Here is a 56,093-nt window from a genome sequence, read left to right as displayed (position 1 = left end):
GTGTACCTCGCGCCCTCGGCGTTCGAGGCCGGCTTCGTCTCCAGCGCACACAGCGAGCAGGACATTGCCGACACGCTGGAAGCGGCGCGCGGCGCGATGAAGGCGGCGCGCGCGGGATAAGCACATGCTTCGCTGCGTGCTGTTCGACCTGGACGAGGTGCTGGCCGACTACGATCGTTCGATCCGCGTCGGCCATCTGGCCCAGGCCATCGACAGCACGCCGGAAGCGGTATATGCAGCCATCTATCAGTCAGGCATCGAGGATGCGGCGGACCGTGGCGAACTGACGTCACAGGCCTACCTCGATGCGCTGGGGGCATATCTCAGGCGCCCGGTAAGCGTCGAGGCGTGGACAGCGGCGCGGCGCGAAGCCACCCGCCTCCGGCCCGAGCTGCTCGCGCTGGCGAAGTCGCTGGCGGAGCGCGTGACGGTCGCCGTGCTGACCAACAATAGCCTGCTGCTTGTACAGCAGCTGCCACGAATCGTTCCGGCACTGTTTCCTCTGTTCGAAGGCCGCTCCTTCGCGTCCGCCGAATTCGGCGCCAGCAAACCGGATCCCCGGGTCTACCTGAGCTGCCTTGCCCGCTTGTCGATGCCGGCGGACGCCACCTTGTTCGTCGACGACAACCTGTCCAACGTGGAGGGCGCGTTGCAGGCAGGTCTTTACGCCCACCACTATCAGGATCTGGCCGGCCTGCGGAGTACGCTCGCTCGATTCGACCTGCCCTGACTCTGTGCTGCTGAGGGCGCTGACAGTGACTGCAGCGCTATGCTGACACCATCGCGTGTCAGGGCTACAGCATGAGCGAACAGCCGCGGTCTTCCTCTGGCAGCACCCTCGCACCTGCGTCGAACCATGGTTGGCGGGCGCGCTGGTTCCACATCATCTTCGGTCACGGTGACGCCCCCGGACGACTGTTCGACCTGGTGCTGATGGTGGCGATCCTCTCCAGCATCCTGGTCGCCGTGCTGGACACGGTCGAAGACCTGCACGCCAGGATGGGCCACCTGTTCCTGATGCTGGAATGGGTCTTCACCATCGCCTTCACGGTGGAGTACGTGGCGCGCCTGCTGGTCGTCTCGCAGCCACGCCGCTACGCCTTCAGCTTCTACGGCATCGTCGACCTGGTCGCGGTGCTGCCGACTTACCTGACCCTGCTGGCCGCCGGCGGCCCGCACCTGATGGTGGTGCGCGCGCTGCGCATCCTGCGCGTCTTCCGCGTGCTGAAGCTGACCCGCTACGTAGGCGAAGCGGACATGTTGTGGGCGACTTTCCTGCGTGCCCGGCCCAAGATCTTCGTGTTCTTCAGCACCATCCTCACCCTGGTGCTGATCTTCGGCGCGCTGATGTACCTGATCGAAGGGCCGGAAAACGGCTATACCAGCATTCCACGCTCGATGTACTGGGCGGTGGTGACCATGACGACGGTGGGCTTCGGCGACATCACCCCGCACACGGCGCTGGGGCAGATGGTCACGTCGGTGATCATGCTGCTGGGCTACAGCATCATCGCCGTGCCCACGGGCATCTTTGCGGCGGAGCTGGCGACCGGCATCCGCCAGGCACGGCAACAGCAGGCCTGCGCGCAATGCCAGCTGCAGGGGCACCAGGCCGACGCGCGCTATTGCCGGGGCTGCGGGGCCTCGTTGCACGCGGACGAGTACGAAGGATGAGCCGGCCTTTGTAGGACCGGTACATGCGAGCCCGTTGAGATCTCGGCCGTTGTGGGAGCGCACCCTGTGCGCGACAAAACTACAGCGCGACACCGACGAGGCTCCGCAGTCGCCCACCGGGTGGGCTCCCGCAAAAGCAGCACCGTATGGCCGAGCAGGACTTTCTCTCCCTGTAGGAGCGCACCCAGTGCGCGAAAAGCCTGCAACGCGGTGACGACGAGGCTCTGCGATCGCGCACAGGGTGCGCTCCTACAAGGGAAGGTTTGCCTCAGCTGGCGAGGTAGTCGCGCAGGGCCGCCTCGAGCCGCGAGAGGCCTTCGGCGAGATCTTCATCGGTCAGGTTGAGCGGCGGCACGAAGCGCAGCACGTCCGGACCCGCCTGCAGCACCAGCAGGCCGTGCGCGGCGGCGAAATCGAGGATGCTGCCGGCCTTGCCCTTGTGGGTGTCCTTCAGCACCGCACCCAGCATCAGGCCACGGCCACGCACTTCGTCGAACAAGTCGAGCGAGGCGTTGATGCGCAGCAAACCTTCACGCAATGCCTGCGATTGGCGCGCCACGTTCGCCAACAGCTCGGGCGAGGACAGCTTGCGCAGTGCCACGCGCGCCACCGAGGCGGCCAGCGGGTTGCCGCCGAAGGTCGTGCCGTGGGCGCCGAACTGCATGGTTTCGGCCACCTTGGGGCCGGCCAGCATGGCGCCGATGGGGAAGCCGCAACCCAGCGCCTTGGCCAGCGTAACGATGTCCGGCGTGACCTCGTCCTGCACGTGGGCGAACAACGTGCCGGTGCGACCCATGCCGCACTGGATTTCATCCAGCACCAACAGCGCGTTGTGCTGATCGCACAGCTCACGCACGCGCTTGAGGAAACCGGGCGCGGCGGGCAGCACGCCGCCCTCGCCCTGCACCGGCTCCAGCATCACGGCGGCGACGTCACCGTGCGCGAAGGCGGCTTCCAGCTGCGCGACGTCGTTGAAGTCGAGGTAGCGGAAACCACCCGGCAGCGGCTCGTAGCCTTCCTGGTACTTCGGCTGGGCGGTGGCGGTCACCGCCGCCAGCGTGCGGCCATGGAAGGAACCGCGGAACGTGACGATGACGCGCTTGCCGGCTTCGCGACCCTGCGCGGTGGCCCACTTGCGCACGAGCTTGATCGCGGCCTCGTTGGCCTCGGTGCCCGAGTTGCAGAAGAAGACGCGCTGGGCGAAACCGGAGGCTTCCACCAGGGCTTCGGCCAGACGCAGCGGCGGCTCGCTGTAGAACACGTTGCTGGTGTGCCACAGCTTGTGCGCCTGCGTGGTGAGTGCCTCCAGCAGGTCGGGATCCTGATGGCCCAGCGCGTTCACCGCGATGCCGGCGCCCAGGTCGATGTATTCGCGCCCCTCCGTGTCCCACACGCGCGAGCCCTTGCCGTGATCCAGCACCACATCGCGCGGTCGATACACCGGCAGCCAGTAGCGCTTGCCGAGTTCGATCAGGGATTGGGCGGACGGGTCTTGCGCGTGCATGTCGTACTCCGGGCATCGTCCGGTGGGACGGCGCCATAGGGGGTTGAGGAAGTCGGATTCGGGGAACACCGCAGCGTGGTGCGGCGCGTCACGCATCGTAAGCCCTGTTTCCCCGCTTTGCACGGAGCGCATGGGACGCGGTGGCGCGGGAGGAGTGTCAACTTTCCCCTGTTCGCTGTGACTCAAATGTTACAACTCGCCAGAAACAGCACAACGGCGCGGCTTGCCAGCCACCATGGACGTTCCACCAGGGGCTTCGATGTAACACCTGCAAGACGCACCCGAACACCGGTTCGGGTCATCAACGGCCACACAGGCCGCTTTACTGCGCGATTTTCCCGGTTGGCACAGCGCTTGCTGCATATGCCTTGCACAGGCGGGAAGGGGGAAGGCCAGCTGCGACGACGCACCGATCACCGTGGCAGGGAAAACCACGGCGGCGGACAGGCAACGCCCCGGGATGGCCCCGGAGCAACGTCGGCGCGCCTATCGCAGCTGGCAACGGTACTTTCGATTCCTGCCGAGGATTTGAACGCACGAATGGTTCGACAGTCTTCCGCCGCAAGGCGGTCATGAGGGCGGTAACCCGGCAACCCCTGTGGCCGGGGCACCAACGGAAGCCCCCGGCCCGACCCCTGCGGGCCGGGGGCCTTCCTTTTCAGGTCATGGAATGTCCGATACGGGGTGAGCGGCGGATGCTTGCGGCCGCGCCGGCCGGTCAGGCGCCCTGCCAGTCACGCTGGAGCGAGCATCCGCCGCTCACCCCGCCACATCCGGCACCATCGCGGCTTGCGCCGCACTCCTTCGGATGATCGTTCAGCGCAGTTCGTCGAGCGCGAGCTGGTGCTTCTTGCACAGCCGGTAGATGGTCACGCGCGACACCTTGAGCCGTCGCGCGCACTCACTCACGTTGAAGCGGCTTTCGCGCAGGCACGCGATCACCGCGTCCCGCTCGGCCGCCACGCGCGTACTGCCCAGGCTGGAGCGCGCGGCCTGCTTGGTGAGCACATCGGCCAGGTCCAGATCGTTCACGCTGATGAGCGGATCCTCCGCCACTACCGCTGCGCGCTGCACGCGGTTGAGCAATTCGCGGACATTGCCGGGCCAGGCGAAATCGAGCATGGCGCGCCGGGCACTCGCGCTGAAGGCACGGGCACGGCTGGGATGCAGCTCGCGGAAGACATCGAGGAACCGCTGCGCCAGCAGCACCACGTCGTCCTCGCGTTCGCGCAGGGGCGGCATGCGCAGGCGTAGCACGTTGAGGCGGTAGTACAGGTCTTCGCGGAAGCGCCCCAGCTCCACCGCCTTTTCCAGATCGACGTGCGTAGCGGCAAGCACGCGCACGTCGAGCTTGATCAGCTGACTGCTGCCCACGCGCTCCAGCGTGCCTTCCTGCAGGAAACGCAGCAGGCTGGTCTGCGCGTCCAACGGCAGGTCACCCACTTCGTCCAGGAACACGGTACCGCCCGCGGCGGTTTCGAAGTGGCCGATGCGGCGCGCGTTGGCGCCGGTGAAGGCGCCGCGTTCGTGGCCGAACAGCTCCGACTGCACCAGGTTGGGCGGCAGTGCGCCGCAATTGATGGCCGCGAACGGACGATCCGCACGGGCCGACAAGCCATGCAGTGCCCGCGCCGCGACTTCCTTGCCGGTACCGGTCTCGCCGGTGATCAACACAGGCAGCTCGACCGGGGCGTACTTGCGGATGCTGGCCATGACGGCGCCAATGGCTGCGCTGCGTCCGGTCACGCCAATGTCGCTGGGCTCGGCCGTCAGTGGCTGGTCGCCGCCGATCCGCGCCAGGGCCTCGACCAGCCGGTCGACATCCACGGGCGTGGAGAAATATTCGATGCTGGCCTCGAGAATGCGGTCGATCAGCGGCTCATGCGCCGGCATTTCGGGCGGGATAAGCGCCACCCAGGGCAGCCAGGGGAGATCGGCCATCAGCTGCGCCATGGCCTGGATCGACGCCGGGTCGCCGTGCCTGAGGTCGGCCAGCGCCACCACCGTGTCGTTGTTGCGCATGCCCACACCGCCCTGGGTGTTGGCATCGGCCACGCGAATGATCCAGCCCGCTTCGGCCAGACCAGCGCGTTCCTCGCTGGCAGGCTGCCCGAACCAGACGACGCATCGCCTGGCTTCCTCCCTTAACACAGCCATGGCTTCCTCCCCTTCCCCTGGTAAGGGTTGCGGTTTCGGCCGGTAGCGACCCAGCAAGCTGGTCACCCCCCGGTTACCACGCCGTCGCGCCAAGCTAATCCGCGACTGCTACAAGAATGTGATATGGATCACACAATATACAACTGCAGGGCCAAGGGTCACCCTACAAAGGATGCAGTTGAGTTCGGACAGAAGCCGGAGCCCCAGCTACCGGCTAGCACCAATGGCGTAGGGGCCGCCGCCAATGGAGGTCGTGGCTGGCGCGGGCCTTACGGGATCACCAGACACCGGTATTGGGCATCGACGCCCAGGGCTCCTGCGGCGGCAGGTGACCATCCTGCAGCAGCTCCACCGAAACCAGGTCGGGCGAGCGCACGAAGGCCATGTGGCCGTCACGCGGCGGGCGATTGATGGTGTAACCCATCGACTGCAGGTGCGCGCAGGTGGCGTAGATGTCGTCGACCTGGAACGCCAGATGGCCGAAGTTGCGAGCCGTGCCGTAGTCCTCGGTGGAGCCCCAGTTGTAGGTCAGTTCCACCTCGGCATCCGGCGAACCCGGTGCCGCCAGGAAGATCAGCGTGAACTTGCCCGCTTCGTTCTCCATGCGGCGCATCTCCTTGAGGCCCAGCCCATCGCAGAAGAAGCGCAGGCTAGCGTCGACGTCGCGGACGCGGATCATGGTGTGGAGGTACTTCATGGTGTGCTCCTGGCGCCGGGGATGCGCCATCAAGGGGAAAGAAAAGTGCGGATGCGCGCGGCCAGGCCGTCGAGCACATCCGGTGATGCAGGAGCCGGCGGGTGGCCGGCATAGACGCGCAGCAAGCCGTCACCTACGCGACGCGGCTGCACGTGCAGATGGAAGTGCGGCACTTCCTGCCCACCCGCGGCGCCATTGGATTGCCACAGGTTGAGCCCCGCCGGATGGAAGGCTTCGCGCAGCGCCTGCGCCACGCGCACGCCCAACTGCATGACCTCGCCGGCCAGCTCCGGATCGATCTCGAAGATGGTGTCCACGTGCTGCCGCGGTATCACCAGCACGTGCCCTACGACCGCCTGGCGCAAGTCGAGGAAGGCCATGACACGATCCGTCTGCGCCACCACGCTGGCTCCGAGTCGGCCCGCGGCGATGTCGCAGAAGGGGCAGGCTGCCACCATCAATCCAGGAACAGATCCGGCAGCTGCGACTTCGTCGGATCCATCGCATAAGGCGACAGATCGGTGACGCCGGCGTCGCGCAGCACGTCCTCGTCGATGAGGAACTGACCCGAGAAGCCCTTGGCGGGGCGCGTCAACACCGCGTGCGCGGCGTCGGCAACGATCGTGGGTTTGCGGCAGCGATCCAGCGGCACACCGGGAATCAGGTTGAGCGCATCGGTGGCGATGATGGTGCGCGGCCACAGTGCATTCACTGCCACGCCCTGAGGACCGAATTCGCCCGCCAATCCCAGGGTGACGAAGCTCATGCCCATCTTCGCCAGCGTGTAACCGGTGTGCGCCGCCCACCACTTGGGATCGAGCGACGGCGGCGGCGCCAGCGTGAGGATGTGCGGGTTGGCGGACTTCAGCAGGTGTGGCATGCACGCCTGCGCGCACAGGAAGCTGCCGCGCGAGTTCACCTGCTGCATCAGGTCAAAACGCTTCATCGGCGTGTCGAGCGTGCCGGCCAGCCAGATCGCGCTGGCGTTGTTCACCAGGATGTCGATGCCGCCGAAGGCCTCCACGGTGGCGGCCACGGCAGCGTGCACCTCGTCCTCTTCACGAATGTCGCACTTGATCGGCAGCGCCTTGCCACCAGCTGCCTCGATCTCCGCCGCCGCACTGTGGATGGTGCCCGGCAGCTTGGGATTGGGCACGTTGCTCTTGGCGGCGATGGCGATGTTCGCCCCATCCCTTGCCGCGCGCAGTGCAATGGCCAGGCCAATGCCGCGCGAGGCGCCGGTGATGAAGAGGGTCTTGCCGGCCAGGCTGGTCATGAGGTGTGCGCCTTGTTCGAGGAAGGCCCAGTGTAGGAGCGCACCCAGTGCGCGAAAAGCCTATGGAGGGGAGCCACCCTGGCGCTGCCGTCGCGCACCGGGTGCGCTCCTGGAGGAAAATGCAGCGGGATCAGGCGCGCTGGAAACGCGGGAGGATATCGCGCAGCTCGGCCAGGCGACGCAGCGGGTCGGTGATCTCGAGCATGCGTTGCCGCTCCTGGTCGTGCAGCGGCAGCAGTTCGGCCAGGCGGAATCCAACCCATCCCGCATCGTCGTAAAGCTGGCGCGGTGCGTTGCGCCAGTGCGGGGCCATGGAGTCGATCAGCCGCTCGAGGATGGACGGCAACAAAGCCAGTTCCACCGGCACTTCATGTGAGGGCTCCGCCGGCCACAGCTCCACGTCGCCTCGCACCAGGCCATCGGATCGCACTCGCGCACGGGCCACGCGAAAGCGCTGGGTTCCCTCGGTGAGAATGCCCAGCAGGCCATCCTCGCGATTATGGAAATCGATGATGCGCGCGAGCGTACCCACGGCAGCAGGGGTCGCCGGGGCGCCGGCCTCCTCGCCTTCGAGAATCAGGCATACGCCAAACGACGATCCGGTGCGCGCGCATTCGCGCACCATGTCCAGATAGCGCGGCTCGAAGATACGCAGCGGCAACTGGCCACCGGGATACAGCACGGTGCCAAGAGGAAACAGCGGCAGGTCGAGGTAAGGCGTCTGGGCTGCCATGTCGCCAAGTCTAGCGGGTTCCGCGGCTTCAGCCGGGCGCGATGCCCTGTAGGAGCGCACCCAGTGTGCGAAAAGCCTACGGAGTGGTGACGCCATGGCTCTGCGGTCGCGCACTGGGTGCGCTCCTACAGAAAGGTGAGGGGCACCCTCAGGATTTGAGGGCTTCGGCAAAACGACGAGGTGCGCCTTCGAAGCCGCCGTTCGACATGAAGACCACGTGATCGCCAGGACGAACGTGGTCGCGCAAGGCGGCAATCAACGCGTCGACGGTCGGCACCGTGCTGCCACGCCCGTCCAGCGCACCCGTCACGCGGCTCGCGTCCCACGGCAATTCGGGGCGATGCAGGAACACCACCGCATCGGCATCCGCCAGCGACGGCGCAAGCGCTTCGGCATGCGCCCCCAGGCGCATGGAATTGGAACGCGGCTCCAACGCGACCACGATGCGCGACGCACCAACCTTGGCGCGAAGACCCGCGAGCGTCGTGGCGATTGCGGTGGGGTGGTGCGCGAAGTCGTCGTACACGCGCACGCCGCCCACGTCGCCTACCACTTCCATGCGGCGCTTCACGCTCTGGAACTCAGCAAAGGCCGGCAGCAGCGCGCGCGGATCGGCGCCTACGGCCGCTGCAGCAGCAAGTGCGGCCAGCGCGTTCATCACGCTGTGGTTGCCCAGCAGCGACCAATGGATCTCGCCCAGCAGTTCGCCCTTGCATCGCACCTTGAATGCGGAACCATCGGCCGCCAGCAGTTCCGCCTGCCAGTCGCCCTGCCCGATGCCGAAGGTTTCCACCGGCGTCCAGCAGCCCATGGCCAGTACTTCGGCCAGGTGATGATCGTGCGCGTTGACGATCAGCCGTCCGTTGCCCGGCACCGTGCGCACCAGGTGATGGAACTGGCGCTGGATCGCCGCCACGTCGGGGAAGATGTCCGCGTGGTCGTATTCGAGGTTGTTGACGATGGCGACGCGCGGGCGGTAGTGCACGAACTTCGAGCGCTTGTCGAAGAACGCACTGTCGTATTCGTCCGCCTCGATCACGAACGGCTTGCCCTCGCCCTTGCGTGCGGACACGTCGAAATTGCCGGGCACGCCGCCGATCAGGAAGCCGGGCGACAGCCCCGCGCTTTCCAGCAGGTGCGCCAGCAGGCTGGTCGTGGTGGTCTTCCCGTGCGTGCCGGCCACCGCCAGCACCTCGCGGCCCGGCAACAGCGTCTCGCCCAGCCACTGCGGGCCGGAGATGTACCGCAGCTGCTCGTCGAGCATGTATTCCACGGCGGGGTTGCCGCGCGTCATCGCGTTGCCAACCACCACCAGGTCCGGCGCGGGCTTGAGGTATTCGGCTTTATAGCCGTCCATCAAGCGGATGCCGAGCGACTCCAGCTGAGTGCTCATGGGTGGATAGACGTTGGCGTCGGAGCCTTCGACGGTGAGCCCAAGCTCACGCGCCAGTGCGGCGACGCCGCCCATGAAGGTGCCGCAGATGCCGAGGATATGCAGACGCATGCTTGACCTGTTCGCTGAAGCGGGGCGCGTGACCGCGGCCCTGAAACCATCGGGCCGCCTTGCGGCGGCCCGGAACATCAACCGTTGGCGGCAGCCGACTCGTCGGCGAGTGCGCGCTTGACGCGGGCAGTGACCTCGTCGAGCTCACCCACGCCGTTGACGACCTGCAGCTTGCCGCGGCGCTCGAAGAAATCGGCGACCGGCGCAGTCTGCTCGGCGTAGACCTTCAGGCGATCGCGCACGACCACCGGATCGTCGTCCTTGCGATGCTCCGCGGCAAAGCGGATCTCGCAGCGGGCGATGATGGCTTCGTTCGGCACGTCGAGCTTCACCACGGCGTCCAGCGGCTGACCGATCTTGGCCAGCAGGTGGTCCAGCGCATCGGCCTGGGCCAGGTTGCGCGGATAGCCGTCGAGGATGAAGCCGTTCTTCACATCGTCCTGCGAGAGGCGCTCTTCGAGCATCGCCAGCAGGATGTCGTCGGAAACCAGCTTGCCGGCATCCATCACCGCTTTCGCCATCAGGCCCGTGGGCGTGCCTGCCGCCACGGCCGCGCGCAGCATGTCGCCGGTCGAGATGTGCGGAACGCCGAGTTCCACCTTCAGACGCGCAGCCTGGGTGCCTTTGCCCGAACCGGGCGGACCAAGTAGGACGAGTCGCATAGTGCTCCAGAGGTATCCGCGGGCCACCGGCAACCGGAAGCCCCGCGGAAAGCGGAAAAGTAGGGTGCAAATTAGCTTCTGCGGGCGGTTCCGTCAAACGAGACCAGCGCCCCAATCGCGCCAAGTCACTGTTGCGAAAGGATTTGGCATCGACACACGAATGTCACGAAAAGACTTGCGCCGCCAGGATTAAGCTTTCGGGATTCACCCACGGAGAAAGACCCGCATGACGCAGCCCCGGATCCATATCGTCACGCTCGGCGTGAGCGACCTGCCCACCTCCCGTCGCTTCTACGAGGCGCTGGGCTGGAAGGCCTCCTCCGCCAGCAACGAGAACATTGCTTTCCTGAAGGGTGCCGCGGGCGTGCTTGCCCTGTACGGCCGCGCGGCACTGGCAGAAGACGCCCACGTCGAGGACCAGCCGGCGGGCTTTGCCGGCGTCACGCTGGCACGCAACGCCGGCTCCAAGGCCGAGGTCGATGCGTGGTTCGCCGCGGCCGTGGCAGCGGGCGCCCGTGCCGTGAAGCCGCCACAGGAGGCGTTCTGGGGTGGCTACTCCGGTTACATCGCGGATCCCGACGGACACCTGTGGGAGTTCGCATTCAATCCGTACTTCGTGTTTGATGAGCACGGCAACCTCGCCCTGCCGGATGAAACCCCATGACATCAGCATCCAAACCCCAAGGCCGTTTGCTTTATGCGCAATCCGGCGGCGTCACCGCCGTGATCAATGCCACCGCGGCCGGCGTGATCGAAGCGGCACGGGCGAAGGGCGTGCAGGTCTACGCCGCGCGCAACGGCATCCTCGGTGCGCTGCGCGAAGAGCTGATCGACACCGGCAAGGAAACCAAGGCCGCCATCGCCGCACTCCGTCACACCCCGGGCGGTGCGTTCGGCTCGTGCCGCTACAAGCTCAAGTCGCTGGAGGCGAATCGCGCCGAGTACGAACGCCTGATCGAGGTGTTCCGCGCGCACGACATCCGCTGGTTCCTCTACAACGGCGGCAACGATTCGGCCGACACCGCGCTGAAGATCTCGCAGCTCGGCAAGGCGATGAACTACGACATCCGCTGCATCGGCGTGCCGAAGACGGTGGACAACGACCTCGCCGTCACCGATTGCTGCCCGGGCTTCGGCTCGGTGGCGAAGTACACCGCGGTGTCCACGCTGGAGGCCAGCCTGGACGTAGCCTCAATGGCCGACACCTCGACCAAGGTGTTCATCCTCGAGGTGATGGGTCGCCACGCGGGCTGGATCGCCGCTGCCGCGGGCCTAGCCGGCGAAGGCGCGGATGCACCGCCGCACATCATCCTGTTCCCCGAACGCAGCTTCGACGAAGCGGCCTTCCTCGCCAAGGTGAAGGCCACGGTGGAGCGCGTGGGCTGGTGCACGGTGGTAGCCTCCGAAGGCCTGCTCAACGCCGAAGGCCAGTTCCTCGCCGAGGCGGGCACGCGCGATGCGTTCGGCCATTCGCAGCTGGGCGGCGTGGCGCCGGTGCTGGCCGCGTTGGTGAAGGAGAAGCTGGGCTACAAGTATCACTGGGCCTTGCCCGACTACCTGCAGCGCTCGGCACGCCACCTTGCCTCGAAGACCGACGCCGACCAGGCCTACGCGGTGGGCAAGGCCGCGGTGGACTACGCGCTGGCCGGCATGAATGCGGTGATGCCGGTGATCGTACGCACCAACGATGCGCCCTATCGCTGGAAGATCGAGGCGGCACCGCTGTCGAAGATCGCCAACCGCGAAAAGAAGATGCCGGCGAGTTTCCTCACCCGCGATGGTTTCGGCATCACCGCCGCAGCACGCCGCTACCTGGCCCCGCTAATCCAGGGCGAGGCGCCGTTGCCCTACGGCAAGAACGGCCTGCCGCAGTACGTGGCGCTGAAGAACGCCGCGGTGGCGCGCAAGCTCGAGCCGTTCGCGCGCTGAGCCTCAGCGCAGGAAGCGATCCAGGCTCACCCGGTAGTCGGCGTAGTCCTGGATCGTGTTGTGCCCCGCATCGGCCACCACCTGCAGCACGGGTGGCTGGCCGAAGGCGCTGACCAGCGCCCGGGTTCGCGCGGCGGGGATCACCTCGTCCTGTTCCGCCTGGATCACCAGCACCGGGCAATGGACGGCACTGGCGTAGCGCCACGATTCGAAGCGCTCACGCATCAGCGCATTCACCGGCACCCACGGGAAATATCCCGCGGCCACCCGCACCAGGCTGTCGAACGGCGTCACCAGCACCAGCCGCTCCACCGGCCTTTGCGCGGCCAGTTGCACCGCCACGCCACTGCCGAGGCTTCGTCCGAGCACCGCGACGGCCTGATGGTGCGGCGATACCTGGTCAAACAGCGCCATCGCATCGCCCACCAACGCGGCTTCGCCGGGCTGCCCCTCGCTGGCTCCATAGCCCCGGTAAGCCACCAGGTAGATCGTGCGATCGGGCAGCCCATGTGCGAGCTCGGCCCGTGAATCCTCGATGCGCTCGCCGTTACCGCCGAAATACAGCAGGGCCTTGCTGCGGCCCGGATTCACCACCCAGCCGCGCAGGGTCACGCCGTCGTGGCGCAGCTCGAAATCGGGCGCCTGCCGCACCGGCCACGTCGCTTCCGGGCGATAGACCTGCTGTCGCTGGCCCAAATACAGCGACAGGCACAGGCCGCCGTAGATCACCAGGCATAGCACCGCCAGCACCAGCACGCCCCGTACGAACATCGTCCTCTCCTTCCCGCTAGCTGACTGGCCGGTTCACCTGGATGAGCGATGGCTGAAAGCCCTCAGGGCGTGGATCGGAATCCACGCCCGGCGTTCAGACGCATCTTCCTACGATGCGCTCGCCTGACCAACGCCCCTGGGCGCGGACGGCACCACCGAGGAGGTTGCAATGAAGACCCTTACCAGCGCGCTCGTAGCCTTTGCCCTGCTTTCCGGCAGCGGAGCCGCCCTGGCCGATCCTGGGCACGACCATGATCGGAAGGGACATGGTCGCGACGATCATCATGATCGCGACCGCTGGCATGGTCATGACGAGCGCCGGGCTGACCGCGACCGCCACGACCATTGGGAGCGTCGCTACTACAGCGACCGTCACTACTACGGCCATCCGCGCTGGGCGCGTGGCTATCGCTACGACGGCCCGATGTACATCGTGAACGACTACAGCTACTACCGCCTGGCGCCGCCGCCGTACGGCTATCGCTGGGTGCGCGATGACGGCAACTACCTGCTGGTCTCCATCGGCGACAACATGATCCTGGATATGGTGATCCGCTGATCCACATCCTGTGAGCCAAACCGGGGCGGCACCGCGAGGTGCCGCCTTTTTTTGTGCGCCAATGCCGCAGTGCGTTGCGTCGCACAACACGACTGTCGTGAACCTCTGCCTATACTCGCCCATGACCGCCCGCAAGGGCGGCCGCCGTGTCGGGATGCCGGTGGCGGGTCCCGACGATGTGGTTTCCACCCATGGGGAGGCTCCGATGCTGCAGCAGTATGGCTTGTGGATCGTGCTGGCATGTGCGGTCCTGGCGGTTCTTTACGGCGCATTGTCCGTGCGCTGGATCTTGGCAAAATCGCCGGGCAACGCACGTATGCAGGAGATCGCTTCCGCGATCCAGGAAGGCGCGAAGGCTTATCTCAATCGCCAGTACGCCACCATCGGCGGCGTCGGTGTGGTGTTGTTCCTGATCATTGGCTTTGCACTGGACTGGGGCACTGCGATCGGCTTCGCGATCGGTGCGATCCTGTCTGGCGCTACCGGTTACATCGGCATGAATGTCTCGGTACGCGCCAACGTGCGCACCGCCGAGGCGGCACGTAGCGGTCTAGCAGCCGCGCTCAACGTCGCGTTCCGCGGCGGCGCCATCACCGGCATGCTGGTGGTCGGTCTCGCCCTGCTCGGCGTCACCGGGTATTACGCCGTGCTCATGCACTTCGGCTACGAGACCATGCATGCGCTGCATGCACTGGTGGGCCTGGCGTTCGGGTCATCGCTGATCTCGATCTTCGCGCGCCTGGGTGGCGGCATCTTTACCAAGGGTGCGGACGTGGGTGCCGACCTCGTGGGCAAGGTGGAAGCGGGCATCCCCGAGGACGACCCGCGCAACCCGGCCGTGATCGCCGACAACGTGGGCGACAACGTCGGCGACTGCGCCGGCATGGCCGCCGACCTGTTCGAAACCTACGCGGTGACGCTGATCGCCACCATGCTGTTGGGCGGCGTGATGGCCGAGCAGACCGGCAGCAACGGCGTGCTGTTCCCGCTGGTGCTGGGCGGCGTATCGATCGTGGCCTCGGTGATCGGCACCTTCTTCGTGAAGGCGCGCGGCCCCAAGATCATGAATGCGTTGTACGCCGGCGTGGCGGTATCGGCGGTGCTCGCCGCGATCGCATTCTGGCCGATCACCAGCCAGCTGATGGCCGATTCGTCCTATGGCGTGGGCCATCTGTATGGCTGCGCGCTGATTGGCCTGGTGCTCACCGGAGCCATGGTGGTGATCACCGAGTACTACACCGCGACCGAGTACGCGCCGGTGCAGCACGTGGCGCGTGCTTCCACCACGGGACATGCGACCAACATCATCGCGGGCATCGGCGTGTCGATGAAATCCACCGCATTGCCGGTGCTCGCTGTGTGCGCCGCAATCTGGGGTGCCTATCAGCTGGCGGGCCTCTACGGCATCGCCATCGCTGCGACGGCCATGCTCAGCATGACCGGCATGATCGTGGCGCTGGATGCCTACGGCCCGATCACCGACAACGCCGGCGGCATCGCCGAGATGGCCGAGCTGCCGCCCGAAGTACGCGGCGTGACCGATCCGCTCGACGCCGTGGGCAACACCACCAAGGCGGTGACCAAGGGTTATGCCATCGGCTCGGCCGGCCTCGCCGCGCTGGTGCTGTTCGCGGACTACACGCACAACCTCAACCAGCACCTCAACCTCACCGACTTCCGCTTCGACCTGTCCAACCCGTACGTGATCATCGGCCTGCTGATCGGCGGCCTGATCCCGTACCTGTTCGGCGCGATGGCGATGGAAGCGGTGGGCCGTTCCGCCGGCGCGGTGGTCGAGGAAGTGCGCCGCCAGTTCCGCGAGATCAGCGGCATCATGGAAGGCACCACCAAGCCCGACTATTCGCGCGCGGTGGACATGCTTACCAAGTCGGCGATCCGCGAGATGCTGATCCCGTCGCTGCTGCCGGTGCTGGTGCCGGTGGTGGTGGTGTTCGGCTTCAAGTGGCTGGGCGGTGCGGAAGCTGGTGCGCAGGCACTGGGCGGCGTGCTGATCGGCACCATCGTCACCGGCCTGTTCGTTGCCATTTCGATGACCACCGGCGGCGGTGCGTGGGACAACGCCAAGAAGTACATCGAGGATGATCACTTCGGCGGCAAGGGTTCCGATGCGCACAAGGCGGCGGTGACTGGCGACACCGTGGGTGATCCATACAAGGACACGGCAGGCCCGGCGGTGAATCCGCTGATCAAGATCATCAACATCGTGGCCCTTTTACTTATTCCTCTGCTGTAACCACGGCGCGCCCGGTCACCGAACAGGTGATCGGGCGAACCCGCCAGGCACGTTTGCTCCCTCTCCCCTTTGGGGAGAGGGTTGGGGTAAGGGGTCACGCTGGCCTCGGTCCCGCTGTAGAAAGCTCTTAGATCTCGCCCGAAGTACTCATCTCGCGAGCACCCGCCCCTCACCCCGACCCTCTCTCCCACGGGGACTACCTTCGGGTCGCCCGGAGGGGAAAGGGAGATGGAGATGGTCGTGGTGACTTCACACCAAGAAGGAACTTCCATGGCATCCAAGCCCTCCCTGTGGCTGACTCTCGCCCTTGGCGTCACACTCGTCGGCATGACGCACGCAAACGACACCATCGCACCGACCGCCAAGGATCCGAATCTCTGGCTTGAAACCATCGACGGACCCAAGCAACTGGATTGGGTCAAGCAGCAGAACGCGCAGACGGTGAAGAAGTACGCCGACAGCGCGGAGTTCAAGCAGCTCGACGCGCGTATCCTGGAAGTGCTCGACTCGCACGACCGCATCCCGATGGTCAACAAGATCGGCGATCACCTGTACAACTTCTGGCGCGACCAGGATCACCCGCGCGGCGTGTGGCGCCGCACGACGCTGGAGGAGTACCGCAAGGGCCAGCCGGCCTGGGAACCCGTGATCGACCTTGACGCGATCGGCAAGGCCGAGAACGAAAACTGGGTGTGGCACGGCGCCTTCTGCCTGAAGCCGGAAAACCAGCGTTGCCTGGTCGCGCTCTCGCGCGGCGGCGCTGACGCAAGCGTGATCCGCGAGTTCGACCTGCCCACCAGACAGTTCGTGAAGGACGGTTTCTTCCTGCCCGAGGCGAAGACCGACGTGGCCTGGATCGACAAGGACCATATCTACGTCGCCACCGACTTCGGCTCCGGCTCGATGACGACCTCGAGCTATCCGCGCGTCGTGAAGGAATGGAAGCGCGGCACGCCGCTGGCCAGCGCCTCCACGGTGTACGAGGTGAAGGCTGATGACATGACCGTCTCCGCCTTCCGCGACCTGACGCCCGCTTTCCAGCGCGACTTCGTCACCCGCCAGATCGCCTTCTACGACAGCGAAACGTTCGTGCGTGGCAAGGACGGCAAACTCACGCGCATCGACGTGCCGACGGATGCCAATACCGGCGTGCATCGTGAGTGGCTGCTGATCGAGCCACGCAGCGACTGGACGGTGGCTGGCAAGACCTACAAGTCCGGGTCGCTGCTGGCGACAAAGTTCGATGACTACATGGCAGGCAAGCGCGACCTCACCGTGCTGTTTGAGCCCACCGACACCACGGCACTGGACGGCTATTCGTGGACGCGGCACCAGCTGATCCTCAACGTGATGGACAACGTGGTGAACAAGCTGGAGGCGCTGACGCCACAGCCGGGTGCATGGAAGCGCGAAAGCCTGGGCGGCGCGCCCAAGCTCTCGACCATCGCGGCCGCTGCAGTGGACGAAGACGACAGCGACGACTACTTCCTCACCGTCAGCGGCTTCCTGCAGCCCACCACGTTGTACTTCGGCACGCTGGGCCAGGGCGAGGCAAAGGCGATCAAGCACAGCCCCAGCTTCTTCGATGCCTCGAAGTACGACGTGAGCCAGCACTTCGCCACCTCGAAGGACGGCACGCGCGTGCCCTATTTCGAAATCGCGCCGAAGACCCTGCAGGCCAACGGCAAGAATCCCACCCTGCAGTACGGCTACGGTGGCTTCGAAGTCTCCCTGCAGCCGGCTTACAGCGGCAGTGTCGGGCGCGCCTGGCTGGAGAAGGGCGGCGTCTATGTGGTGGCGAACATCCGTGGCGGTGGCGAATACGGCCCGCGCTGGCACCAGGCAGCGCTGAAGGCCAATCGCCTGCGCGCCTATGAGGACTTCGCCGCGGTCTCCGAAGACCTGTTCGCCCGCAAGATCACCTCGCCCGCCCATCTGGGTGCGATGGGCGGCAGCAACGGCGGCCTGCTGATGGGCAACATGCTCACGCTGTATCCGCAGCTGTACGGCGCCATCGTGAGCCAGGTGGCCCTGCTCGACATGCAACGCTATACGCACCTGTCGGCGGGCGCTTCGTGGATGGCCGAATACGGCGATCCGGACAAGCCGGCGGAATGGGCCTGGATCAAGACTTTTTCGCCCTATGCCAACGCCACGGTCGGCGAGAAGTACCCGCCGGTGCTGTTCACCACCTCCACCCGCGACGACCGGGTGGGCCCGGTGCATGCGCGCAAGATGGCCGCCAAGCTCGAAGCGCTGGGCTACGACACCAGTTTCTACGAGAACATCGAAGGTGGACACGGCGCGGCGGCCGACAACAAGCAGGCGGCCTTCATGAACGCGCTGGGCTACACCTACTTGTGGGAACACGTGAAGTAACCGCGCTCCCTGCGTAACATGGTGCGCCAGCCTGAGCTGGCGCACTCTTTGTCCCGATGAGCAATCACACGATTCGACCCGAGCTTCGCGAGTGGATCCTCGCTACTGCACGCTCCGGCCACAGCCTCAGCGACCTGCTGAAGCTGATGAAGGATGCCGGCTACGGCGGCGAGCAAAGTCGCCAGATGGTGGCGCGCGTGCTCAACCTGCCACTCGCGACCGTGATGGCCGCGAGCAAGCCCGGTTCCAGCGGACGGCGCACGCGCCATCCCGAACCGCCGCAACAGACCGTTGACGGTCACACGCTGCGCGTCACGGTGAGCACCGACAAACCCGTCGTGCGCGTGCTGGAGCACATGCTCTCGACCGATGAATGCGAAAGCCTGATCGCCGAAGCGAAGCCGCGCCTGCAGCGCTCGCAGACCGTGGATGTGGAAGGCCGCCATCAGACAGACGAAAGGCGCACCAGTCTGGGCATGTTCTTCCGCATTGGCGAAACGCCGCTGGTGCAACGCATCGAGCAGCGCATCGCCGATCTGCTGGCCATACCGGTCAGTCACGGCGAAGGCCTGCAGATCCTGCATTACCTGCCCGGCCAGGAATACGAGCCCCACTTCGACTGGTTCGATCCGACCCAGCCCGGCTTCAGTGCCGTCACGGCGCGCGGCGGCCAACGCATCGCCAGCGTGGTGATGTACCTCAATACCCCCGAGGAAGGCGGCGGCACAGGCTTCCCCAACATCGGGCTCACCGTGACCGCCATGCGTGGTTCGGCCGTCTATTTCGCCTATGAGACCGGCGACCAGGCCTCGCTGCACGCCGGCCTGCCCGTGCTCAAGGGCGAAAAATGGATTGCCACCAAATGGTTGCGCGAACGCCCCTACCAGGCCTGACCACCGCACCAGCCCCGGCCAGACGCTGAATCGCCGCCCGTCGCTGCTGCGATGCACCAGCGTTTTGCCGTATCCTTGCAAGTCTTTGCTTTTGACTACGCCAAGGATCAAGCCCATGGGTCTGCACCTCGTCTCCGCCGGCCGCAAGGTTCCGGACGAAATCAACGTCATCATCGAAATCCCCAAGGATGCCGAGCCCGTCAAGTACGAGGTGGAGAAGGAAAGCGGCGCGATCTTCGTCGACCGCATCCTGTCCACGCCGATGCGCTATCCGTGCAACTACGGCTACGTGCCGGGCACGCTGGGCGGCGACGGCGATCCGCTGGACGCGCTGGTGATCCTGCCGCTGCCGCTGGTGCCGGGCTCGGTGATCCGTTGCCATCCGGTCGGCATGCTGAAGATGACCGACGAAGCCGGCAGCGACGAGAAGCTGGTGGTGGTGCCGGTGGAGAAGATCTTCGCGGGCTACGCGCACATCAAGGACATCAAGCAGGTGTCCGGTCACTGGCTGGAGCGCATCGGCCACTTCTTCGAGCACTACAAGGATCTCGAGAAGGGCAAGTGGGTGAAGCTGGAAGGCTGGGTCGGCGCCGACGAGGCGAAAGCCGAGATCATCAGCGGCATCGAACGCTACGAAGCCGACAAGAAGGCCTGATCGCATCAATGAAAAAGCGCCACCCCAGGGTGGCGCTTTTTTTGTGCCTTATTCCGATCCGCGCGCCTGCGAGACCGAGCTCTGTTGCGCCTCAGAGGACGACGCGACGGTCTGCGGCGTATCGAACATCGTCATCCACCACATCAGCACGCACGCCAGCAACACCGCGATGGACAGCGCCGTCAGCACGGCACGCAGGATCACATGGCCCTGGCGGGCCGCAGGGTTCGACATCGGCATGATGCCTCTCCGGTTGGACAGCTCCACTGGATAACGCGGCAGTGGGCGAACGGCTGACTAGTGCTTGGTACTCTTTTCCGGCCGTGCCTTGGCCGGCTCGCCCTTCTTGCCCAGTTCGTCGAGCAGCGTCGCAAGATCCTCCGCGTGCTCCTCCTCCATCGCGAGGATGCCTTCCATCAGGCGCCGCGTGGTGGGGTCGGCGGTGCCGATGTAGTTGATGATCTCGCGATAGCTGTCGATGGCGATGCGTTCGGCCACCAGGTCTTCCTTGATCATGTCGACCAGGTCATCGCCTTCGACGTAGTCGGCATGGCTGCGCGAGAGCAGACCTTCGGGCGAAAAATTCGGCGCGCCATCGAGCTGGGTGATGCGCTGCGCGATCAGGTCCGCGTGCCCCTGCTCCTCGTTGGCGTGTTCCAGGAATTCGGCAGCCACGCTTTTGGCGTGAATGCCCTTGGCCATGTAGTAGTGATACTTGTAGCGCAGCACGCACACGATTTCCGTGGCCAACGCTTCGTTGAGCAGCTTGATGACGACCTTGCGATCGGCGGTGTAACCGGCCGTGATCGCGCCTTGGTCGATGTGTTCGCGTGCGCGCTTGCGGATGGTTTCGATGTCGCTGAGAAATGGCTTGGATGCCATGGCGTGCCTCACTTGGACTGGCTGGGCAATAGCCGGACCGTAGGCGTCGAGGCGCGAAACGCAGGTGAAAGTACGCAACAACGGTTCAGGCCGCTCCTGCCGATGACACACAACTGGAGCGGTATTTCTGTGGGAGCGCACCCTGTGCGCGACAACCCGGCGGAGCGTCGAACCGCAGCGCCGCGGTCGCGCACAGGGTGCGCTCCCACAGTTTTCAGACCAGCGTTATGCCTTGTGGTAGACCTCGGCGCCTTGCGCGCGGAATTCCGCCGCCTTCTCCGCCATGCCCTCTTCCAGTGCATCGGCTTCACCGGTGCCGTGCTCGGCCGCGTAGTCGCGCACGTCCTGGGTGATCTTCATCGAGCAGAACTTCGGACCGCACATCGAGCAGAAGTGCGCGGACTTGTGCGCGTCCTTCGGCAGCGTCTCGTCGTGGAATTCCTTGGCCTTCTCCGGATCGAGACCCAGGTTGAACTGGTCGTCCCAACGGAACTCGAAGCGCGCCTTGCTCAACGCGTTGTCACGTACCTGAGCACCGGGGTGACCCTTGGCGAGATCCGCCGCGTGAGCGGCAATCTTGTAGGCGATGATGCCGTCGCGCACGTCCTGCTTGTTGGGCAGGCCGAGGTGTTCCTTCGGCGTCACGTAGCAGAGCATGGCCGTGCCGAACCAGCCGATCATCGCCGCGCCGATGGCGGAGGTGATGTGGTCGTAGCCCGGCGCGATGTCGGTGGTCAGTGGCCCCAGCGTGTAGAACGGCGCCTCGTGGCACTTCTCCAGCTGGCGATCCATGTTCTCCTTGATGAGATGCATGGGTACGTGGCCCGGGCCTTCGATCATCACCTGCACGTCGTGCTTCCACGCGATCTGCGTGAGTTCGCCCAGCGTATCCAGCTCACCGAATTGCGCGGCGTCGTTCGCATCGGCGATGCAGCCCGGACGCAGGCCATCGCCGAGGCTGAAGGACACGTCGTACGCCTTCATGATCTCGCAGATGTCTTCGAAGTGCGTGTAGAGGAAGTTTTCCTTGTGATGCGCCAGGCACCACTTGGCCATGATCGAGCCGCCGCGCGAGACGATGCCCGTGACGCGCTTGGCGGTCAGCGGCACGAAGCGCAGCAGCACGCCGGCGTGGATGGTGAAGTAGTCCACGCCCTGCTCGGCCTGTTCGATCAGCGTGTCGCGGAAGATTTCCCAGGTGAGGTCTTCGGCGACGCCGCCGACCTTCTCCAGCGCCTGGTAGATCGGCACCGTGCCGATCGGCACCGGCGAGTTGCGGATGATCCACTCGCGCGTCTCGTGGATGTGCTTGCCGGTGGAAAGATCCATCACCGTGTCGCCACCCCAGCGGATCGACCACACCAGCTTCTCCACTTCCTCGGCGATGCCCGAGGACACGGCGGAGTTGCCGATGTTCGCGTTGATCTTGGTAAGGAAGTTGCGGCCGATGATCATCGGCTCCGCTTCCGGATGGTTGATGTTGGCCGGGATGATGGCGCGGCCGCGCGCCACTTCGTCACGCACGAATTCCGGGGTGATCAGCTTAGGCAGCGCCGCGCCGAAGGACTGGCCCGGGTGCTGGGTCAGGAGCGCGCTGCTGTGCAGCGCCTCGATGCGCTGGTTTTCGCGGATGGCGATGTATTCCATCTCGGGCGTGATGATGCCCTGGCGCGCGTAGTGCATCTGGGTGACGTTGGCGCCAGCCTTGGCACGGCGCGGTGCGCGCGTCGCGGTAAAACGGAAGGCGTCGAGCTTGGGATCGGCGGCGCGCTCGCGGCCGAAGGAAGAGGTCAGGCCACCCAGCTGCTCGGTATCGCCGCGCTCGGCGACCCAGGCGGCACGGAGCGGCGGCAGGCCATTGACCAGGTCCACCTTGTAGTCGGGGTCGGTGTACGGGCCGGAGGTGTCGTAGACCGTGATCGGCGGGTTCTGCTCGCCACCGAACAGGGTCGGCGTCTGCGCCTGGCAGATCTCGCGCAGCGGCACCTTCAGGTCAGGACGGCTGCCCTGCACGTAGATCTTGTGGGAACCCGGGATCGGGCGCGTCACGGCTTCGGAGAGTTCCTGCGCGGCGCGCGCGAGGTCGGTGGGCAGGGCATTCATCGGCAAGGTCCGGTATCGAAGCGATGTCCCCGTGGGGACGGCTTGTGTTGGGGAGTCCGCACAGGGGAGCACGGGGTGTTGCGAACGGATTCGCATACCAGCAACAGAAGCGACGGCGCCGGACGCACGGGTTCGGGACCGTGCGGCGAAGCTCCCTACAGCGGTACTAGCCGCATCAGGTTCGAAGGGACTCTCTCAGCCGACTGTTGCCGGCACCCCCGCTTCAAGGGGCCTATTTGAGCACGAAGCGGGGTCGGTCGCGAGTGCGACGGGGCAAGCGTCCCAGGGCGGACGCCGCCGTAGGGTACGGATCAGCGCGGCAGGTAGGCGCGCAGGAACATGTCCACACCGTCGAGGGCGGTCTGTTCCAGCTCGACCGCGTAGGACTGGGCGCACTCCTCGCAGCCGAACATGCGGCGCAGCATCATCTCGCCCTTGATCAGCGACGTGAACTGGCCGGCGGCTCGTGACACGTTGGCGATGCTCAGCTTGCCGTCGTCAACCGCCTGTTGCAGCAGGCGTTTCATCAACGCATGGCCACGCTCGGGGCCTTCCTCCCACAGCAGCCTGCCGTAACGGGGATTGCCCTGGCGGCAGTCGCTGAGGATGGCGCGGAAGGTGCCGACGTTCTGCACGTCGCAGTCCAGCCGCACGTGATGCAGGGCAATGCGCTCCAGCGTCACGCGGATGTCTTCACCGACGACGTACTGGTAGGTGTCTTCGGGCAGGATGTCCTGGATGCGGGCGCGGATGACCTCGCGGAACAGGTTGTCCTTGTCGCCGAAGTGGCTGTAGACGGTGAGCTTGGAAACGCCTGCCTCGGCGGCCACGGCATCCATGCTGGTGCCCGCAAAGGCGTTGCGGATGAACAAGGCCTTCGCGGCCTCCAGGATCGCCGCGCGCTTTTCCATGTCCTTGGGACGGCCGGGTCCCTGAGGCTTGGTCTGCGGGATCGTGCTCATGGCTATACCTTCACAAATGGCTTCACAAATGAATAACTGCCGTTTAGTATACGGGACGGTTTAGTTATTTTCCATGGCCACGATACACGGCTTTCCTCATGTCCTCCACTATCGCAGAACTTTCCCTCAGTCCGGCCTACCGTCTCGCCCAGCGCACGACGGCTTACTGGCTTGAGCGTGGCCAGGCTGGCGCCCGCCAGGCGGCCTTTGCAGCGCGGTCTGCGCTGGCGAGCCTGGATGCCACCGAACGCAGCCGCCTGGCGCGCTGGCTGGCCTGGCTGGTGGTGGCTGCGCAGAGCCGAGGGGAGGAGTCGCCGCTGGGGCGGGTCCGTCGCCTTGACATCACCTTGCATCAGGCGATGGAAGATGCCCTCGCGCGCCTGCCCGCCGACATGCTCCGGACACCCCGGCAATTTCAGCGCCGTAGCGCGTAAGTGTCCGCGGACAGCGCGCTACGCATGACTTCCGTCAACCGAGCGCGGTGACTTCCGGCACTTCGTGGCGCCTGGGCCAGGCCGCAGGCTTTGCACATTGTCGGAAGATGGCTAAGCGCTTATGATTTTTAGCCTTTTTTCCGATCCGAACAGGACGTAAGCAAGATGGCAATGAACTTCGAACAGGCGCGGGTCAACATGGTGGAAAACCAGGTGCGCCCCTGGGAGGTGCTGGATGCACGCGTACTCGACGTGCTCGGCAGCGTGCGCCGCGAGGATTTCGTTGCCGCCGAGCATCGCCAGCTCGCTTTTGCCGACCTGTGCCTGCCGCTGGGCCATGGCGAAGTGATGATGAAGCCGGTGGTCGAGGGCCGCGTGCTGCAGGCACTGGAACTCGCCCCCACGGACCAGGTGCTGGAAATCGGCACGGGTTCGGGTTTTCTCACCGCCTGCCTGGCCAAGCTGTCTGCCGGTGTCGTCAGCGTGGACATCCATGCCGATTTCATCGCGACGGCGAGCGAGCGCCTGGCGCACGCCGGCATCGCCAACGCGAAGCTGGAAGTGGGCGAGGCCATCTCGGCCTGGCAGCCCAACGGCCTGTTTGACGCCGTAGTGGTGACGGGCGCGGTCTCGCAGATTCCGCAGCGCTTCCTGTCCTGGCTCAAGCCCGGTGGTCGCCTGCTGGTGACGCGCGGCGAGTCGCCGGTGCAGCAGGTGCTGCTGCTTACCCATGAAGGCAACGGCCGCTACCGCGAAGAGTCGCTGTTCGAAACCGACCTGCCGTACTTGAAGCACGCCGAACCGCCGCGTCGCTTCGTTTTCTGACCCATTCCCCAAACATGAGGCAACCCATGCGCTTGAAGCTTCTGACCCTTGCCCTGGCCCTGTCGGCGCTCCCGCTGGCCGGCCACAGCGAGGACTTGCTGGATGCATACCGAGAAGCCCGCGCCAATGATCCGGTGCTGTCGCAGGCGGAGGCTACCCGCCTCGCCACCGGTGAAGGCGTCAACCAGGCGCGTGCGGTGATGCTGCCTCAGCTCAACGGCGCCTTCAGCCTGACCCAGCAGTCCACCGGCAGCAATCTGGCCAATGGCACCATCCAGGGCCAGGGTCATTCGCGTACCCGCGACCTGTCCGCCACGCTGAACCAGTCCATCGTCGACATGAGCCAGTGGGCTAACCTGTCGGCGGCGCACTCGCAGGCATCGGCGCAGGACTCGACCTACGAGGCCTCGCTGCAGAACCTCTATGTGCGTGTCACCACGGCCTACTTCAGCGTGCTCACCAGCCAGGATGCGCTGGTGTTCGCCAAGGCCAACGAAGACGCTTACAAGGAGGCCTATGACCAGGCCGACCAGCGCTTCAAGGTGGGTCTCTCGGCAGTGACCGACGTGTACCAGGCCAAGTCGTACTACGAGCTGGCCAAGGCGCAGACCATCGCCGCCCAGAACACGCTCAACGACGCCAAGGAAGCGCTCACCCAGATCACCGGCAAGCCGGTGACCGACCTGAAGAAGCTGCGCGAAGACCTGCCGCTCGCCCCGCCGAACCCGGCCGATCCGGACGCATGGGTGCAGTCCGCACTGAAGACCAATGCCACCGTGCAGGCCAGCCAGTACAGCGTGCAGGCTGCCGAGCACAGCATCGACGCGGCGCGCGCCGGCCACCTGCCGACGCTCAGCGCCTCGGTGTCGCGCGGCAAGGACACCACCTGGCTCGAGAACGGCAGCTCCAACGTGCGCGGCAACGGCGACTACGGCACCACGGTCGGCCTGCAGGTGAACATCCCGATCTTCTCGGGTGGCGCCACGCAGTCCAGGGTCCGCCAGTCGATCTACCAGCGCGACGAAGCGCAGGACTCGCTGGAATCCACCCGCCGCCAGGTGGTGCGCGACACGCTGAACTTCTACCGCTCGGTGCTTGCCGGCATCAGCCAGGTGGAAGCGAACAAGGCCTCCGTCGACTCCGGCCAGAAGGCGCTGGAAGCCACCCGTGCCGGTTTCGACGTCGGCACCCAGACCATGCTGAACGTGCTCAACGCGATTCAGACCCTGACCCAGGCCGAGAGCAGCTACTCGCAGTCGCGCCACCAGCTGGTGCTCGACCAGCTGGAGCTCAAGCAGTCGGCAGGCTCGATCGACCTGAAGGACATGGAGACGGTCAACGCGATGCTGCAGTAACGCTGCCTCGCTGCACCAACGAAAAGGCCGGGCATTGCCCGGCCTTTTTTGTTGCGATGGATGGACGTTTATTCCTGCAGCAGGCGATCGATCATCCCCATCACGCGTTTCACCGCGCCGCGCTCGCTGTCGAATACGATGCGCGCCACCATGCCCATGCGGTCGCGGCGGGGTTCGTCGCGCAACAGCTGCAGCACGTGCGTCCCGAGTTCCTCGGCGCTGTTCACGCGCATGGCCCCACCCTCCTGGATCAGGGTGAGCGTGATCTCCTCGAAATTGAACGTATGCGGTCCGACCAGCACCGGGGTGGACAAGGCTGCCGGCTCCAGCACATTGTGGCCGCCGATCGGTACCAGGCTGCCGCCGACGAAGGCGAGATTGGAGGCCGCATAGAACGGCATCAACTCGCCCATGGCATCGATCACGAACACCTGATGGGATGCCGACGGCACGCGATCGGCACTGCGCGTGCCCACCGTGAAGCCGAGGCTGCGTGCGGAGTTCTCCACCAGCTTGAAGCGCTCGGGGTGGCGAGGCGCGATCAGCAGCAACGCATCCGGCCAGCGCGTGAGCACTTCCAGATGCGCTTCCAGCACCGGCAGTTCCTCGCCCTCATGCGTGCTTCCCGCGATCCACGCAGGCCGCAGGTGGCCCCATTGGTGGCGCAGCTCGTCACCCTTCAGTTCGGCGTCGTAGGGCACCGGCATGTCGAACTTGAGGTTGCCGGTGACCACGATCTTCTCGGGATCGGCACCCAGCTCGCGATAGCGCGCGGCATCGGTGCGCGATTGCGCGGCGATCTGGCTGACACAGCTGAGTGCGCGTGCGACGAGGCCGCCCATCGGCTTGTAGCCGCGCAACGACCGCTCCGACAGGCGCGCGTTGACGATCATCAACGGAATGCCACGGTTGCGGCAGGCGAAATAGAGATTCGGCCAGATCTCCGTCTCCACGATGATCGCCAGGCGCGGGCGCACGCGACGCAGGAAGCGCGTCACGGCGAATGGCAGGTCATAGGGCAGGTAGACATGGAACACGCTGTCGCCGAACAGCTGGCGCACGCGCTCGGACCCGGTCGGCGTCACCGTGGTGACCACCAGCGGCGCGTTGGGGTAATCGTTGCGCAGTGCCTTGATGAGGGGTTCGGCGGCGTTGACCTCGCCCACTGAGACCGCGTGCACCCAGAGACTGCCGCTGAAACCCGGCGCATCGAAGAAGCCGAAACGCTCGCGCCAGCGCTTGTGGTAGTCGCGGTAGCGCACGCCGCGCGCCAGCAGACGCAGCACGATGATCGGCGTCACCAGGTACATGGCGAGGGTGTACAGGTAAAGCAATGGCCGGCCCTTCGATGCGGTGCGCCAGTATATCGGCTCGCCATGATGTCCCGTCCCGGGGACTTTCCCGCCTTTGCCTTGATCCGCGCGGCTCGCCTCGATTTGGCTTGTTCCCTACAATCGCGCGATGCCCGGCATGTCCCGCCCCTCTTTCACGCCCTCCCTGCTCGCTCCTCAGCACTGGCCCGGCTGGCTTGGTGTCGGCGTGATATGGCTGATCGCCCGCCTGCCCCGCACCTGGCTGATGGCTCTGGGCGGCTTCCTGGGCCAGTTGGTGCAGCGGGTGCCTTCGCCGCGCCGGCATATCGCCGAGGTGAACATCGCGCTGTGCTTTCCCGAGCTGTCGAAAGCCGAACAGGCCGCGCTCGTCGATGCGCACCTGCGCGACATCGGTCTGATGATGGCGGAGTTCGCCCTGGGCTGGATGGGCAGCGAACAGGCCATCGCCGACGTACCCGTGACCATCGAAGGACTCGAACACCTCGAGATCGCGCGCGCCCAGGGCAAGGGCGTGCTGCTCGTCGGCGGCCACTTCTCTCACCTGGAACTGTGCGCACGCCTCGTGTCGCAGCGCATCCGCATCTCGGGCATGTATCGCAAGATGGATTCGGCTGCCTTCGAATGGGCCGTGTTGCGCGCCCGGCTGGATTACGCCGAGGCGATGTTCGACAAGGACGACATCCGCGGCACGGTGAAGCACCTGCGCAACGGCGGCACGCTCTGGTACGCACCGGACCAGGACATGCGCAGCAAGGACAGCGTGTTCGTGCCGTTCTTCGGCGTGCCCGCAGCGACCATCACCGCCACCCATCATCTGGCCCGACTCTCGGGCGCGCTGGTGATCCCCTTCTTCCATCGCCGCCTTCCCGGCAATGCCGGGTACGCATTGCGATTGGGTGCGCCGCTGGACGACTTCCCCAGCCGCGATTCGCTGGACGACACCGCGCGCATCAACCTATGCATCGAAGAGATGGTGCGCGCCGCCCCCGAGCAGTACCTGTGGGTCCACAAGCGCTTCAAGACGCGACCGGAAGGAAGCCCGTCCGTCTACTGATCTGACAGACCGACGACAGGAACTTACGATACAACGCACGCGGTGTTTTCCCCGACACGTGTTGCGTCATGTCCCTTTCCCTGTTTTTGCGCTCACTGCGCCAGCGCCGTGATTGGCGTGGTCCGTTTCACAAACGGCTCGTCGCCGGCCTCAAGTACATCGCCCGCAGCGCCCACATGGCGCGGCGTCAGTCCGCGTGGCTGGGCGAACTGTACGGCTCACCCCGCATGTCGGCGCTGGTCGCGCACGACCCGCGACTGCACGAGCGCTGGCACCACCACTACATCAATCGCCGCCTTGGCCATGCGCGTCGCCTCGCGGTGATACGCAGCCACTACCGCTACGCCTTCGGCAATCTGCCAAGGGCGTTGACGGAAGCCGTGTATCTGCACGGCCACTTCAACCTTGGCACGCTGGTCTTGAAGGATGGCAGCGAGTTGCTGCTCGAGCTGCGCCGCCCACTCGGCCGCAGCCGCGAAGGCGAGCTCGCGCTGTGCCTGGCCAACGTCCAGGGCCAGCTGTTGTCGTCGGCGACTTTCAGCATTGCGGATGACGGCCACACGCTGCTGATCGGCTGCCTGCAGGGCGCGAGCGCCGAACTGGGCCGCGAAGCCGTGCGTGAACTGACCAAGCAGAGCTACGGCCTGCGTCCGAAGAATCTGCTGTTCTCGCTGCTGCTGGCGTTCGGTTCGTTCACCGGAGCCCGGCAGGTCCGCGGCGTGAGCAACCTCGCCCACCCGTTCGCCGGCGAGGCCGACAAGATCAAGGCCGACTACGACGGCTTCTGGGAAGAATGCCAGGGCGTACTGGAAGCGGACGGCTTCTTCGCCCTGCCCGTGATCGAGCCCGTTCGCGACGAAGCGCAGGTGGAGAGCAAGCATCGCTCCGCGTTCCGCCGTCGCGAGCAACTGCGGCGCGATGCCTGCGCGCAGCTGCTGGCAGCGCTGCGCGGCCAGCCGCAGGCGCTTCCGCAGGCAGCATGACCTCGTGCGATGTCAGCCGGCAAACGTGCCGGTTGGCGCGCACGAGCGCGGCACCGTCATGGCTCGCGCCAGATCGGTTTTCATTCGAATCCGCCGCCGGCGCGGATAACGCCTTCGCGTGGTATCAGTTCCGCGACGTACGCTCGTCGCGCGCCCTGCGCGCGGCGATCTCGCGGGCCTCGTGCAGCTTCGCGTACTTCAGGAAAGCGTAGAACGCGCCGGTGCCGCTGGCGATGAAGCCGGCCCAGCCGTTGAGGAAGTAGCGCTTGCCGATGTACTGGCGCAGGAAGAACACGGGCGGATAGAACACCATGCGCAGGCCGGTGAAGCGCTGCCGCTTGCGCAGCTTGTACGCCACCATGCCCGTCGTATAGCGGTTGATCTTTTCCACGCGGGTGGCGATGTCCGTGTCGCCGTCGTTGACGAAATCCGCGCGCCACAAGGTCTTTACCGGGCCACGCACTTCCACGGCCGAATGGACCTCGACGTCGTTCATGCCACCGCGCCGGCGATCGAACAGGCGCAGGTGGCCGTTACGCCAGCTCCAGCGATGCTGCAGAGTCCAGAACATGCGTTCGCGGCGCGGCAAGCGGAAGCCGGCATGACGCGGCGCCGTCAGCGCACGCTCGATTTCCTCGCGCGTGCCGGGCGAGAGGATCTCGTCGGCGTCCAGGTTGAGGATCCAGTCGTGGCTGGCCATGTCGTAGGCGCGCTGCTTCTGCGGCCCGTAGTCGTCGAACGGATGGACGGCCGTGCGGGCGCCGTGCCGGTGCGCGATGGCGATCGTGTCATCGGTCGAACCGGAGTCGAGCACGATGATCTCTTCGGCCCAGTCGACCCGGCTCAGGCAGGCGTCCAGCGTATCGGCGTTGTTGTAGGTGATCACCACCACCGACAGCGGCTCGCGCGTCATGCCTGTGCTCCCTCGCTGCGCGGAAACACGTACAGCGCCGCGCACCACAGGCCCAGCAGCCAGGCGAACAGCAAACCCCACCATGCCGAATAGAAGGCGAGATGGGTGTTCAGGGGAAACAGCATCACGGCCAGCGCCAGCGTCACCGGGAAAGCACGCTCCCGCGCGTCGGCGCCGACGCATCGCCATGCCCGTACCGCCGCAACGATGGCCGCCAGCCAGCACAGGAAGCCCAGCGTGCCGGTTTCAGTAAGCACCTCCAGCACCCACTGATGGGCGTGGCAGGCGCCCTCGCCGACCCCACAGGCTTCCTCGCTGACCACGAAGTGATCGTTCGGCGGCGCATACGTCGGGTATGCATTGCGATAGGCCCGCACGCCAACCCCGTTGATCGGATGCCCCTCGAACATCGCAATGCTGGTGCGCCAGATATCCAGGCGCCCACTGGTCGCCCAGTCGAGCGACGCGCCGGTGCCGTGCGCCGCCTGCAGCGTGCGATCCATGCGCTCATGGAAGCGTTCGGAGGTTTTCCATGCCACGCCACCCGCCGCCAGCATCACGACGAGGCCCGCGCAGGCCACCGCCAGGAAGCGCCCCGGCGAACGGACGACATGCCAGGCATAACCGATGCCCACCAGCATGTAGCACAGCCAGGATGCCCGCGAGCCGGACATCAGCACCGGACCCAGCAGCAGCACGAAGGCGAGCAGCAGACCCTTGATGCCCCATCGCTGCCGCGCGGCCCACAGCACGAACGGCGAGAGCACCGACAAGGTGGGACCCAGCTTGAGGTTGGTGGCGCCGAAGATCCCGGAAATACGCTCGGGCTCGGCGCGCCCGGCCAGGCTCCAGCCGGTCAATGCCTGCATCCAGGCATCCACGACCCAGAACGCCACCACCACGGCAACGGCGACATACAGCGCATCGAGCTTTTCCGCCCGGCGGATCGCAAAGCAGGCATACAGCCCCAGCGGCACGTAGCGCAGCAAGGCCGCCACGGTCGACCAGCTCTTGCCCGGCGTCAGCGAATCCACCGATGACAACAGGGCCGCGCCGATATAGGCGGCCAGCAGCCACAGCAGCAATCGTGCGCCGGCGTGCTCGCGCAGCGCGGACGGATGACGCGCGAACAACAGCACGGTGCCGATCAGGCACAGGAAGGTGCCCAGTTCCGAGCTGCGCCCGAAGGGCAACAGGGCGATCACCAGCCAGAACGGCAGCAGGGGCGAACGCAGGGCGACCTTCAGGGAAGCGGCGAATGAACTCATGCGGGCATCGGTTGATTACGACTCACGCATTGTAGGTGAGCCGTACGCCGATCCGGGCCGCTCAGGCCGCGGTGAGTTCGTCGTAGAGCGCCAGCGTGGCCTGCTGCATGTCGCTGAGGCGATAGCTCTGCAACATGGGAATCGGCGGCGCCACGCGCAGCAGCTCGGCGGCACGCTCGACCAGTCGTTCCTGGTCGGACGGCGGCACGCGGCCGGCGGGATACAGCTCGGCCAGCAACTCGCCCACGCCGCCATGCGCATAGCCCAGCACCGGGCGGCACAGCGACAGCGCCTCGATGACCGTTCGGCCGAAGGACTCCGGCTTGTTCGACAGCTGCAGTACCAGCGAAGAGATGGCGTAGATATCGCGTACGTCCGCGCGCGGCGGCGTGAGCACGACCTGCGCATCCAGGCCGCGGCTGTGGATCAGTTCACGCAGCTCTGCCACGTACGCTTCGCGGCCGGGCTCGATCACGCCCAGCAGTAGCAGGCGCACGTCGATGCCGCGGCGCTTGAGCTCGGCTACCAGCTCGATGGCGTCGTGATGGCCCTTCAGTCGCGTACCGCGGGCCGGCAGGGTGAGCAGCGGTGCCCCCGCCAGGCTGGGAAACTCGGCGAAGAAGGCCTTGTGCCAGGCGTCGTCGGGGCGGTGACCGTACGGGAAGGCGTCCGGGTCGATGCCACGCGGAATGACGCGTACGCGCGACGGCTCCAACCACGTGTAGTGGCTGAGCATGTAGTCGCGCAGGGTCTGCGATACGGCGATCACCCGCTCGCCACGCAGCAGGATCGAGCTGTAGCGACCGGGCGTGTTGAGCCCGTGCACCGTGGTCACGAAATGCGGCGAGGGCTTGAGGCCCTTGATCGCCCACCAGCCCACCCAGGCAGGCAGGCGCGAACGGGCATGCACGATATCGGGCTTGAGCTCGCGCAGCACGCGCCGCAGAGCGCCCACTTTCATGAACGTGCTCAGCGACTTGCGGCCGATGTCCAGGGTGATGTGACGGCTACCCTCGGCCTCCAGCTGCGACACCAGGCGACCACCTGCGGAAATCACCACGGACTGGTGACCGGCAGCCACCAGCGCGCGCGCAATTTCCAGCGCCGAACGTTCAGCGCCGCCCGATTGCAGGGCGGGGATCAGCTGAACGACGGTCATAGACCTCGCTGGCGTGGCGACTGCTGACATGATGGATTCGTAAGGTGCCTTCATCCCTAGAGGCAAGCAGCAATCGTGCCTAAATGCGCCCCAGCAATAGTTTCAAACGCAACTATTCGGGGAAAACTCAGTCCCGCAGCACGTAATGCGCGCCACAATAAGGACATGCGGACTCGCCGCCATCCTCGACGATCGGCAGATAGACCTTCGGATGGGAGTTCCACAGCGCCATGCCGGGCATGGGACAGGACAACGGAAGGTCCGCGCGCGTCACTTCGTAACGATTTTCGGCATTCGCGGGGATCAGCGGGGCAGCCGCAGAGGAAGGCGACATGGGGGCAAAACTCCATCGGGAGACCGGGCCGAACATGTTAACAGGCCGGCCATAGGGCGCGGTGGCGGGGCGCCCTGCCCTGCAACGGAGGACATAGTCCGTGCGGCGAGTGTCGGCGGTTCGGAAGCGGGTCGAGAATCCCGCGCGCAGGTCCCGGGTGCGCGGTCGTTTCCAGGGGCCTCGATCTCCAGGGGTTCGCCACGCAGGCAGGCACCGGTCATCGCAGGACCGGCCTTTCCATCCAGTACACAAGGACTGTCATGGACTTCGGGAAAATCTTCAGCCGCATCAGGGCCATTCTTGCCACGCCACAGACCGAGTGGCCGGTGATTGCCGCCGAACCGGCATCGACCGGCGGCTTGTTCCGCAACTACATCGCCATCGTGGCGGCCTTGCCGGTCATCGCGCACTTCATCAAGGGCAGCCTGATCGGCTACGGCGCATTGGGCATCCACATGCACACGCCGGTCGCCATGGGCCTGGTCGGCATGGTGCTGTATTACCTGCTGATGCTGGCGGTGACCTATGTGACGGCGCTGATCGTCAATGCGCTGGCACCCGCTTTCGGAGGCCAGAAAGACCCCGTGCAGGCACTGAAGGTGGTGGCCTATGCATGGACCGCCAGCTGGGTGGGCGGCATCGCGGTCATCATCCCGTGGCTGGGCTGGCTGGTCGCCCTCGCCGGCGGCATCTACAGCATCTACCTGATCTATCTCGGCCTGCCCCACACCATGCGTTGCCCGGTCGAGAAGGCGGGCGGCTATACAGCCGTGACAGTGATCATCGCCATCGTGCTGAGCTGGATCGTTGCGCTGGTCCTGGCCAGCGTGATCGGCGTCGCCGCGCTCTCGGGCACTTCAATGCATCAGGTGCAGCTGGACGACGGCCAGGGCAACAAGGTCTCGGTCGATGCGAACAGTGCAATCGGGAAGCTCGCCGCCATAGGGCAGCACGCCGAACAGGCGAGCAAGGACCTGGAGGCCGCACAGAAATCCGGCGATACCGCGGGGCAGCAGGCGGCGATGGCACGCATGGCGGGTGCCGATGGCAATGTGACGTCCCTGCCCGCGAACGTCATGGAACAATTCCTGCCCGATACCCTGGCCGGCATGAAGCGTGGCCACCTTTCCGCCGAGCGCAACGGCGGCATGGGCGTGCAGGTCACCACAGGCCGCGCCGACTACAGCGACGGCCAGGGTCACGATATCGAACTGGAAGTCACCGACACCGGCAACATGCGCAGCATGATGGCCGTGGCCAGCGCAGTGGCGCCTGACTCCGAGCAGCAGACCGACCATGGCTACCAGAAGAGCTACACCAGCAACGGCCGCCTCGTGCACGAGGCCTGGGACAACAACGCCAGGAACGGCGAGTACAGCGTAGTGGTGGCCCAGCGCTTCGCGGTGAAGGCATCGGGCAACCCCGACAGCATCGACCAGCTGAAGCAGGCGGTGAACGGCATTGACCTGGACAAGCTCGACTCGCTGAAGAACGAGGGCGTCAGCAGCCACTGAGCGCCATCGACGCGCAAGAAAAAAGCCCGCGCCATCACGGCGCGGGCTTTTCAGTTTCCGGCGGACCGGACTTACTTGGTGGCTTCGGTCTTCGGCACCGAGGCCTCGGTGGTGATGCGCACCTTGATCTCGTCGCTCACGTTCGGCACGTAGGCGCCCACGCCGAAGTCGGAACGCTTGAGCGTGGCCACGGCATCGAAGCCCACGGTCGGCACCTTCATCATCGGATGCTCGCCGCTCTTGTTGAGCGTGGCGTCCAGCACGACCGGCTTGGTCACGCCGTGCACGGTCAGGTCACCGGTAACCTTGTACTTGTTGCCGCCGGCAGCCTGCACCTTGGTGCTCTTGAAGGTGATGGTCGGGTACTTGTCGGCATCGAAGAAGTCCGGCTTCTTCAGGTGCTCGTCCAGCTTGGACACGTGCGTGTCGAGGTTGGCCAGCGGCAACGTCACGTCGACCGACGACTTGGACGGATCCTTGTCGTCGAACACCAGGGTGCCCTGGCCGAGGCTGAGGTTCGCGGTCGGGTTGGAGAACCCGAAGTGGTTCCAGCTGAAGAGCACGAAGGTGTGGCCCGGGTCCATCGTGTAGGTGACCGGAGCCGCCTGGGCGGTGACGGCAGCGCCAAGCAGACCGGCAAGAACGAGGTAACGAAGTGCACGCATGTAGGAATCTCCTAAGGGTTTGGGGGGACTGCGCGGAACGATCGAGCCGATACCGGCTCAGGCGATGCGGCAGGCCTCGTCGAAGCTGAGACGCGGGCTGCGCGGGAACAGGTCACGGCTGGCGTCGCCGTAGCCGATATTGACCAGGAAGTTGGCCTTGATGGTGGTGCCTGCAAAGAACGCGGCATCCACGCCGGCGTTGTCGAAGCCGGACATCGGACCGCAGTCCAGGCCAAGCGAACGCGCCGCCATCATCACGTAGGCGCCCTGCAGCGTACCGTTGCGGAAAGCGGTGACATCGATCAGCGGCTGGTTGCCGGCGAACCAGCTGCGCGCATCGGCATGCGGAAACAGCTGCGGCAGCTTTTCGTAGAACTCATGGTCGGTCGCCACGATGGCGGTGACCGGCGCCGCCATGGTCTTGGCGCGATTGCCTTCGGAGAGAAAGGGCGAAAGCTTCGCCTTGGCTTCCTGCGATTTCACGAACACCAGGCGCATCGGCGAGGAGTTGGCGCTGGTCGGGCCGAACTTGGCCAACTCGTAGAGCTGGTGCAGCTGCTCGTCGCTCACCGCCTTCGGCAGCCACGCGTTGTAGGTACGTGCGCTGCGGAACAACTGGTCGAGGGCGGCCTCGGAAAGCATCTCGCTCATGGGTATCCTTCAGGTCAGGACGCGCCACCGGTGGCGCAACGAACCCAAGTGTAAGGGCGGTTGCGTCCAAACAGGACCCAGGCGAATGAAACGAACTGTACTGCTCAGGGAAACAATGCCATCGGTCACACGCCCATGCTGAAGCTGCACGGCGACTGCTGGGTGATCACCGATGCGGCCGCGGGCAACCAGCGCCAGGCCCTGGCCCTGGCACAGCGACTGGAGCTGCCGGTGCGCCACCTGCAGCTGGAACCGGCAGCTCCCTGGTCATGGCTGGCGCCACGCCTCACGGTCGGCGCGCTGTCGGCGCTCTCGTCCGCGCAGAGGCAACAATTTGCGGCTCCATGGCCCACCGTGGCGATCGGTTGCGGTCGCACGTCGGCGTTGTACACACGCTTGTTGCGCAATCTCAGTGCGGGCCGTGTCTATACAGTGCAGGTGCTCGATCCGCGCATCGATCCCGCGCACTGGGACACGGTGATCGCCCCCCGCCACGATCGGCTCTCGGGCCCCAACGTGCTGCAACCGCTGGGTTCGCTGAATCCGGTCGACGTCCAGTGGCTGCAGGACGGTCGCGACGCCGACCCGGGCTTTGCCGAGTTGCCGCGGCCGCGCGTCGGCGTGCTGCTCGGCGGCCCACGCAAAGGTGTCACGTTCAACGAAGGCTACATTTCCCAACTGGCCGGCCAGCTGCTGTCGCGCCAGCGCGAAGAAGGCGGCAGCCTGCTGGTACTTGCCTCGCGGCGCACGCCCAAAGCCCTGGTCGAACTGATGCGCCAACGCCTGCAGGGACGGCCTGGCCTGATCTGGTCCGGCCAGGACGACGGCAGCAATCCGTATCCCGGTGTGCTGGGCTGGGCCGACCGGCTGGTGGTCACGCCCGATTCGGTAAACATGCTTTCCGAAGCCTGCGCCGTAGGTTGTCCGGTGCACACCTTGGTGGTCGGCGCGTTGCCGGAGAAGCTCGAACGCTTCCATCAGGCGTTGCGGCAGGCAGGCCGGCTGCACGACATCGATGCGATCGCCGTCCCGCCGGTCGAACCCTTGCGTGAGACGACCGCCATTGCCGCGATGCTTTACGAACGCATCGCCGCACGCCAGCTGCAAGGCTGAGCCTGCACGCTGCCAGCATGGCGGACCACGACGGTCAGAACGTAAAGCCCAGCTCCGTCGTAACGTCCTGCACCTGGGTCGATATCCGGTCCAGCTCGCTGTCACGCGGTGCAATGCGCGAGCGCAGATCCAGCGTGCAGGCCAGCGCACGGTGCAGCAGTTCCGCGTGCGCCTCGGCAAACAGGCCCGCCTGGCGGCCATCCAGCAAGCTTGCGTTGCGGCAGGCCTCGATCAGCGCGGCGTTGGCTGTGGCGTTGAGCAGCGATGGATGTTCGGAGGCGTGCGCGAGCACCAGTCCCTGCAACGCGAACTCGATATCCAGCAGGCCACCCAGGCCCTGCTTCAGGTCGAACTGCCGATCATCCGAGCGATCACGCTCGGCGCGCCAGCGCTGGCGCATGCTGCTGACCTCCTTGAGCACGGAGGCACGGTCGCGCGGCACGGCCAACACCTCGCGACGCACCGCGGCGAGTTCGGCGTGCAGTGACACGTCGCCGGCGACCGGACGCGCGCGCAGCAGGGCCTGGTGTTCCCAGGTCCATGCACGACTCTTCTGGTAGCCGGTGAACGACTCGAGGCTACTGACCAGCAGCCCCTTGGAACCGTCCGGACGTAGCCGCGTGTCCACTTCGTACAGGCGACCTGCACGCGTGAGCACGGTCAGCCAGTTCATCACGCGCTGCGCCAGTCGCTGATACCAGCGCGAGCCTTCCATCGAACGGACACCATCGCTCATCGCATGCGAGCGCCTGGTGTCGTAGACGAACACCAGGTCGAGGTCGGAGGCGAAACCCAGTTCCTCGCCGCCTACGCTGCCGTAGCCAAGCACGGCAAAACCGCTGCCTTCGCCAGCAAGACGCCCATGCTGGGCAACCAGTTCGCGCTCGGCCAATGCCATCACCGCGATCACGATGGACTCGGCCAGCGCCGCCAGACGGCGTGCCGTGGCCACGGCATCGGCGCGACCATCGATGAAGGCCAGGCCGAGGCGGAACGCCACGCTGGCCTTGAACTCATTCAGGCGCTCCAGCTCCGCCTCGGCTTCGCGCTCGTCCAGCGTGGCCAGCACGCGAGTGATTTCCGCGCTGATGTCGGCACGCTTGAGCGGCAGCTGGTCGATGCGCGGGTCGAGGACATCGTCGAGCAACAAGGGCTGCGCGATCACGCGTTCTGCGAGGAATGCGCTCTCGGCAAAGAGCCGCGCCAAGCGCAGCCGTGCGGCAGGCTGTTCCTCCAGCAAGGTGAGATACGAGGAGCGTCGCGCCACTGCCTGCACCAGGCGGCACAGCCGTAACAGGCATGGCACCGGTGCGGCGCTGTTGCGCGCCACCGCCAGCAGCTGCGGCATCAGGCGATCGAGCTGTTCGCGCGAACGCTGCGACATCGCGCGCACTGAAGCCGCCATCGCCAGCTTCTGCAAGGCTTCGGCCACTTCTGCGCCCGGCACGAAGCCGGAGGCTTCCATCACACTCGCATCCAGCGTCTCCGTACAGGCGTGCTGCCACAGCGCAACGCCTTCGACCGGCGCGCTGGCGGTGCGGCCGCCCTGGGGCATCAGCACCTCGGCGAATTCTTCGCTGACGTGCGCACGATGCGTGGCGAGCTCCGCTTCAAGTTCTTCCCACGATGCATGCCCCAGCCCGAGCGCGATGCGCTCGCGGCTCAAGGCATCCTCGGGGATGTCGTGCGTCTGCGCATCGCGCAGCATCTGCACGCGATTCTCCACGCGACGCAGGAGCACATACGCTTCGCGCAGCGAACGCGCACGCGCCGCGCTGATGTGGCCGCGCGCCTCGCAGGCCGTGAGCGCGGGCAGCAGGCCCCGCACGCGCAGGGACGGTTCGCGGCCGCCACGGATCATCTGCGTCAGCTGCACCACGAACTCGATCTCGCGAATGCCGCCCGGACCCAGCTTGAGATTGTCGGCGAGATCCTTGCGCGCCACTTCCGCATCGATCAGCGATTTCATCTCGCGCAGGCCCGCAAACGCGGTGTAGTCGAGATACTTGCGATAGATGAAGGGCCGCAGGATGTCCTGCAGTTCCTTGCCGCCGTTGCGGTCGCCCGCCACCGCCCGCGCCTTGATCCACGCGTAGCGCTCCCAGTCGCGCCCCTCGCTCTGGTAGTACTGCTCCATCGCCGAGAACGGCAGCGCGAGGCGGCCCGCATTACCGAACGGACGCAGGCGCAGGTCCACGCGTGCGCAGATACCGTCGACCGTGGGTTCGTTGAGCAGGCGCACCAGCTGGCGCGCGAGCCGCACGAAGTATTCACTGTTGTCGAGCGAACGCGCGCCATCGCTCTGGCCGCCGTGCGGATAGGCCAGCACCAGGTCGATGTCGGACGAGAAATTCAGTTCGCTACCGCCGAGCTTGCCGAATCCCATCACCACCATGCGCTGCAGCTCGCCTTCGTGGCTGCGGCTGTGTCCGTAGCGAGCGGCCAGCGCCCGCTCGGACCAGCCGAGCGCCGCGCCCAGCAACGCCTCGTAGAGCACGCTCGTCGCCGAGAGCGTCTCGGGCAACTCATCCAGTCCGTTGATGTCGCGAAACACCAGGCGCAAGGCTTCCGCATGACGGAACTGGCGCAGTTCGGTGAGGCAGACGGTTTCGTCGTCGGACAGCTTCAGTGCATCGATGCGGGCGCTCGCGTCGCTGCCCGAGCGCAACCGCTCCAGCCCCTGAGGCGACAGCAACTGCGGCTGGCGAAACCAGATATCGAAGGCAAAGTCGCTGGCCAGCAGGGTGCGGCGGATGCGCTCGGCCACGCCGGCGTCATCGTGCAACGGGATGCCCAATGCGCGACAGCGCGCGGCCAGTTCGCCATAGCGGTCGTCGATGAGCGCGCGCAGCGCCGGTGATTCCTGAGGCCTGTGGAGAACGGTCATCGGGCCATTGTGCCGCACTGCACGCCTGCTGCCGACCACTCGGCCTCCCAATATGACCGGAAGGTGACCGGAAACCCGCCTCACGTGCACCGAGGCAGGCCACGAGGCGTTGGCCATGAGGGTGTTGCCGGGATAACTGCCTGCCGGTGCACAACAATTGGTTCATATCCGGGTCGTTACAGTCCCGTGTCCGAGCCATGACAGCCATCTGCAGGATGCCATGACGATGTCAGCGACCCCCTCCGCGCTGTCAGCGCGTTCCCTTGCCTTCCGGCTTGCGTATATCGCGTCGCTGGCGGTCATTTTTACCCTGGCTACCGGGTTGGTCGATGGCGGCGAAGGCGTGGGTTCCGCGCAGGCGTTCAGCCAGCCGATTTTTCCAATCGCCAATGCGCTGCCCGGCCTGCTGCTGGCGACCTTGCTGCTGGTGCTGTCGCGGCGCCCCCTGCTCTCCTTTGGCGTCGCCTTCGTGCTGGAAGCGCTGGTCTACGCGATCAATACGCTGAAGGTGAGCAACCTCAACACGCCGCTGATGCCGGCCGACTTCCGCATGCTGGGCCAGTTGCGCCGCGGCGGCTTCCAGCTGCTGGGCAGTTACCTGCCGGCCAGCCCGTGGCCTTACCTCGCTTTGCTCGGTGCCGCGGCCATCATCGTGCTGGCGTGGCGCAAGGAAATCCCACTGTTCGCGCGGCGCACGCGTGGCAAGCGGCTGGTATCCGGTGTGGCGCTGCTGCTGTTGCTGGGCACGCTGCTGGCGGGCATGCCGGGCTGGATGAAGATCTATGGTGGCCAGCACCTGTGGCTGGAGCCGTGGTCGGCCCAGGCCACAGCCGAGCATTCCGGGCTGGTCAGTTCGCTGCTGATGTTCCACCTGCACCAGGGCCACGCACGCAAGAAACCCGATCCAGCCGCCGCCCAGCAATTGATCGTGCGGAGCGATGCGAGCCTGCGCGAACGCCTGCAATCGCCGACGAACCAAGGTGCAACACCCGACATCGTGGTGGTGCAGAGCGAATCGTTCTTTGATCCGTCGATCATGAAGGGCTACCAGGGCACCGACCTCACGCCCAACCTGCGCCGCCTCGAGGCGCAGGGCGAGAGTGGGCCGCTGCACGTACCGACCTATGGTGGCGGCACCATCCGCACCGAGTTCGAAGTGCTTACCGGCCTGTCGCTGCGCTACTTCGACGATCTGCAGTTCCCGTACCTGCAGATGAACCACAAGGTCGTGCCCAGCATGGTGCGCGCGCTGCGCTCGCATGGTTACGAGACGATCGCCGTGCACGGCAACGACCCCGGCTTCTGGAATCGCAACACGGCGTTCCACGCCATCGGCTTCGATCGATTCGTCTCGCGTTCGTCCTTCCCCGCGAAGGCGGCGATGGACGGCCAGTACATGGCCGACAGCGCCATGACCGACGAGATCATGGCTCAGCTCAAGGACGCGGGCCCACCGCAGTTCCTGTTTGCCATCAGCATCGAGGCGCACGGCCCGTACGACGTGCCGCCCGCCGATTCCGCCACGCGCGACGCCATTCCCGTGCCGGACGGCATCACCGGCAAGAACAAGCTGGAGCTGCAGAACTACCTCTACCACATGCAGCACGCCGACCAGGAGCTGGGCCGCCTCGCCGAGCTGCTGGCGCACCGCGAGCGCCCCACTCTGCTGCTGTTCTATGGCGATCACCTCCCCGCGCTCACCGACACCTACAACCAGGCCGGCTTCGTGGACGGCCAGGACATGCTGGCCCAGGCTGGCGTCTGGTTGCTGGTGGATCCGCGCAACCCGACGACGCCGACACGGGAATCGCTGGCTTCCTGGATGCTGCCGGGCCGTCTGCTGGAGCAGGCCGGCATCCGCGATGACGCGTACTTCGCGCTCACCCAGGTGATCGCCCCCGAGCTGGCGGCGCTCACGCGTGCGCCGGGTGCGCCGCCCGCCAGCGAAGACCGCGACGAGAAGACCGCCGACCAGGACATGGCGAACGTCGCCCTGCTTCGCATGAAGGGCAAGCTCGATCCGTTGCTGCCACGTGCGGAAGTGCAGACCGCGGCAACTGGCGCCGGCCACACCGTCAGCCTGACGGAACCGGAAACCACCGGGGTGCAGCAGTAACGCACGGTATGGACGTCCAAACGGATCGAGCACGGCGGCCGTTTTCCAAGGAAAGCAAGTAGGCGAAGAGGCGGAAAATTCGCGTTGCGAAGCGCGGATTCAGCGATCTGTCTGGCGGCTTAAGGGAGCCGTTTTCGTTCAGGTTCGGTAGAGCGAAATCCGTCTAGCTTGGATCCCAGCCGCGAAGCAACGCCTTCGTCGGCATTCCCACACTGGAGGTTTTCCTCATGCGTAAGACCATGCTTGCCGCCCTCATCGTCACCGCTGCTTCGGTCCTGACCGTACCCGCGTTCGCCCAGAACGCCGCGGCCTCGGCGAAGGTCGAGGCAGGCGCGAACACCGCGGCAGCGCAGGACGCCGCCGGCAAGACTGTCGACCAGACGGCTGCCATGACCAGCAAGGTCGCGGGCAAGACCACCTCCACCACCGAGAAGACCGCCGACAAAACCGCCGCCACGGCGGAGAAGACCGCAGACAAGACAGCGAGCAGCACCGAGCATGCGGCGCACAAGGCCAGCAAGCACGCTTCGCACAAGGCGAAGGCTGCTACCGACGCCAAGGTTGAAGCTGGCGCGCAGACCGGCGGCTGATCCTTACCTGCAGTAACGCAATGAAGATCCCGGGAGCCCAGCTCCCGGGATTTTTTTATGCCGGGGTTTCAACGTGGCGGCAGCCGGCGAATCAGAAGTCGTAGCTGCCCGACAGCAGATAGCTGCGCCGCGTGCGCAGCGGCACGAAGGTTTCGTTGAAATCGTCGGCCACCAGTCGACGCGCGAAGAGGTTCTTCACGCCCAGCGTCATGCTCCAGCGATCGGCGCGATAGGAAACACTAGCGCCTACCTCCGCCTGACCCGGCGTCGTGTAGTACGTGGTGTAGTCCATGCTCTGCCCCAGCGAACGGCCCCGTGCCATCAGGCCGCCGGCCACGCCCCAGCCACGCAGCGCGCCCCCCTGGAACCAGTAGCTGGCCCACACGTTGAAGCGCTGGCGCGGCGCACCGGTCGGCTTGGAGCCATCGTGATTGCTGATCAGCGCGTTGGTATAGCTGCTGCTGAGGTCCAGCCCCGGCGCCACCTCGCCCGCGAACTCCAGTTCCACGCCGCGATTGGTCTGGCCGGGTCCCAAGGTCGCGAAGTTGGGCGGCTGCTCGTCAACCAGCAGGTAGCTGTGGTCGAGCGTGATGCGATACAGCGATACGGTGAGTCGCGCGCGCTCGTTGAACAGGTTGAACTTGGCGCCCGCCTCCAGCTGCTTCGACAGCGCCGGCACCAGCGGCCTGCCGTTCTCACCCAGGTACGACACCGGCTGGAAGCCGTTGGACGTGCCGCCGTACAACGCGATGTCGGGCGTGAGCTTGTACACCAGGCCGGCGTTGGGCACCCATTTGGTACGACGCGGCGTCCATGGATTGCCTTCGACGTCTTCGGTCGACACCTCGTAGGCGGCGCGACGCAGCGCCAGCAGCATGTCCCAGTGCTCGCCCCAGGCGAGCTGGTCCTGCAGGAACAGGCCGCTGTCCACCGACCACGGCGTGCCACCCAGGGGCTGGTTGTCCTGCGGCTGGATGACCGACGCGACGACCGGCAGCTGGCGGCTGCTGAAGAGGTTGTAGACCCCGTCGTCATAGGCGTGGACGTAGTCATCGGAATGGCCGATGCGCGAGCGGGCGTAGTCGGCGCCAAGCGTCACCGTGTGCTGCAGGGATCCCGTATCAAAGGTGCGGATCAGGTCGTTCTGCAGCGAGTAGTAGGTGTCATCATAGCGATATGCCTCCGCGACGGCCGTGCTGTCGCCATTGAGCATCGGGCTGTACAGCGTCCAGCTGTGCTGGTTGTTCCGCTGCCGCACGTACTGTCCACGGCTGCGCCATGTCCAGTCGCCGCCCAGCTGCTGGTCGAGCAGGTAGTAGAAGCGGTCGGTCTGGTAGTTGGCGAAATCGCGCGGGTTGCCCGGCAGGATGCCGTAGGGCGAGGCCGTGGAAAGCGAGTCGCCCAGCAGTACCACGTGATCGGGAACCGGCAGGCGATTGACGATGCGTTGCACGCCCACCACCAGGTCGGTGCTGTCGCCGCGCCAGCCAATCGCAGGCGCGATATAGGCGCTGCGCCGGTTGAGATAACCCTGCGGTGAGCGGTAGCCATAGTCGCCCGACACCACGAGGCGATAGGTAAGGCCCGGCGTGTGGCCCAACGGGCCGGCCATGTCCAGGCCTGCCTGCACCTGCCCCTGCTCGCCGATCATCGCGGTCAGCTGCTGCACCGGTTCGGCCTGCGGCTGCTTGATGGTGACGTTCACCAGGCCGCCGAAGTTGCTGCCTGCCGTATCACCCAGCACCGATTGCGGTCCCTTCAGCACTTCGACGCGCTGCACGCCGACCAGCGGCGGGAAATCGCCGGACCCGGCAATGCTGTTGGGCATGCCATCGGTAAGTCCATTGCCGGTGTAGAAGCCGCGGATCTGGAACAGCGGCAAGCCATCGGAGCCTTCCACGTACTGCACGCCCGCCACGTTGCGCACGGCGTCGGCCACCGTGAGCAGCTGCTGCGAGTCCATCAGGCCGCGGGTGACCACGCTGACCGACTGCGGCACGTCGATGAGGTCGCCATCGTTGCGCGCAGCCATGCTGTTGGATGAACCCAGGAAGCCGACGTCGCGTCCCACCAGGCCAATCGCTTCGACCGGCATCAGGTTCTTGGTTTCGACCGGTGCCTTCGCCTTGCCGCCGGCCGCGTGTTCTTCCGCCTTCTCCGACGGCTTCACCACGACGGTGCCGGTCTGGGTGAAGGCGTATTCGAGCCCGGTGCCCTGCAGCAACTGCTCGAGCGCGGCCTCTGGCGTAAGCGCGCCGCTGACACCCTGCGAGCGGAAGCGGGCGATCGCGCAGCCCGACGTGAGCACCTGCACATTGGCCTGCTTGCCGAAGGCGATCAGTGCGGTGGCCAATGGCTGCGCAGGTATCGCGAACTCGGTGCGCGTGCCTTCATGGATCACGCGCACGACGGCGAAGGCGGCACCTGGCATGACCAGGTTCACCGACATCACCACGCTGCCTGACAGCAGCAGCCTTACGCACGCCTTCATGGCATTCGCGTCCTGCGAGCGAAAACCACGAGTGTGACATGCCCTCAAGCGTTTTTGTCGCCAAAACAGTGGGATGAACGCAATCTGACACCAGCCTTGCCGTCCTGGTGTCGCACCCTTTCGTCAGCTGGCGCCGTGCTTGCCCCGCGCATCCGACAGCACGGTCTGTCCACCCACTTCACTGACCTTGAGCGGCAGCACCTGCGGCAAGGCCTGCAGCCAGTCGTCGATGGCATTGGTCTTCACCGTGCCGGTGAAAGTCATCGATTGCAGGCCGGCGTCGGCGATGCGCACGGGATGCGAGCGATAGCGATTGATGTTGGCCACCACCACCGACAGCGGCTCGTTGTCGAACTCCAGTCGTGCATCGCGCCACGCCGCCGCCTGCGCGGGATCGATGCTGGTGACGTTGAGCGCGATGCGCGAGGGGTCGTACGACACCGCCTGCCCCGCTACCGCTTCAAGACCGTGGCCCTGCCCGGAAGCATCGTCGGAAATGTGCACGCGTCCTTCGGCCATGGCGATCGTGACGTGATCGCCGGTGCGGCGCACGTCGAATGCGGTGCCGATGTCCTCGATGCGCAGCTTGCCCGCGCGCACCACGAACGGCCGGCTCGAATCATGCACCACCTCGAAATAGACCTCGCCTTCGTCGAGTTCGACTTCACGATGGTCGCGGCCGAAGCGCGCCGTGAGCCGCGTCGCGCCGCCCATCGCCACGCGCGAACCATCGTCCAGCGTCACATCGCGTTGCGTCGCGATCGCACTGGTATACAGCTGCGCGGCGGCGGGACGCTCGAGCACCGTCCAGCCGATGTAGCCGCCAGCCACCAGCACGGCCGCCGCGGCTGCGGCGCTCAGCGCCCACCAGCGGCGCGGCGTCTGGGCAGGTGCGAACTCGGCCATCAACTTCGCGTGCGAGACCTCTCCCAGCGCACCCAGGCGTGTCGCCAGCTCGGTCACGCGCTCGAAGGCGGCGAGGTGCGCTTGGTCTTCGTCGATCCAGGCGAGCCACTGTTCCGTCGTGTGCTCTGCTGCCTTGGCGTCGCGCAGTCGCACCCACCAGTCGGCGGCGATGCGTAGCGCTTGTTCGTTCGTGGTGGGGGCCATCATGGCATCTCCGGTTCGTCGACCCGCGCCCGGCAATGCGCCAGGGCGTTGGCCACGTGATAGCGCACCATGCGCTCGCTGATCTTCATCGCCCGCGCGATCGCACCGATCTCGCAGCCATCAATGACGTGCATGACGAATGCGCGGCCCGTCTTGGCCGGCAACTCGCGCAACGCGTTCTGCAGGGCGTGCAGCTGGCCGGTGGCGACCGCGTGCCGCTCGGGAATCGGCGCAAGGTGCAGATCCTCGTCCGGCGGCACCAGCGGATGCTCGTCGCGCACCTTGCGCATGCGCAGCCGATCGACGGCGAGATTGGACGCGACGCGGTACAGGTAAGCACGTAACGATTCAACCTGCTCGGGACGTTCCATCACCACCAGCCGCATGTAGGCCTCCTGCGCCACTTCCTGTGCGTCGGAGATCGAGTGGAGACGACACTGCAGGAAGGCGACCAGGGCACGGTTGTGCTCGCGAAACAACGTCGCGACACGCAGGGCATGGGCCGGGTCCGGGCTGGCGTCGACAGGGCCGGACAGGTCGGCGGGTTCGTTCACTAGGCTTCCTCGGGCACGTCCGGAAGCGGAAACGGCGATTCTACCGCCGCCTCCGCCAACGGCGCGCCGCGCCACCACGGCACGGGACGCAGCGCGCCGTTCAACAATCGCACTGCCTGCCAGCGCAACTCGGCGCGGCGCCGGAATGCGGCGCGATGCTTGCTCTCCACTTCCGCTTCGGTACGGTGATGCAGGGTCGATGGCAGCACGAACCAGCCGTCTCCGCTGGCACAGCCGCCCTGTTCCTGCCAGAACGCGTCATAGTCGGCCAGGAACCGTGTGCGCCCGTGCAGCGGATGGGCGTCGTTGCTGATGCCCAGGATATGGCGGATACCGCACTGCCCGGCCAGCACGTACGCCAGCACCAGCAGCAGCTGCTTGGGCCGCATGCCGTGCATCTGGCGGGTCAGCACGCGCACCTCGTCGCGCGCCTCGGCGCCATCCGGGCCCTGGATGCAACCGATGGCCATGGTGTGCTCGTCGATCAGGGTGACAACCAGCCGGTACAGCGTGCGGCCATCCGCGTCGCCCAGCTCGATCGCCAGCTCGCCTTCGCAGCCCATGTAGATGGGCGGGCGCAGGTGCAGCTTCAGCACGCTGCCGTCCTTGAGCACCAGTTCGCCCAAGCTGGCCCGGCCATGGACATAGACCGACTCGAACAAGGTTTCGGGCCAGCGCTCCAGCAACAGCCGGTAATGGTTCCACACGCCACGCAGACGCGTCGTGCGATGCCAACCCCGATGAATGAAACGATGGAGGTGACGCTCCTGCAGCCGCGGATCGCAGCCCACGCAAGCGCGCAGCAGCGGGTGCGAGGACAGGAATGCGAGATAGCGCTGGTGGCGTATCGGCAGGCTGCTGGCGCGCACCAGGTATTTCGCGGCCATGAGCGCGCGCTGGCCAGGATGCCCGACCCAGTCGCTGCGGCCACGCAATGAGCGCCACCATAGCGCCAGGCGAGGGGTGCCATCCGTGGCAACTCTCTCCCGTTGTCCAGCCGCCACCGGGTGCTCCGGCCTCGCCAGATGCAGTTCGCGTTCCAGGGAGCGTTGCGCCGCGTAGGCGCAGCCGCTAGCCGCGAACACCAGGTCGGCGTCCAGGGGTTCCTCCCCCGGCAGAAGATTCCGTTCGTTCAAGGCGCGCGTGACCCGCGTGGTGGCTGTGACATAAGCCAAGACGTTTGAATGCGCGGAATCGGAAATGCCTGCGGCGAAAATCTTCACTTCGCTGCCGCCCCCGGGATTGCCACGCCCGGCGCGCGTGGTTCTAATGGCCCTATGGCCGTTTCGTGGACGGCTTCCCGCTGACCATCCATTCAAGGCGCAACGTCATGGTCGTGATGCCGCCCGCTTCATCCCTTCCTGCCGACTTCGTCGGTCGGCTCGCCGAATCGGTGACCCAGGCACGAACCCTGGAAGAACTGGTGCGCCCCCTGCTTGAGTTGCTGCAGGCGGTCACCGGGCTCGAGTCCACCTACCTGACCACCATCGACCTGGAAGCAGGCGCCCAGTACATCCTGTATGCGCGCAACACGCATCGGCTGCAGATCCCCGAGGGACTGTCCGTGCCGTGGGAAGGCACGCTGTGCAAGCGCGCGCTGGAGGAAAACCGCGCCTATACCGATGACGTGGCCAACTGCTGGGCCGACTCGGCCCCGGCGCGCGCGCTGGGCATCGCCACCTACGCGAGCACGCCCGTGCGCATGGAGGACGGTTCGCTGTACGGCACACTGTGCGCCGCCAGCGACGAGCGCAAGCCGCTGGCGGATGGTGCCGAGCAGGTGCTGCAGATGTTCGCGCGACTGATCAGCCAGCAGATCGAGCGCGAGCAACTGGTGCATGCGCTGCGCCAGGCCAACGACACGCTGGCCGTCAGCGCGCTGATGGATGCCACCACGCACCTGCCCAACCGGCGCGCCCTGATGGCGGAACTCGCCCGCCGGCAGTCGGCGCTCGCCGTGGGTGATCGCGCGCTGGTCGTGGCCTTCATCGATCTCGACGGCTTCAAGGCGATCAACGACCAGTACGGCCACGAGGCGGGCGACCAGTTCCTGCGGGCCATCGGTGGTCGCCTGCAGGGCGCCATGCGCATCGACGATTTCGTCGCACGCATCGGCGGCGATGAATTCGTGGCGCTGTCGAGCCCGCCGCGTGCGGAGGCAGAACCCGTCGGCAAGACCATCCAGGATCGCCTGCTGACGGCCACCACCGGCCGCTTCCATTTTGGCAGCACGGTGATCGAGTACGCCGGCCCCAGCATCGGTGTCACCGTGGCGCTCGACAGTGCGCTGGACCCCGAAGCCCTGCTGGCCCAGGCCGATGCGGCGATGTACGCGGTCAAACGGGAGCGCAAGGGGCCGAACGCCCGCCGCTGATGCCTGCGGGCGAACGGAATCGCCCTGCTGCTGTCCCTGCATGGCCCTGCCGCTGTTGGCACGAACCGATCGGCTACCGAAGGACACGGACCGCATGATTCGCCAGGCCCTCTCTTGCATGCTCGCCCTCGCCGCCACGTCGGCGTGGGCGGTCGACACGGCACCAGCCGTCTTCGCCCCCGGCGTCATCTCCGGCCCCCAGCACGACAGCGCACCCGCCTTCGCGCCCGACGGACATACCGTGTATTTCTCGCGCAGCGATGGCCCTCACTCGACCATCCTGGTCAGTCACGAGAGCGACGGGCGTTGGTCCACGCCGACCACGGCGCCGTTCTCCGGACACTGGAGCGACATGGAGCCGAGCATGTCGCCGGACGGCCGCCAGCTCGTCTTCATCTCCAATCGCCCCAGGACCCCGGGCGGCAAGCCACTGGATGGCTACTTCATGGGACGACGCTTTCCCGAGGGCGGCGGCAACCTGTGGGTGGCCCGGCGCGAGGGCGATGGCTGGAGTGCCCCCGTGCGACTGCCCGACATCGTCAATGCCAGCGACTCCACCTTCGCCCCCAGCATCGCCGCGGACGGCACGCTCTACTTCATGCGCCCGGCCGATGATCCCAAGCACTTCCGACTGTTCCGCGCGGCCTGCATCAAGGGCATCTACCAGAAGCCCGAGCCCCTGCCCTTCAGCGACGGCACCACCACCGACGTGGATCCGGCGGTGGCACCCGACCAGTCCTTCCTCGTATTTGGTTCCAGCCGCGCACCGGCCCAGCAGATCGACCTGTTCATCGTGTTCCGGGACGGCGGACGCTGGGGCACACCCAAACACCTCGGCAACGAGGTCAACAGCGCCGGCTCGGACGCCGAAGCCCGCCTTAGTCCCGACCACCGCACGCTGTATTTCGCCAGTGACCGGCTGAGCAACAGCCCTCCAGGAGCGGCGCGTGCCGACTGGGACAACGGCAAGTACAACATCTGGGATGTATCACTGGTGCCGTGGCTCGACGCGCATGCCGGCAAGGCGCCTGCCGGATCGCACTAACAACCGAAAATCATCTGGACGTCCAAAAAAAACCCCGCACAAGGCGGGGTTTTCTCTGTAGCGATGCCGGAAGGCGTGGACTTAGAAGTCCATGCCACCCATGCCGCCCATGCCGCCCGGCGCACCGTGCGAATGGCCTTCGTCCTTCTTCGGCACTTCGGTCACGGCCGCTTCGGTCGTGATGATCGAGCCGGCCACCGAGGCGGCGAACTGCAGGGCCGAACGGGTCACCTTGGTCGGGTCCAGGATGCCGAAGGCAATCATGTCGCCGAACTCGCCGGTGGCCGCGTTGTAGCCGAAGTTGCCCTTGCCTTCCTTCACGGCGTTCAGCACCACCGACGGCTCGTCACCGGCGTTGGCGACGATGGCGCGCAGCGGGGCTTCCAGGGCGCGACGGGTGATGGCGATGCCCAGGTCCTGGTCAGCGTTGGCACCCTTCAGGCCTTCGACGGCCTTGAGCGAACGGATCAGGGCGACGCCGCCGCCCGGGACCACGCCTTCTTCAACGGCTGCGCGCGTAGCGTGCAGGGCGTCTTCGACGCGGGCCTTCTTTTCCTTCATCTCGACTTCGGTCGCAGCGCCAACCTTGATGACGGCCACGCCGCCAGCCAGCTTGGCCACGCGCTCCTGCAGCTTCTCGCGGTCGTAGTCCGAAGAGGTCTCTTCGATCTGCGCCTTGATCTGGCCGATGCGCGACTGGATGCGCTCGGCTTCGCCGGCGCCGTCGATGATGGTGGTGTTTTCCTTGGTGATCACCACGCGCTTGGCGCGGCCCAGGTCAGTGACGGTGGCCTTGTCGAGGGCCAGGCCCACTTCCTCGGAGATCACCACGCCGTTGGTCAGGATGGCGATGTCTTCCAGGATGGCCTTGCGACGGTCACCGAAGCCCGGCGCCTTCACGGCGGCGACCTTGACGATGCCGCGGATGGTGTTGACCACGAGGGTGGCCAGCGCTTCGCCTTCCACTTCCTCGGCGACGATCAGCAGCGGCTTGCCAGCCTTGGCGACGGCCTCGAGGACCGGCAGCAGCTCACGCACGTTGGAGATCTTCTTGTCGTGGATGAGGATGAACGGGTCGTCCAGTTCAACCTGCTGCGACTGCTGGTTGTTGATGAAGTACGGCGACAGGTAGCCGCGATCGAACTGCATGCCTTCGACGACGTCGAGCTCGTTCTCGAGACCCGAGCCTTCCTCGACGGTGATCACGCCTTCCTTGCCGACCTTCTTCATCGCGGTGGCGATGATTTCGCCGATGGCGGAGTCGGAGTTGGCGGAGATGGTGCCGACCTGGGCAATGGCCTTGTCGTCAGCGGTCGGGTTGGAGAGCTTCTTGAGCTCGCCCACGGCGGCCACGACGGCCTGGTCGATACCGCGCTTCAGGTCCATCGGGTTCATGCCGGCGGCAACGGCCTTGAGGCCTTCCTGGATGAACGCCTGGGCCAGCACGGTGGCGGTGGTGGTGCCGTCGCCGGCGACGTCGGAGGTCTTGGAAGCGGCTTCCTTGACGATCTGCGCGCCGATGTTCTCGTACTTGTCGGCCAGTTCGATTTCCTTGGCCACGGAGACGCCGTCCTTGGTCACGGTCGGGGCGCCGAAGCTCTTCTCGAGCACGACGTTGCGGCCCTTCGGACCGAGGGTGACCTTCACGGCATTGGCCAGGGTGTTCACACCCTTGAGCATGCGGGCGCGGACGTCTTCGCCGAAGCGGACTTCTTTAGCTGCCATAATTTTTTTGCCTCAAAAAATTGAATTAGGAATGGGAACGCTGGCGACAGGGCTTCTACAAAGCGCGGATCTCGCGCTAAACCCCATCAAACCAATCAGGCTTCGATCACAGCCACGATGTCGTCTTCCTTCAGGAAGACCAGCTCTTCGCCGTCGATCTTGATTTCCTGGCCGGCGTACTTGCCGAACAGCACGGTGTCGCCTTCCTTCACGGACATCGGACGCACCTTGCCGTCTTCCAGGATGCGGCCCGCGCCGGCAGCGATGACCTTGCCGCGGGTCGGCTTCTCGGTGGCGCTGTCGGGGATGACGATGCCGCCAGCGGAGACGCGCTCTTCTTCGAGACGCTTGACGATGACGCGATCGTGCAGCGGACGCAGTTTGCTCATTGGATGGGCTCCAGCTTGATTGGATGGGTGGAACAAAAAAGGGATTACCCCGGAGCGGCGCCTGGTGGCTGCGCTGTTAGCACTCCCGGTAGGTGAGTGCCAATCATAACGACGCAAAGCCCCCCTGCAAACGGTGCCGATCCGGTGGCTGACCCATGCAATGGGGGAAGCGTTCAGGGCTTTCAAGGGCGCGCTGGGGCTTTTTTGGCCTTTTGTAGGAGCGCACCCAGTGCGCGAAAAGCTGACGGAGCGCGAGCCCCAAACGCCCATCGCGCACTGGGTGCGCTCCTACAAGGAGGGTGAGGGGTGCCGGGTCGGGCGGGGCGCGCTAGGCTGGGGCCATGTCCAACCCCGTCCTGCTCTGCTACTGCACCTGCCCCGACCCCGCCAGCGCCCAGGCCCTGGCCGAGGCCCTGGTGGGCGAGGGCCTGGCCGCCTGCGTCAATCGCATCCCCGGTATCCGCTCCACCTACCGCTGGAAGGGCGAGGTGGTCACCGACAGCGAGGAGCTGTTGATGATCAAGACCACCGGGCAGCGCTTTGCCGCCCTCAAGGAGCGGCTGCTGGCGCTGCACCCCTACGAACTGCCGGAACTGATCGCCGTGCCGGTGGCGCAAGGGCATGAGGCCTATCTGGACTGGGTGCGCGATCCGGGCTGAGCCCGGCCGACAGCAACTGCTGCCGGGGAGTTGTGGAGACCGCTCTCAGCGGCTGGTCTTCAACAGCCGCCCCAAGGCCTGCGTGGCCTCTTCCATCCGCGCCACCGGCAGCACGCCCAGGCCGAACACCAGGCCGTTGGGCGGGTTCGCATCGATGGCGTAGCCGGCCAGCGCTTCGATGCGCATGTCCTGCTCCGCGGCGCGCCGCACCAGATCGCTGGCGCGTTGATCGGTCTGCAACAGCGCGGCCACGTGCAGCCCCGCGTCGGAGGCCTGCAGCGCGAGCAGATCCCCTGCGTGGCGCGCGAGACCATCGATCAACGCCTGGCGACGCTCGGCGTAGATACGGCGCATCTTGCGCACATGGCGCGCGAGGTGACCCTCGACGATGAACAGCGCCAGCGTGTCCTGCGCCAGCACATCGCTATGCCAGTCGCTGATCTGGCGCACCTGCGCCAGTGCGGCCATCGCCCACGGCGGCGCGACCACGTAACCGAGGCGCAGTGCGGGAAACAGGCTCTTGGAAAAGGTGCCGACGTAGAACACCAGGCCTTCGCGATCCAACGTCTGCAGCGCATCCAGCGGGCGGCCGCCGTAGCGGAATTCGCCGTCGTAGTCGTCCTCGATGATCACGGCGCCGTGGCGATGCGCGAAGTCGAGCAGGGCCATGCGTCGCGCCGGCGACATCACCATGCCGAGCGGAAACTGGTGCGAGGGCGTCACGTAGATCACCCTTGCGGTCGTCGGAATCTGCTCCACCACCAACCCTTCCTCATCGACCGGCACCGGCACCACGCTGGCGCCGGCCGCCTCGAACGCCGCGCGCAGCGGCGGGTAGCCCGGATCCTCCACCGCGATCACCGTGCGGCCCGGAGTGACCAGGCAGCGCGCCAGCAGGTCGAACGCCTGCTGCGCACCGCTGGTGACCACGATGTCGTCCGCCCCGCAGGTCACCGCGCGGGCGAAGGAGACATGCCCCGCGATGGCTTCGCGCAGTGCCTGTCGCCCGGCCGGCGCGTCATAGACCGCCGGCGTGCGCGACAGGCCACGCAAGGCGCGCGCCGACAAACGGCGCCAGGCATCAAATGGAAAGCGCGATGCATCCGGGAGGCCCACGCAGAAGTCGTAGCGCACGGGCGCGTTACTGCCGCTTCGGACCGGCCTGGCTACGTTCCTCCAGCGCCCGGCGAGTCGGCGATCGCCTTCGTCGGCGGCCGGCAGCGTCGCCTTCTTCTTGGCCAATCCCTCGGCGACCGCGTAACCGGAGCCATGGCGCGCAGACACATAGCCCTCGCTGAGCAGCCGGTCGTAGGCCGCGACCACCGTGTTGCGCGAGATGCCCAGCGAACTCGCCAGCGCGCGGGTGGATGGCAGGCCCTGCCCGCCCGCCAGGCGTCCGTCGAGAATGGCCGCACGCAACTGGCCGTGCAGCGCCTCCAGGCGGCCCCGCGCGGGGATGTCGAGCGGAAAGGCGAGCGGCTGATCCATGGCGCTGGCGTCCGGGGATTGACTGGTCCGGAAGATTTCCTCTGATCTGGATCTTTTTCAAGACCAGTGGGGCACCGACACTAGGCTCACCGTCCCCGCTGGAGCACTCCCCATGATCGAGCTCTACTTCGCCGCCACCCCCAACGGCCTCAAGATCAAGCTGTTCCTCGAGGAAACCGGGCTGCCCTACTTCATCACCCCGGTCAGCCTGAGCAAGGGCGAGCAGTTCCAGCCGGCCTTCCTGGCCATTTCCCCCAACAACAAGATCCCCGCCATCGTCGACCACGCCCCCGCGGGCGGCGGCGCGCCGATCACGGTGTTCGAGTCCGGCGCGATCCTGCAGTACCTGGCGGAAAAGTCGGGGCAGCTGATGCCCACCAACCTCCGTGACCGGCTGGAGGTGCTGCAGTGGCTGTACTGGCAGGTGGGCGGCCTGGGGCCGATGGCCGGGCAGGCGGGGCATTTCCGCGTCTATGCGCCGGAACCGGTGCCTTATGCGGTCGACCGCTATACCCGTGAGGTAGCCCGCCTGTACGGCGTGCTCGACCGCCGCCTGGCCGATCGCGACTTCATCGCAGGCGCGTTCTCCATCGCCGACATCGCCAGCTATCCGTGGATCGTGCCGCACGAGGCGCATGGACAGACGCTTTCCGACTTCCCGAACCTGGAACGCTGGTTCCTGGCGATCTCGGCCCGTCCGGCCACGCAGCGCACTTATGAAGGGGTGGAGAACACCTACACCCCGAAGCAGCCCCTGTCCGAGGAAGAACGCCGCGTGCTGTTCGGCCAGGGCAAGCGCTGAAGTCTGCTGACAGGTTCTGACACTATGGACGGCTAGCCTTCCATAACGGCCCCACCATCCCCAGCGTCCGTCCTTCCCGCCAAAGCTGGAAGGGCGATCACAGAGTCCCGACCATGAAAACGTCCGACATCACCGCCTTGCTGTTGCTGGGAGCCATCTGGGGCGCCTCGTTCCTGTTCATGCGCATGGGTGCGGACGAATTCGGCGGCATGGCGCTGGCCGGGATGCGTGCCATCGGCGCGGCGATCTGCTCGGCGCCGCTGCTGCTGTCGCGCCAGCGGCTCAGGGAAATGGCGACGAACTGGCGCCCTCTCGTGATCGTGGGCCTAGCCAATTCAGCGCTGCCGTTCGTGCTGTTCTCCTATGCGGCAAAGAGCCTGCCGGCTGGCGTCTCCGCCATTTCCGATGCCATCGCGCCGCTATTGGTGGCGCTGTCGGGCTGGATGCTGTTCAGCGAACGGCTCAACGCCACCCAGGCCAGCGGCCTGGTAATCGGCTTCACCGGCGTGGTGTGGCTGGTGGCCGGCACGGTGGGTTTCGGCGGACACGGCGCCGCCGCGTCGGGCTGGGCCATGGCCGCCTGTGTCGGCGCGAACGTCTGCTACACGGTCGGCGCCCATGTCAGCCATCGCACGCTGCGCGGCGTCACGCCACTGAGCGTGGCCAC

Annotated in this window: 52 protein-coding genes and 1 riboswitch (2 of these 53 only partly in view); of the genes, 24 read left to right on the top strand and 28 right to left on the bottom strand. The window is 66.0% G+C overall.

The features are described 5' to 3' along the window. The 3 genes from hemL to EPB08_RS11855 form a co-directional block, all read left to right on the top strand. Positions 1 to 120, top strand: partial view of a glutamate-1-semialdehyde 2,1-aminomutase gene (gene hemL, locus EPB08_RS11865; RefSeq protein ID WP_130619301.1) — the 3' portion only. The gene continues 1,167 nt to the left of window position 1, outside the view; the window shows 120 of its 1,287 coding nt (coding positions 1,168-1,287); its start codon lies off the left edge, out of view; it ends in the stop codon at positions 118 to 120. A 4-nt stretch (positions 121 to 124) separates the two neighbouring features. Next, positions 125 to 730: an HAD family hydrolase gene (locus tag EPB08_RS11860; protein WP_130619300.1), complete on the top strand. Its 606-nt coding sequence runs from the start codon at positions 125 to 127 to the stop codon at positions 728 to 730. A gap of 71 nt (positions 731 to 801) precedes the next feature. After that, complete coding sequence (locus EPB08_RS11855; protein ID WP_130619299.1) at positions 802 to 1,674, top strand: ion transporter; 873 nt, start codon at positions 802 to 804, stop codon at positions 1,672 to 1,674. Positions 1,675 to 1,942: 268 nt separating this feature from the next. On the opposite strand, the gene EPB08_RS11850 is transcribed toward EPB08_RS11855, so the two are convergent. From EPB08_RS11850 to EPB08_RS11815, 8 genes are all read right to left on the bottom strand, one after another. Beyond that, entirely contained in the window at positions 1,943 to 3,178 is a 1,236-nt protein-coding gene (locus EPB08_RS11850; RefSeq protein ID WP_130619298.1) for an acetylornithine transaminase, read from the bottom strand. 816 nt (positions 3,179 to 3,994) lie between these two features. Then, positions 3,995 to 5,335 carry a sigma-54 dependent transcriptional regulator gene (locus tag EPB08_RS11845; RefSeq protein ID WP_130619297.1) on the bottom strand — a complete coding sequence of 447 codons (1,341 nt, stop codon included), beginning with the start codon at positions 5,333 to 5,335 and terminating at the stop codon, positions 3,995 to 3,997. Positions 5,336 to 5,612: 277 nt separating this feature from the next. Continuing rightward, positions 5,613 to 6,032: a VOC family protein gene (locus tag EPB08_RS11840; protein ID WP_130619296.1), complete on the bottom strand. Its 420-nt coding sequence runs from the start codon at positions 6,030 to 6,032 to the stop codon at positions 5,613 to 5,615. A gap of 29 nt (positions 6,033 to 6,061) precedes the next feature. Further along, positions 6,062 to 6,490 carry an HIT family protein gene (locus tag EPB08_RS11835; RefSeq protein ID WP_130619295.1) on the bottom strand — a complete coding sequence of 143 codons (429 nt, stop codon included), beginning with the start codon at positions 6,488 to 6,490 and terminating at the stop codon, positions 6,062 to 6,064. Further along, the gene (locus tag EPB08_RS11830; protein WP_130619294.1) at positions 6,490 to 7,308 is read right to left on the bottom strand and encodes an SDR family oxidoreductase; all 819 of its coding nucleotides are present in this window, start codon (positions 7,306 to 7,308) and stop codon (positions 6,490 to 6,492) included. Before EPB08_RS11830 ends, EPB08_RS11835 begins: the two co-directional genes overlap by 1 nt. Positions 7,309 to 7,438: 130 nt before the next feature. Next, a complete protein-coding gene (locus EPB08_RS11825; protein WP_130619293.1) occupies positions 7,439 to 8,041 on the bottom strand; it encodes an LON peptidase substrate-binding domain-containing protein in 603 nt (200 codons plus the stop codon). Positions 8,042 to 8,189: 148 nt separating this feature from the next. After that, a complete protein-coding gene (gene mpl / locus EPB08_RS11820; RefSeq protein WP_130619292.1) occupies positions 8,190 to 9,545 on the bottom strand; it encodes a UDP-N-acetylmuramate:L-alanyl-gamma-D-glutamyl-meso-diaminopimelate ligase in 1,356 nt (451 codons plus the stop codon). A gap of 77 nt (positions 9,546 to 9,622) precedes the next feature. Continuing rightward, a complete protein-coding gene (locus EPB08_RS11815; RefSeq protein ID WP_130619291.1) occupies positions 9,623 to 10,207 on the bottom strand; it encodes an adenylate kinase in 585 nt (194 codons plus the stop codon). Between the two features lie 226 nt (positions 10,208 to 10,433). On the opposite strand from EPB08_RS11815, the gene EPB08_RS11810 reads away from it, so the two are divergent. Further along, entirely contained in the window at positions 10,434 to 10,871 is a 438-nt protein-coding gene (locus EPB08_RS11810; protein ID WP_130619290.1) for a VOC family protein, read from the top strand. Further along, the gene (locus EPB08_RS11805) at positions 10,868 to 12,136 is read left to right on the top strand and encodes a 6-phosphofructokinase (RefSeq protein ID WP_130619289.1); all 1,269 of its coding nucleotides are present in this window, start codon (positions 10,868 to 10,870) and stop codon (positions 12,134 to 12,136) included. The genes EPB08_RS11810 and EPB08_RS11805 overlap by 4 nt, the downstream gene beginning before the upstream one ends. A 3-nt stretch (positions 12,137 to 12,139) precedes the next feature. On the opposite strand, the gene EPB08_RS11800 is transcribed toward EPB08_RS11805, so the two are convergent. Next, a complete protein-coding gene (locus EPB08_RS11800; RefSeq protein WP_130619288.1) occupies positions 12,140 to 12,907 on the bottom strand; it encodes an alpha/beta hydrolase in 768 nt (255 codons plus the stop codon). Positions 12,908 to 13,076: 169 nt separating this feature from the next. Here EPB08_RS11800 and EPB08_RS11795 point away from each other — a divergent pair, with 169 nt between their 5' ends. The 5 genes from EPB08_RS11795 to ppa all read left to right on the top strand — a co-directional run bounded on the left by EPB08_RS11795 (position 13,077) and on the right by ppa (position 19,647). Beyond that, positions 13,077 to 13,466, top strand: a complete 390-nt coding sequence (locus tag EPB08_RS11795) for an RcnB family protein (protein WP_130619287.1) — start codon at positions 13,077 to 13,079, stop codon at positions 13,464 to 13,466. 205 nt (positions 13,467 to 13,671) lie between these two features. Further along, positions 13,672 to 15,720 (top strand): sodium-translocating pyrophosphatase, encoded by a 2,049-nt coding sequence (locus EPB08_RS11790; RefSeq protein WP_130619286.1) that lies wholly within the window; start codon positions 13,672 to 13,674, stop codon positions 15,718 to 15,720. Positions 15,721 to 15,990: 270 nt separating this feature from the next. Beyond that, positions 15,991 to 18,099, top strand: coding sequence for a prolyl oligopeptidase family serine peptidase (locus tag EPB08_RS11785; RefSeq protein WP_130619285.1), 2,109 nt, complete (start codon positions 15,991 to 15,993; stop codon positions 18,097 to 18,099). A 56-nt stretch (positions 18,100 to 18,155) separates the two neighbouring features. Next, positions 18,156 to 18,992, top strand: coding sequence for a 2OG-Fe(II) oxygenase (locus EPB08_RS11780; RefSeq protein WP_130619284.1), 837 nt, complete (start codon positions 18,156 to 18,158; stop codon positions 18,990 to 18,992). A 115-nt stretch (positions 18,993 to 19,107) separates the two neighbouring features. Further along, the gene (gene ppa, locus EPB08_RS11775; protein ID WP_130619283.1) at positions 19,108 to 19,647 is read left to right on the top strand and encodes an inorganic diphosphatase; all 540 of its coding nucleotides are present in this window, start codon (positions 19,108 to 19,110) and stop codon (positions 19,645 to 19,647) included. Positions 19,648 to 19,695: 48 nt separating this feature from the next. On the opposite strand, the gene EPB08_RS11770 is transcribed toward ppa, so the two are convergent. From EPB08_RS11770 to EPB08_RS11755, 4 genes are all read right to left on the bottom strand, one after another. Next, a complete protein-coding gene (locus tag EPB08_RS11770) occupies positions 19,696 to 19,887 on the bottom strand; it encodes a hypothetical protein (protein WP_130619282.1) in 192 nt (63 codons plus the stop codon). A 57-nt stretch (positions 19,888 to 19,944) separates the two neighbouring features. Beyond that, positions 19,945 to 20,529, bottom strand: a complete 585-nt coding sequence (locus EPB08_RS11765; RefSeq protein ID WP_130619281.1) for a ferritin-like domain-containing protein — start codon at positions 20,527 to 20,529, stop codon at positions 19,945 to 19,947. 225 nt (positions 20,530 to 20,754) lie between these two features. Then, the gene (thiC, locus tag EPB08_RS11760; protein WP_130619280.1) at positions 20,755 to 22,632 is read right to left on the bottom strand and encodes a phosphomethylpyrimidine synthase ThiC; all 1,878 of its coding nucleotides are present in this window, start codon (positions 22,630 to 22,632) and stop codon (positions 20,755 to 20,757) included. 135 nt (positions 22,633 to 22,767) lie between these two features. Then, positions 22,768 to 22,862: riboswitch (TPP riboswitch) on the bottom strand. 81 nt (positions 22,863 to 22,943) lie between these two features. After that, positions 22,944 to 23,594, bottom strand: coding sequence for a TetR/AcrR family transcriptional regulator (locus tag EPB08_RS11755; protein ID WP_130619279.1), 651 nt, complete (start codon positions 23,592 to 23,594; stop codon positions 22,944 to 22,946). Between the two features lie 98 nt (positions 23,595 to 23,692). Between EPB08_RS11755 and EPB08_RS11750 the strand changes: the two genes are divergently transcribed. From EPB08_RS11750 to EPB08_RS11740, 3 genes are all read left to right on the top strand, one after another. Further along, entirely contained in the window at positions 23,693 to 24,028 is a 336-nt protein-coding gene (locus EPB08_RS11750) for a hypothetical protein (RefSeq protein WP_130619278.1), read from the top strand. Between the two features lie 165 nt (positions 24,029 to 24,193). Further along, a complete protein-coding gene (locus EPB08_RS11745; RefSeq protein ID WP_130619277.1) occupies positions 24,194 to 24,853 on the top strand; it encodes a protein-L-isoaspartate O-methyltransferase family protein in 660 nt (219 codons plus the stop codon). A gap of 26 nt (positions 24,854 to 24,879) precedes the next feature. Continuing rightward, complete coding sequence (locus EPB08_RS11740) at positions 24,880 to 26,208, top strand: TolC family outer membrane protein (RefSeq protein WP_130619276.1); 1,329 nt, start codon at positions 24,880 to 24,882, stop codon at positions 26,206 to 26,208. Between the two features lie 68 nt (positions 26,209 to 26,276). On the opposite strand, the gene waaA is transcribed toward EPB08_RS11740, so the two are convergent. Then, positions 26,277 to 27,542 (bottom strand): lipid IV(A) 3-deoxy-D-manno-octulosonic acid transferase, encoded by a 1,266-nt coding sequence (waaA, locus tag EPB08_RS11735; protein WP_130619275.1) that lies wholly within the window; start codon positions 27,540 to 27,542, stop codon positions 26,277 to 26,279. Between the two features lie 136 nt (positions 27,543 to 27,678). Here waaA and lpxL point away from each other — a divergent pair, with 136 nt between their 5' ends. Both lpxL and EPB08_RS11725 read left to right on the top strand, forming a co-directional pair. Continuing rightward, positions 27,679 to 28,596 carry an LpxL/LpxP family Kdo(2)-lipid IV(A) lauroyl/palmitoleoyl acyltransferase gene (gene lpxL, locus EPB08_RS11730; RefSeq protein WP_205746342.1) on the top strand — a complete coding sequence of 306 codons (918 nt, stop codon included), beginning with the start codon at positions 27,679 to 27,681 and terminating at the stop codon, positions 28,594 to 28,596. Positions 28,597 to 28,664: 68 nt separating this feature from the next. After that, positions 28,665 to 29,579 carry a VirK/YbjX family protein gene (locus EPB08_RS11725; RefSeq protein ID WP_130619273.1) on the top strand — a complete coding sequence of 305 codons (915 nt, stop codon included), beginning with the start codon at positions 28,665 to 28,667 and terminating at the stop codon, positions 29,577 to 29,579. A 124-nt stretch (positions 29,580 to 29,703) separates the two neighbouring features. Here EPB08_RS11725 and EPB08_RS11720 read toward each other — a convergent pair whose 3' ends face one another. The 4 genes from EPB08_RS11720 to EPB08_RS11705 all read right to left on the bottom strand — a co-directional run bounded on the left by EPB08_RS11720 (position 29,704) and on the right by EPB08_RS11705 (position 33,253). Beyond that, on the bottom strand, positions 29,704 to 30,492 hold the full coding sequence (locus EPB08_RS11720) for a glycosyltransferase family 2 protein (protein WP_130619272.1): 789 nt from the start codon (positions 30,490 to 30,492) through the stop codon (positions 29,704 to 29,706). Further along, entirely contained in the window at positions 30,489 to 31,760 is a 1,272-nt protein-coding gene (locus EPB08_RS11715) for an O-antigen ligase family protein (protein WP_130619271.1), read from the bottom strand. The genes EPB08_RS11720 and EPB08_RS11715 overlap by 4 nt, the downstream gene beginning before the upstream one ends. A gap of 61 nt (positions 31,761 to 31,821) precedes the next feature. Continuing rightward, on the bottom strand, positions 31,822 to 32,949 hold the full coding sequence (locus EPB08_RS11710; RefSeq protein WP_130619270.1) for a glycosyltransferase: 1,128 nt from the start codon (positions 32,947 to 32,949) through the stop codon (positions 31,822 to 31,824). Positions 32,950 to 33,046: 97 nt separating this feature from the next. Beyond that, positions 33,047 to 33,253 (bottom strand): zinc-finger domain-containing protein, encoded by a 207-nt coding sequence (locus EPB08_RS11705; RefSeq protein ID WP_130619269.1) that lies wholly within the window; start codon positions 33,251 to 33,253, stop codon positions 33,047 to 33,049. 260 nt (positions 33,254 to 33,513) lie between these two features. Between EPB08_RS11705 and EPB08_RS11700 the strand changes: the two genes are divergently transcribed. Further along, positions 33,514 to 34,767 carry a Yip1 family protein gene (locus tag EPB08_RS11700; protein WP_130619268.1) on the top strand — a complete coding sequence of 418 codons (1,254 nt, stop codon included), beginning with the start codon at positions 33,514 to 33,516 and terminating at the stop codon, positions 34,765 to 34,767. Positions 34,768 to 34,838: 71 nt separating this feature from the next. Here the strand turns inward: EPB08_RS11700 and EPB08_RS11695 are convergent, their stop codons facing one another. Both EPB08_RS11695 and EPB08_RS11690 read right to left on the bottom strand, forming a co-directional pair. Next, positions 34,839 to 35,432 (bottom strand): YceI family protein, encoded by a 594-nt coding sequence (locus tag EPB08_RS11695; RefSeq protein WP_130619267.1) that lies wholly within the window; start codon positions 35,430 to 35,432, stop codon positions 34,839 to 34,841. A gap of 57 nt (positions 35,433 to 35,489) precedes the next feature. Then, positions 35,490 to 36,083, bottom strand: coding sequence for a malonic semialdehyde reductase (locus tag EPB08_RS11690; RefSeq protein WP_130619266.1), 594 nt, complete (start codon positions 36,081 to 36,083; stop codon positions 35,490 to 35,492). A 135-nt stretch (positions 36,084 to 36,218) separates the two neighbouring features. Here EPB08_RS11690 and EPB08_RS11685 point away from each other — a divergent pair, with 135 nt between their 5' ends. Beyond that, positions 36,219 to 37,196 carry a mitochondrial fission ELM1 family protein gene (locus EPB08_RS11685; protein WP_130619265.1) on the top strand — a complete coding sequence of 326 codons (978 nt, stop codon included), beginning with the start codon at positions 36,219 to 36,221 and terminating at the stop codon, positions 37,194 to 37,196. A 34-nt stretch (positions 37,197 to 37,230) separates the two neighbouring features. Here EPB08_RS11685 and glnE read toward each other — a convergent pair whose 3' ends face one another. After that, positions 37,231 to 40,083, bottom strand: a complete 2,853-nt coding sequence (gene glnE, locus EPB08_RS11680) for a bifunctional [glutamate--ammonia ligase]-adenylyl-L-tyrosine phosphorylase/[glutamate--ammonia-ligase] adenylyltransferase (protein ID WP_130619264.1) — start codon at positions 40,081 to 40,083, stop codon at positions 37,231 to 37,233. Between the two features lie 226 nt (positions 40,084 to 40,309). Between glnE and EPB08_RS11675 the strand changes: the two genes are divergently transcribed. Together EPB08_RS11675 and EPB08_RS11670 are read left to right on the top strand one after the other, a co-directional pair. Next, positions 40,310 to 42,199 carry an LTA synthase family protein gene (locus tag EPB08_RS11675; protein WP_229238318.1) on the top strand — a complete coding sequence of 630 codons (1,890 nt, stop codon included), beginning with the start codon at positions 40,310 to 40,312 and terminating at the stop codon, positions 42,197 to 42,199. A gap of 227 nt (positions 42,200 to 42,426) precedes the next feature. Further along, positions 42,427 to 42,789 (top strand): hypothetical protein, encoded by a 363-nt coding sequence (locus EPB08_RS11670; protein WP_130619262.1) that lies wholly within the window; start codon positions 42,427 to 42,429, stop codon positions 42,787 to 42,789. A 91-nt stretch (positions 42,790 to 42,880) separates the two neighbouring features. On the opposite strand, the gene EPB08_RS11665 is transcribed toward EPB08_RS11670, so the two are convergent. The 4 genes from EPB08_RS11665 to EPB08_RS11650 form a co-directional block, all read right to left on the bottom strand. Continuing rightward, a complete protein-coding gene (locus EPB08_RS11665; RefSeq protein WP_229238317.1) occupies positions 42,881 to 45,280 on the bottom strand; it encodes a TonB-dependent siderophore receptor in 2,400 nt (799 codons plus the stop codon). Positions 45,281 to 45,403: 123 nt separating this feature from the next. Continuing rightward, entirely contained in the window at positions 45,404 to 46,393 is a 990-nt protein-coding gene (locus EPB08_RS11660) for a FecR family protein (protein ID WP_130619261.1), read from the bottom strand. Further along, positions 46,390 to 46,944, bottom strand: a complete 555-nt coding sequence (locus tag EPB08_RS11655) for an RNA polymerase sigma factor (protein WP_229238316.1) — start codon at positions 46,942 to 46,944, stop codon at positions 46,390 to 46,392. Before EPB08_RS11655 ends, EPB08_RS11660 begins: the two co-directional genes overlap by 4 nt. Further along, complete coding sequence (locus tag EPB08_RS11650) at positions 46,944 to 48,119, bottom strand: VirK/YbjX family protein (RefSeq protein WP_130619260.1); 1,176 nt, start codon at positions 48,117 to 48,119, stop codon at positions 46,944 to 46,946. Before EPB08_RS11650 ends, EPB08_RS11655 begins: the two co-directional genes overlap by 1 nt. 155 nt (positions 48,120 to 48,274) lie before the next feature. Between EPB08_RS11650 and EPB08_RS11645 the strand changes: the two genes are divergently transcribed. Together EPB08_RS11645 and EPB08_RS11640 are read left to right on the top strand one after the other, a co-directional pair. Continuing rightward, positions 48,275 to 49,318, top strand: coding sequence for a GGDEF domain-containing protein (locus tag EPB08_RS11645; protein WP_229238315.1), 1,044 nt, complete (start codon positions 48,275 to 48,277; stop codon positions 49,316 to 49,318). A gap of 94 nt (positions 49,319 to 49,412) precedes the next feature. Then, a complete protein-coding gene (locus EPB08_RS11640; protein ID WP_165418490.1) occupies positions 49,413 to 50,363 on the top strand; it encodes a TolB family protein in 951 nt (316 codons plus the stop codon). Positions 50,364 to 50,444: 81 nt separating this feature from the next. Here the strand turns inward: EPB08_RS11640 and groL are convergent, their stop codons facing one another. Next, positions 50,445 to 52,088 (bottom strand): chaperonin GroEL, encoded by a 1,644-nt coding sequence (gene groL / locus EPB08_RS11635; RefSeq protein WP_130619258.1) that lies wholly within the window; start codon positions 52,086 to 52,088, stop codon positions 50,445 to 50,447. A 95-nt stretch (positions 52,089 to 52,183) separates the two neighbouring features. Beyond that, the gene (groES, locus tag EPB08_RS11630; protein ID WP_130619257.1) at positions 52,184 to 52,477 is read right to left on the bottom strand and encodes a co-chaperone GroES; all 294 of its coding nucleotides are present in this window, start codon (positions 52,475 to 52,477) and stop codon (positions 52,184 to 52,186) included. A gap of 341 nt (positions 52,478 to 52,818) precedes the next feature. On the opposite strand from groES, the gene cutA reads away from it, so the two are divergent. Next, positions 52,819 to 53,136, top strand: coding sequence for a divalent-cation tolerance protein CutA (cutA, locus tag EPB08_RS11625; protein ID WP_130619256.1), 318 nt, complete (start codon positions 52,819 to 52,821; stop codon positions 53,134 to 53,136). Positions 53,137 to 53,181: 45 nt separating this feature from the next. Here the strand turns inward: cutA and pdxR are convergent, their stop codons facing one another. Then, complete coding sequence (gene pdxR, locus EPB08_RS11620; RefSeq protein WP_130619255.1) at positions 53,182 to 54,624, bottom strand: MocR-like pyridoxine biosynthesis transcription factor PdxR; 1,443 nt, start codon at positions 54,622 to 54,624, stop codon at positions 53,182 to 53,184. A 112-nt stretch (positions 54,625 to 54,736) separates the two neighbouring features. On the opposite strand from pdxR, the gene EPB08_RS11615 reads away from it, so the two are divergent. Both EPB08_RS11615 and EPB08_RS11610 read left to right on the top strand, forming a co-directional pair. Further along, entirely contained in the window at positions 54,737 to 55,426 is a 690-nt protein-coding gene (locus EPB08_RS11615; RefSeq protein WP_130619254.1) for a glutathione S-transferase N-terminal domain-containing protein, read from the top strand. Between the two features lie 113 nt (positions 55,427 to 55,539). After that, positions 55,540 to 56,093, top strand: the 5' portion of a protein-coding gene (locus EPB08_RS11610; RefSeq protein WP_130619253.1) for a DMT family transporter. 364 nt of this gene lie beyond the right edge of the window; the window shows 554 of its 918 coding nt (coding positions 1-554); it begins with the start codon at positions 55,540 to 55,542; its stop codon lies beyond the right edge, outside the window.

Origin of the sequence: Dyella amyloliquefaciens (assembly GCF_004296575.1) — a bacterium.
Lineage (GTDB): Bacteria > Pseudomonadota > Gammaproteobacteria > Xanthomonadales > Rhodanobacteraceae > Dyella > Dyella amyloliquefaciens.
This window is presented reverse-complemented; position numbering and strand designations above follow the sequence as displayed.

Excerpts from the sequence above, each read along its gene's own strand:
- EPB08_RS11860 (WP_130619300.1), top strand. The coding sequence starts at position 125 with ATGCTTCGCTGCGTGCTGTTCGACCTGGACGAGGTGCTGGCCGACTAC.
- EPB08_RS11855 (WP_130619299.1), top strand. The coding sequence starts at position 802 with ATGAGCGAACAGCCGCGGTCTTCCTCTGGCAGCACCCTCGCACCTGCG.
- EPB08_RS11850 (WP_130619298.1), bottom strand. The coding sequence starts at position 3,178 with ATGCACGCGCAAGACCCGTCCGCCCAATCCCTGATCGAACTCGGCAAG.
- EPB08_RS11845 (WP_130619297.1), bottom strand. The coding sequence starts at position 5,335 with ATGGCTGTGTTAAGGGAGGAAGCCAGGCGATGCGTCGTCTGGTTCGGG.
- EPB08_RS11840 (WP_130619296.1), bottom strand. The coding sequence starts at position 6,032 with ATGAAGTACCTCCACACCATGATCCGCGTCCGCGACGTCGACGCTAGC.
- EPB08_RS11835 (WP_130619295.1), bottom strand. The coding sequence starts at position 6,490 with ATGGTGGCAGCCTGCCCCTTCTGCGACATCGCCGCGGGCCGACTCGGA.
- EPB08_RS11830 (WP_130619294.1), bottom strand. The coding sequence starts at position 7,308 with ATGACCAGCCTGGCCGGCAAGACCCTCTTCATCACCGGCGCCTCGCGC.
- EPB08_RS11825 (WP_130619293.1), bottom strand. The coding sequence starts at position 8,041 with ATGGCAGCCCAGACGCCTTACCTCGACCTGCCGCTGTTTCCTCTTGGC.
- mpl (WP_130619292.1), bottom strand. The coding sequence starts at position 9,545 with ATGCGTCTGCATATCCTCGGCATCTGCGGCACCTTCATGGGCGGCGTC.
- EPB08_RS11815 (WP_130619291.1), bottom strand. The coding sequence starts at position 10,207 with ATGCGACTCGTCCTACTTGGTCCGCCCGGTTCGGGCAAAGGCACCCAG.
- EPB08_RS11810 (WP_130619290.1), top strand. The coding sequence starts at position 10,434 with ATGACGCAGCCCCGGATCCATATCGTCACGCTCGGCGTGAGCGACCTG.
- EPB08_RS11805 (WP_130619289.1), top strand. The coding sequence starts at position 10,868 with ATGACATCAGCATCCAAACCCCAAGGCCGTTTGCTTTATGCGCAATCC.
- EPB08_RS11800 (WP_130619288.1), bottom strand. The coding sequence starts at position 12,907 with ATGTTCGTACGGGGCGTGCTGGTGCTGGCGGTGCTATGCCTGGTGATC.
- EPB08_RS11795 (WP_130619287.1), top strand. The coding sequence starts at position 13,077 with ATGAAGACCCTTACCAGCGCGCTCGTAGCCTTTGCCCTGCTTTCCGGC.
- EPB08_RS11790 (WP_130619286.1), top strand. The coding sequence starts at position 13,672 with ATGCTGCAGCAGTATGGCTTGTGGATCGTGCTGGCATGTGCGGTCCTG.
- EPB08_RS11785 (WP_130619285.1), top strand. The coding sequence starts at position 15,991 with ATGGCATCCAAGCCCTCCCTGTGGCTGACTCTCGCCCTTGGCGTCACA.
- EPB08_RS11780 (WP_130619284.1), top strand. The coding sequence starts at position 18,156 with ATGAGCAATCACACGATTCGACCCGAGCTTCGCGAGTGGATCCTCGCT.
- ppa (WP_130619283.1), top strand. The coding sequence starts at position 19,108 with ATGGGTCTGCACCTCGTCTCCGCCGGCCGCAAGGTTCCGGACGAAATC.
- EPB08_RS11770 (WP_130619282.1), bottom strand. The coding sequence starts at position 19,887 with ATGCCGATGTCGAACCCTGCGGCCCGCCAGGGCCATGTGATCCTGCGT.
- EPB08_RS11765 (WP_130619281.1), bottom strand. The coding sequence starts at position 20,529 with ATGGCATCCAAGCCATTTCTCAGCGACATCGAAACCATCCGCAAGCGC.
- thiC (WP_130619280.1), bottom strand. The coding sequence starts at position 22,632 with ATGAATGCCCTGCCCACCGACCTCGCGCGCGCCGCGCAGGAACTCTCC.
- EPB08_RS11755 (WP_130619279.1), bottom strand. The coding sequence starts at position 23,594 with ATGAGCACGATCCCGCAGACCAAGCCTCAGGGACCCGGCCGTCCCAAG.
- EPB08_RS11750 (WP_130619278.1), top strand. The coding sequence starts at position 23,693 with ATGTCCTCCACTATCGCAGAACTTTCCCTCAGTCCGGCCTACCGTCTC.
- EPB08_RS11745 (WP_130619277.1), top strand. The coding sequence starts at position 24,194 with ATGGCAATGAACTTCGAACAGGCGCGGGTCAACATGGTGGAAAACCAG.
- EPB08_RS11740 (WP_130619276.1), top strand. The coding sequence starts at position 24,880 with ATGCGCTTGAAGCTTCTGACCCTTGCCCTGGCCCTGTCGGCGCTCCCG.
- lpxL (WP_205746342.1), top strand. The coding sequence starts at position 27,679 with ATGTCCCGCCCCTCTTTCACGCCCTCCCTGCTCGCTCCTCAGCACTGG.
- EPB08_RS11725 (WP_130619273.1), top strand. The coding sequence starts at position 28,665 with ATGTCCCTTTCCCTGTTTTTGCGCTCACTGCGCCAGCGCCGTGATTGG.
- EPB08_RS11720 (WP_130619272.1), bottom strand. The coding sequence starts at position 30,492 with ATGACGCGCGAGCCGCTGTCGGTGGTGGTGATCACCTACAACAACGCC.
- EPB08_RS11715 (WP_130619271.1), bottom strand. The coding sequence starts at position 31,760 with ATGAGTTCATTCGCCGCTTCCCTGAAGGTCGCCCTGCGTTCGCCCCTG.
- EPB08_RS11710 (WP_130619270.1), bottom strand. The coding sequence starts at position 32,949 with ATGTCAGCAGTCGCCACGCCAGCGAGGTCTATGACCGTCGTTCAGCTG.
- EPB08_RS11705 (WP_130619269.1), bottom strand. The coding sequence starts at position 33,253 with ATGTCGCCTTCCTCTGCGGCTGCCCCGCTGATCCCCGCGAATGCCGAA.
- EPB08_RS11700 (WP_130619268.1), top strand. The coding sequence starts at position 33,514 with ATGGACTTCGGGAAAATCTTCAGCCGCATCAGGGCCATTCTTGCCACG.
- EPB08_RS11695 (WP_130619267.1), bottom strand. The coding sequence starts at position 35,432 with ATGCGTGCACTTCGTTACCTCGTTCTTGCCGGTCTGCTTGGCGCTGCC.
- EPB08_RS11690 (WP_130619266.1), bottom strand. The coding sequence starts at position 36,083 with ATGAGCGAGATGCTTTCCGAGGCCGCCCTCGACCAGTTGTTCCGCAGC.
- EPB08_RS11685 (WP_130619265.1), top strand. The coding sequence starts at position 36,219 with ATGCTGAAGCTGCACGGCGACTGCTGGGTGATCACCGATGCGGCCGCG.
- glnE (WP_130619264.1), bottom strand. The coding sequence starts at position 40,083 with ATGACCGTTCTCCACAGGCCTCAGGAATCACCGGCGCTGCGCGCGCTC.
- EPB08_RS11675 (WP_229238318.1), top strand. The coding sequence starts at position 40,310 with ATGTCAGCGACCCCCTCCGCGCTGTCAGCGCGTTCCCTTGCCTTCCGG.
- EPB08_RS11670 (WP_130619262.1), top strand. The coding sequence starts at position 42,427 with ATGCGTAAGACCATGCTTGCCGCCCTCATCGTCACCGCTGCTTCGGTC.
- EPB08_RS11665 (WP_229238317.1), bottom strand. The coding sequence starts at position 45,280 with ATGAAGGCGTGCGTAAGGCTGCTGCTGTCAGGCAGCGTGGTGATGTCG.
- EPB08_RS11660 (WP_130619261.1), bottom strand. The coding sequence starts at position 46,393 with ATGATGGCCCCCACCACGAACGAACAAGCGCTACGCATCGCCGCCGAC.
- EPB08_RS11645 (WP_229238315.1), top strand. The coding sequence starts at position 48,275 with ATGGTCGTGATGCCGCCCGCTTCATCCCTTCCTGCCGACTTCGTCGGT.
- EPB08_RS11640 (WP_165418490.1), top strand. The coding sequence starts at position 49,413 with ATGATTCGCCAGGCCCTCTCTTGCATGCTCGCCCTCGCCGCCACGTCG.
- groL (WP_130619258.1), bottom strand. The coding sequence starts at position 52,088 with ATGGCAGCTAAAGAAGTCCGCTTCGGCGAAGACGTCCGCGCCCGCATG.
- groES (WP_130619257.1), bottom strand. The coding sequence starts at position 52,477 with ATGAGCAAACTGCGTCCGCTGCACGATCGCGTCATCGTCAAGCGTCTC.
- cutA (WP_130619256.1), top strand. The coding sequence starts at position 52,819 with ATGTCCAACCCCGTCCTGCTCTGCTACTGCACCTGCCCCGACCCCGCC.
- pdxR (WP_130619255.1), bottom strand. The coding sequence starts at position 54,624 with ATGGATCAGCCGCTCGCCTTTCCGCTCGACATCCCCGCGCGGGGCCGC.
- EPB08_RS11615 (WP_130619254.1), top strand. The coding sequence starts at position 54,737 with ATGATCGAGCTCTACTTCGCCGCCACCCCCAACGGCCTCAAGATCAAG.